At 66.6% G+C, this 55,689-nt stretch carries 54 protein-coding genes and 1 tRNA gene (2 of these 55 running past the window's edge); 29 read left to right on the top strand and 26 right to left on the bottom strand.

The features are described 5' to 3' along the window. On the bottom strand, positions 1–1,577 hold the 5' portion of the coding sequence (locus tag DVK03_RS04570) for a long-chain-fatty-acid--CoA ligase (RefSeq protein WP_006600532.1). 46 nt of this gene lie to the left of the window's left edge; 1,577 of the gene's 1,623 nt are visible here — the first part of the coding sequence; it begins with the start codon at positions 1,575–1,577; its stop codon lies beyond the left edge, outside the window. 176 nt (positions 1,578–1,753) lie between these two features. On the opposite strand from DVK03_RS04570, the gene DVK03_RS04565 reads away from it, so the two are divergent. After that, positions 1,754–1,999, top strand: coding sequence for a hypothetical protein (locus tag DVK03_RS04565; protein ID WP_004044043.1), 246 nt, complete (start codon positions 1,754–1,756; stop codon positions 1,997–1,999). Positions 2,000–2,028: 29 nt separating this feature from the next. Here DVK03_RS04565 and acs read toward each other — a convergent pair whose 3' ends face one another. After that, positions 2,029–4,017 carry an acetate--CoA ligase gene (acs, locus tag DVK03_RS04560; protein WP_115802328.1) on the bottom strand — a complete coding sequence of 663 codons (1,989 nt, stop codon included), beginning with the start codon at positions 4,015–4,017 and terminating at the stop codon, positions 2,029–2,031. A gap of 186 nt (positions 4,018–4,203) precedes the next feature. Then, positions 4,204–5,904 carry a methylmalonyl-CoA mutase gene (locus tag DVK03_RS04555; RefSeq protein ID WP_004064281.1) on the bottom strand — a complete coding sequence of 567 codons (1,701 nt, stop codon included), beginning with the start codon at positions 5,902–5,904 and terminating at the stop codon, positions 4,204–4,206. 222 nt (positions 5,905–6,126) lie between these two features. On the opposite strand from DVK03_RS04555, the gene DVK03_RS04550 reads away from it, so the two are divergent. The 3 genes from DVK03_RS04550 to DVK03_RS04540 are packed head-to-tail and all read left to right on the top strand — an operon-like array spanning position 6,127 to position 9,714. Further along, a complete protein-coding gene (locus DVK03_RS04550; RefSeq protein WP_115802327.1) occupies positions 6,127–8,052 on the top strand; it encodes a NosD domain-containing protein in 1,926 nt (641 codons plus the stop codon). Further along, positions 8,045–8,896, top strand: a complete 852-nt coding sequence (locus tag DVK03_RS04545; protein WP_115802326.1) for an ABC transporter ATP-binding protein — start codon at positions 8,045–8,047, stop codon at positions 8,894–8,896. The genes DVK03_RS04550 and DVK03_RS04545 overlap by 8 nt, the downstream gene beginning before the upstream one ends. Beyond that, the gene (locus tag DVK03_RS04540; protein WP_115802325.1) at positions 8,893–9,714 is read left to right on the top strand and encodes an ABC transporter permease; all 822 of its coding nucleotides are present in this window, start codon (positions 8,893–8,895) and stop codon (positions 9,712–9,714) included. The genes DVK03_RS04545 and DVK03_RS04540 overlap by 4 nt, the downstream gene beginning before the upstream one ends. 52 nt (positions 9,715–9,766) lie before the next feature. On the opposite strand, the gene DVK03_RS04535 is transcribed toward DVK03_RS04540, so the two are convergent. Beyond that, positions 9,767–10,411 carry an FAD-dependent oxidoreductase gene (locus DVK03_RS04535; protein WP_115802324.1) on the bottom strand — a complete coding sequence of 215 codons (645 nt, stop codon included), beginning with the start codon at positions 10,409–10,411 and terminating at the stop codon, positions 9,767–9,769. A gap of 306 nt (positions 10,412–10,717) precedes the next feature. Here DVK03_RS04535 and DVK03_RS04530 point away from each other — a divergent pair, with 306 nt between their 5' ends. Both DVK03_RS04530 and DVK03_RS04525 read left to right on the top strand, forming a co-directional pair. After that, positions 10,718–12,478, top strand: coding sequence for a 2-oxoacid:acceptor oxidoreductase subunit alpha (locus DVK03_RS04530; RefSeq protein WP_115802323.1), 1,761 nt, complete (start codon positions 10,718–10,720; stop codon positions 12,476–12,478). Further along, entirely contained in the window at positions 12,475–13,338 is an 864-nt protein-coding gene (locus DVK03_RS04525) for a 2-oxoacid:ferredoxin oxidoreductase subunit beta (protein ID WP_004044051.1), read from the top strand. Before DVK03_RS04530 ends, DVK03_RS04525 begins: the two co-directional genes overlap by 4 nt. A 205-nt stretch (positions 13,339–13,543) precedes the next feature. Here DVK03_RS04525 and DVK03_RS04520 read toward each other — a convergent pair whose 3' ends face one another. Next, the gene (locus DVK03_RS04520) at positions 13,544–13,741 is read right to left on the bottom strand and encodes a hypothetical protein (RefSeq protein WP_013035477.1); all 198 of its coding nucleotides are present in this window, start codon (positions 13,739–13,741) and stop codon (positions 13,544–13,546) included. A 236-nt stretch (positions 13,742–13,977) separates the two neighbouring features. Here DVK03_RS04520 and DVK03_RS04515 point away from each other — a divergent pair, with 236 nt between their 5' ends. Next, complete coding sequence (locus DVK03_RS04515; RefSeq protein WP_115802720.1) at positions 13,978–14,760, top strand: aldo/keto reductase; 783 nt, start codon at positions 13,978–13,980, stop codon at positions 14,758–14,760. An 88-nt stretch (positions 14,761–14,848) separates the two neighbouring features. Continuing rightward, positions 14,849–15,040, top strand: a complete 192-nt coding sequence (locus DVK03_RS04510; protein WP_004044054.1) for a hypothetical protein — start codon at positions 14,849–14,851, stop codon at positions 15,038–15,040. A gap of 35 nt (positions 15,041–15,075) precedes the next feature. On the opposite strand, the gene DVK03_RS04505 is transcribed toward DVK03_RS04510, so the two are convergent. From DVK03_RS04505 to DVK03_RS04495, 3 genes are all read right to left on the bottom strand, one after another. Further along, on the bottom strand, positions 15,076–16,212 hold the full coding sequence (locus DVK03_RS04505) for a DUF373 family protein (protein WP_115802322.1): 1,137 nt from the start codon (positions 16,210–16,212) through the stop codon (positions 15,076–15,078). Positions 16,213–16,255: 43 nt separating this feature from the next. Beyond that, positions 16,256–17,257, bottom strand: coding sequence for a signal peptide peptidase SppA (gene sppA / locus DVK03_RS04500; RefSeq protein WP_115802321.1), 1,002 nt, complete (start codon positions 17,255–17,257; stop codon positions 16,256–16,258). Between the two features lie 90 nt (positions 17,258–17,347). Continuing rightward, complete coding sequence (locus DVK03_RS04495; RefSeq protein ID WP_004064289.1) at positions 17,348–18,271, bottom strand: coiled-coil protein; 924 nt, start codon at positions 18,269–18,271, stop codon at positions 17,348–17,350. 299 nt (positions 18,272–18,570) lie between these two features. Here DVK03_RS04495 and DVK03_RS04490 point away from each other — a divergent pair, with 299 nt between their 5' ends. Beyond that, on the top strand, positions 18,571–18,996 hold the full coding sequence (locus DVK03_RS04490; protein WP_004064290.1) for a DUF371 domain-containing protein: 426 nt from the start codon (positions 18,571–18,573) through the stop codon (positions 18,994–18,996). A 69-nt stretch (positions 18,997–19,065) separates the two neighbouring features. Then, positions 19,066–19,872, top strand: a complete 807-nt coding sequence (gene nth, locus DVK03_RS04485; RefSeq protein WP_004064291.1) for an endonuclease III — start codon at positions 19,066–19,068, stop codon at positions 19,870–19,872. On the opposite strand, the gene DVK03_RS04480 is transcribed toward nth (DVK03_RS04485), so the two are convergent. The 3 genes from DVK03_RS04480 to DVK03_RS04470 form a co-directional block, all read right to left on the bottom strand. Then, on the bottom strand, positions 19,873–20,304 hold the full coding sequence (locus DVK03_RS04480) for a hypothetical protein (RefSeq protein WP_115802320.1): 432 nt from the start codon (positions 20,302–20,304) through the stop codon (positions 19,873–19,875). A gap of 136 nt (positions 20,305–20,440) precedes the next feature. Continuing rightward, positions 20,441–20,824 carry a methylglyoxal synthase gene (locus DVK03_RS04475; protein ID WP_115802319.1) on the bottom strand — a complete coding sequence of 128 codons (384 nt, stop codon included), beginning with the start codon at positions 20,822–20,824 and terminating at the stop codon, positions 20,441–20,443. Between the two features lie 112 nt (positions 20,825–20,936). Beyond that, entirely contained in the window at positions 20,937–22,859 is a 1,923-nt protein-coding gene (locus DVK03_RS04470) for a beta-CASP ribonuclease aCPSF1 (RefSeq protein WP_004064294.1), read from the bottom strand. 248 nt (positions 22,860–23,107) lie between these two features. Between DVK03_RS04470 and DVK03_RS04465 the strand changes: the two genes are divergently transcribed. Next, positions 23,108–23,587, top strand: coding sequence for a hypothetical protein (locus DVK03_RS04465; protein ID WP_004064295.1), 480 nt, complete (start codon positions 23,108–23,110; stop codon positions 23,585–23,587). A 42-nt stretch (positions 23,588–23,629) separates the two neighbouring features. Here the strand turns inward: DVK03_RS04465 and DVK03_RS04460 are convergent, their stop codons facing one another. Further along, the gene (locus DVK03_RS04460) at positions 23,630–24,127 is read right to left on the bottom strand and encodes an HTH domain-containing protein (protein ID WP_115802318.1); all 498 of its coding nucleotides are present in this window, start codon (positions 24,125–24,127) and stop codon (positions 23,630–23,632) included. A 163-nt stretch (positions 24,128–24,290) separates the two neighbouring features. Between DVK03_RS04460 and proS the strand changes: the two genes are divergently transcribed. The 3 genes from proS (at position 24,291) to DVK03_RS04445 (ending at position 31,548) form a co-directional block, all read left to right on the top strand. Further along, positions 24,291–25,757, top strand: a complete 1,467-nt coding sequence (proS, locus tag DVK03_RS04455) for a proline--tRNA ligase (RefSeq protein ID WP_004064297.1) — start codon at positions 24,291–24,293, stop codon at positions 25,755–25,757. Positions 25,758–25,914: 157 nt separating this feature from the next. Continuing rightward, complete coding sequence (gene gltB / locus DVK03_RS04450; RefSeq protein ID WP_115802317.1) at positions 25,915–30,450, top strand: glutamate synthase large subunit; 4,536 nt, start codon at positions 25,915–25,917, stop codon at positions 30,448–30,450. Between the two features lie 108 nt (positions 30,451–30,558). Beyond that, positions 30,559–31,548, top strand: coding sequence for an NAD-dependent epimerase/dehydratase family protein (locus DVK03_RS04445; protein ID WP_115802316.1), 990 nt, complete (start codon positions 30,559–30,561; stop codon positions 31,546–31,548). Positions 31,549–31,602: 54 nt separating this feature from the next. Here DVK03_RS04445 and DVK03_RS04440 read toward each other — a convergent pair whose 3' ends face one another. Next, positions 31,603–32,295 carry an HD domain-containing protein gene (locus DVK03_RS04440; protein WP_115802315.1) on the bottom strand — a complete coding sequence of 231 codons (693 nt, stop codon included), beginning with the start codon at positions 32,293–32,295 and terminating at the stop codon, positions 31,603–31,605. Positions 32,296–32,490: 195 nt separating this feature from the next. Between DVK03_RS04440 and DVK03_RS04435 the strand changes: the two genes are divergently transcribed. Next, a complete protein-coding gene (locus DVK03_RS04435) occupies positions 32,491–33,225 on the top strand; it encodes an alanyl-tRNA editing protein (RefSeq protein ID WP_115802314.1) in 735 nt (244 codons plus the stop codon). 34 nt (positions 33,226–33,259) lie between these two features. Here the strand turns inward: DVK03_RS04435 and DVK03_RS04430 are convergent, their stop codons facing one another. The 8 genes from DVK03_RS04430 to DVK03_RS04395 all read right to left on the bottom strand — a co-directional run bounded on the left by DVK03_RS04430 (position 33,260) and on the right by DVK03_RS04395 (position 41,865). Next, the gene (locus tag DVK03_RS04430) at positions 33,260–34,018 is read right to left on the bottom strand and encodes an FkbM family methyltransferase (protein WP_115802313.1); all 759 of its coding nucleotides are present in this window, start codon (positions 34,016–34,018) and stop codon (positions 33,260–33,262) included. Between the two features lie 104 nt (positions 34,019–34,122). Then, positions 34,123–34,226: transfer RNA gene (locus tag DVK03_RS04425), tRNA-Gln, on the bottom strand. Between the two features lie 65 nt (positions 34,227–34,291). Continuing rightward, on the bottom strand, positions 34,292–34,744 hold the full coding sequence (locus DVK03_RS04420) for a metal-dependent transcriptional regulator (protein ID WP_004044074.1): 453 nt from the start codon (positions 34,742–34,744) through the stop codon (positions 34,292–34,294). 4 nt (positions 34,745–34,748) lie between these two features. Next, positions 34,749–35,240 carry a hypothetical protein gene (locus DVK03_RS04415; protein ID WP_004064301.1) on the bottom strand — a complete coding sequence of 164 codons (492 nt, stop codon included), beginning with the start codon at positions 35,238–35,240 and terminating at the stop codon, positions 34,749–34,751. 146 nt (positions 35,241–35,386) lie between these two features. Beyond that, positions 35,387–36,595, bottom strand: a complete 1,209-nt coding sequence (sufD, locus tag DVK03_RS04410) for a Fe-S cluster assembly protein SufD (RefSeq protein WP_004044076.1) — start codon at positions 36,593–36,595, stop codon at positions 35,387–35,389. A 3-nt stretch (positions 36,596–36,598) separates the two neighbouring features. After that, positions 36,599–38,029, bottom strand: coding sequence for a Fe-S cluster assembly protein SufB (gene sufB / locus DVK03_RS04405; protein WP_115802312.1), 1,431 nt, complete (start codon positions 38,027–38,029; stop codon positions 36,599–36,601). A gap of 12 nt (positions 38,030–38,041) precedes the next feature. Beyond that, positions 38,042–38,950 carry an ABC transporter ATP-binding protein gene (locus DVK03_RS04400; protein WP_115802311.1) on the bottom strand — a complete coding sequence of 303 codons (909 nt, stop codon included), beginning with the start codon at positions 38,948–38,950 and terminating at the stop codon, positions 38,042–38,044. Between the two features lie 218 nt (positions 38,951–39,168). After that, a complete protein-coding gene (locus DVK03_RS04395; RefSeq protein WP_115802310.1) occupies positions 39,169–41,865 on the bottom strand; it encodes a DNA-directed DNA polymerase in 2,697 nt (898 codons plus the stop codon). Positions 41,866–41,970: 105 nt separating this feature from the next. Between DVK03_RS04395 and DVK03_RS04390 the strand changes: the two genes are divergently transcribed. From DVK03_RS04390 to DVK03_RS04380, 3 genes are read left to right on the top strand one after another with little or no spacing between them, the layout of a single operon-like run. Further along, positions 41,971–42,156: a hypothetical protein gene (locus DVK03_RS04390; RefSeq protein ID WP_004044080.1), complete on the top strand. Its 186-nt coding sequence runs from the start codon at positions 41,971–41,973 to the stop codon at positions 42,154–42,156. A gap of 48 nt (positions 42,157–42,204) precedes the next feature. Continuing rightward, entirely contained in the window at positions 42,205–42,792 is a 588-nt protein-coding gene (locus DVK03_RS04385) for a hypothetical protein (protein ID WP_115802309.1), read from the top strand. 27 nt (positions 42,793–42,819) lie between these two features. Further along, positions 42,820–43,257: a hypothetical protein gene (locus DVK03_RS04380; RefSeq protein ID WP_115802308.1), complete on the top strand. Its 438-nt coding sequence runs from the start codon at positions 42,820–42,822 to the stop codon at positions 43,255–43,257. A 25-nt stretch (positions 43,258–43,282) separates the two neighbouring features. Here the strand turns inward: DVK03_RS04380 and rad50 are convergent, their stop codons facing one another. Both rad50 and mre11 read right to left on the bottom strand, forming a co-directional pair. Beyond that, entirely contained in the window at positions 43,283–45,964 is a 2,682-nt protein-coding gene (gene rad50, locus DVK03_RS04375) for a DNA double-strand break repair ATPase Rad50 (protein WP_115802307.1), read from the bottom strand. Next, complete coding sequence (mre11, locus tag DVK03_RS04370) at positions 45,961–47,286, bottom strand: DNA double-strand break repair protein Mre11 (protein ID WP_115802306.1); 1,326 nt, start codon at positions 47,284–47,286, stop codon at positions 45,961–45,963. Before mre11 ends, rad50 begins: the two co-directional genes overlap by 4 nt. Here mre11 and DVK03_RS04365 point away from each other — a divergent pair. Then, positions 47,280–47,726: a hypothetical protein gene (locus DVK03_RS04365; protein WP_233521752.1), complete on the top strand. Its 447-nt coding sequence runs from the start codon at positions 47,280–47,282 to the stop codon at positions 47,724–47,726. The two genes, mre11 and DVK03_RS04365, sit on opposite strands and share 7 nt — an antisense overlap. Here the strand turns inward: DVK03_RS04365 and DVK03_RS04360 are convergent. Next, entirely contained in the window at positions 47,723–47,992 is a 270-nt protein-coding gene (locus tag DVK03_RS04360) for a helix-turn-helix domain-containing protein (protein ID WP_004044086.1), read from the bottom strand. The genes DVK03_RS04365 and DVK03_RS04360 overlap by 4 nt on opposite strands. Before the next feature lie 171 nt (positions 47,993–48,163). Between DVK03_RS04360 and DVK03_RS04355 the strand changes: the two genes are divergently transcribed. Next, positions 48,164–49,381, top strand: coding sequence for a proteasome-activating nucleotidase (locus DVK03_RS04355; RefSeq protein WP_115802304.1), 1,218 nt, complete (start codon positions 48,164–48,166; stop codon positions 49,379–49,381). Positions 49,382–49,460: 79 nt separating this feature from the next. Here DVK03_RS04355 and DVK03_RS20385 read toward each other — a convergent pair whose 3' ends face one another. Beyond that, complete coding sequence (locus DVK03_RS20385; RefSeq protein WP_013035235.1) at positions 49,461–49,595, bottom strand: hypothetical protein; 135 nt, start codon at positions 49,593–49,595, stop codon at positions 49,461–49,463. A gap of 112 nt (positions 49,596–49,707) precedes the next feature. Between DVK03_RS20385 and nth (DVK03_RS04345) the strand changes: the two genes are divergently transcribed. Next, positions 49,708–50,391, top strand: a complete 684-nt coding sequence (gene nth / locus DVK03_RS04345) for an endonuclease III (protein ID WP_115802303.1) — start codon at positions 49,708–49,710, stop codon at positions 50,389–50,391. Here the strand turns inward: nth (DVK03_RS04345) and DVK03_RS04340 are convergent, their stop codons facing one another. Then, positions 50,392–50,874: a hypothetical protein gene (locus DVK03_RS04340; protein WP_004064312.1), complete on the bottom strand. Its 483-nt coding sequence runs from the start codon at positions 50,872–50,874 to the stop codon at positions 50,392–50,394. Between the two features lie 241 nt (positions 50,875–51,115). Here DVK03_RS04340 and DVK03_RS04335 point away from each other — a divergent pair, with 241 nt between their 5' ends. From DVK03_RS04335 to DVK03_RS04300, 8 genes are all read left to right on the top strand, one after another. Next, entirely contained in the window at positions 51,116–51,946 is an 831-nt protein-coding gene (locus DVK03_RS04335; protein ID WP_004064313.1) for a hypothetical protein, read from the top strand. 85 nt (positions 51,947–52,031) lie between these two features. Then, positions 52,032–52,670, top strand: coding sequence for a halocyanin domain-containing protein (locus DVK03_RS04330; protein WP_006600548.1), 639 nt, complete (start codon positions 52,032–52,034; stop codon positions 52,668–52,670). Then, a complete protein-coding gene (locus DVK03_RS04325) occupies positions 52,670–53,059 on the top strand; it encodes a hypothetical protein (protein WP_004064315.1) in 390 nt (129 codons plus the stop codon). Before DVK03_RS04330 ends, DVK03_RS04325 begins: the two co-directional genes overlap by 1 nt. Positions 53,060–53,062: 3 nt before the next feature. After that, a complete protein-coding gene (locus tag DVK03_RS04320) occupies positions 53,063–53,857 on the top strand; it encodes a cytochrome bc complex cytochrome b subunit (RefSeq protein WP_004044094.1) in 795 nt (264 codons plus the stop codon). Positions 53,858–53,867: 10 nt separating this feature from the next. Further along, positions 53,868–54,632, top strand: a complete 765-nt coding sequence (locus DVK03_RS04315) for a cytochrome bc complex cytochrome b subunit (protein WP_004044095.1) — start codon at positions 53,868–53,870, stop codon at positions 54,630–54,632. 39 nt (positions 54,633–54,671) lie between these two features. Beyond that, positions 54,672–55,061 (top strand): hypothetical protein, encoded by a 390-nt coding sequence (locus DVK03_RS04310; protein WP_004044096.1) that lies wholly within the window; start codon positions 54,672–54,674, stop codon positions 55,059–55,061. Continuing rightward, a complete protein-coding gene (locus DVK03_RS04305) occupies positions 55,054–55,335 on the top strand; it encodes a hypothetical protein (protein WP_004044097.1) in 282 nt (93 codons plus the stop codon). Before DVK03_RS04310 ends, DVK03_RS04305 begins: the two co-directional genes overlap by 8 nt. Positions 55,336–55,472: 137 nt before the next feature. Further along, positions 55,473–55,689, top strand: partial view of a hypothetical protein gene (locus DVK03_RS04300; RefSeq protein WP_004044098.1) — the start only. 227 nt of this gene lie beyond the right edge of the window; only the first 217 of its 444 coding nucleotides appear in the window; it begins with the start codon at positions 55,473–55,475; its stop codon lies off the right edge, out of view.

Raw genomic sequence — 55,689 nt, 5'->3', positions numbered from 1 at the left:
CGCAGTTCGTACTTCTGAATCTTCCCGGTCGCGGTCTTCGGCAGTTCGGTGACGAACTCGACTTCCTTCGGCACTTTGTACGTCGCGATGCGCTCCCGACAGAACGCGATGAGCGCCTCGGCGGTGACGCCCGGCGCGTCGGGGTCGCCGCTCGTCGGCACGACGAACGCCTTCGGCGACTCGCCCCACTCGTCGGACGGGACGGGGATGACCGCCACGTCTGCGACCTCGTCGTGGTCGAACAGCGTGTCCTCCAGTTCGATGCTGGAGATGTTCTCGCCGCCGGAGATGATGATGTCCTTCTTGCGGTCCTGAATGCTGATGAAGCCGTTCTCGTCGACGACCGCGAGGTCGCCCATGTGGTAGTAGCCCTCCAGCCGCGCCGAGAAGGCCTCCTCGGTCTCCTCGGGTTTGTTCCAGTACTTCTCCATCACCTGGTTGCCCGCGACGACGATTTCGCCGACGGACTGCTCGTCTCTCGGCACGTCGTTTCCGTCCTCGTCGACGACGCGAACGTCGGTGCCGAGGTAGCCGATGCCCTGTTTCTTCTTCACGCCGAAGCGGTCGTCGCCGTCCGTCAGGTAGCGCCCGGCCTCCGAGGTCGTGATGAGCGGGCCGGTCTCGGTGGCCCCGTAGACGTGCATGAGCCGCCAGCCGAACTCGTCTTCGACGGTCCGAATCGTCGCCTCCGGCGGGGCCGCGCCCGCGGTCGCCGCCCGGACGGGGCTCGCGCCGGTCGTCTCGACGCCCCCCTCCTCGCGGTAGTGTTTCATCAGGATGTTCAGCACCGTCGGGGCGGCGCAGAGATACGACACGTCCTCGTCGCGGATGGCGTCCAACACGGCCTCAGCCTCCACCCCGCGGGTGCAGACGTGCTTCGCGCCGTGGCCGGTAATCGCGTAGATGTGGCCCCAGCCGTTGACGTGGAACATCGGGAGCGTCCAGAGATACACGTCGTCGTCCGCGATGTCCTGATGCATCGAGATGAGGTAGGCGTGAATCGTCTCGGCGCGATGAGTGCGGCAGACGCCTTTCGGGTCGCCGGTCGTCCCCGACGTGTAGTTGATGGTGATGATGTCGTCTTCGTCCATCTCTGGGCGCTCGTAGTCGGTCGACTCCGCGACCAGTTCGTCGAAGTCGAGCCACTCCCCGTCGGTCGATTCGGCGGCCTTCTCGGGGTCGTTCGTGACGAAAATCTCAGCGGGAATCTCGTCGCGGACCGCGTCTATCTTCTCGGCGAAGGCGTAGTCGGCGTAGACGGCCGTCACGCCCGCGTCGTTCAGCACGTACTCGAAGTCCGCGGGGACGAGCCGGTAGTTCAGCGGCATGTGGACCGCACCCAACTGCATCGACCCGTAGGCGGCTTCGAGGTGGTAGTGCGTGTTGGGGTCGAGCACCGCGACACGGTCGCCCTTCTCGACGCCGCGGGACTGGAGCGCCGCCGAGAAGCCGTCGGCGCGCTCCCCGAGTTCGTCGTAGGTAAAGCGCTCGCCGGTCGTCGCCACGACCGCCTCCTCGTCCCCGTAGTACCGCCGCGCGCGGTCGAGGAACTCCGTCACCAGGAGTGGTTTCTTCATACGCGGTATCCTTCACTAACGTTCAAAATAAATGTGCGGGCTGCTACCGCGGTGCGCATCGTTGAGAACAATTCGCACACCGAGTGACAATAGCCCACGACTCGGGCCGCGGGAGACTATATTACTACACAAACTATGCAGGAAAATACCTTATTCGTGGAGTTCGTAGCGCGCGTATGGCACTTTCGGACTACACCGGACGCTCGCCGACGGGCCGGGACGAGACCATCGTCCGCGTCGTCCCCCATCGGCTGTGGCGGCCGGGCGACGAGCGAATCGAACCGTGTACGTACAGCGGCGAGCAGATTCGGCTCTCCGAGAAGCATCTCCTCGCCGTGGTCGAACGCGACGGCGTCCGCGAGCGGCGCTACTTCCGCGACGAGTCGTCGCTGTCGGCGTGGTTGGAAGAAAATCCGCGATAGAGCAGGGCCGACGGCGGCGGAACCGGCGGTTACTCGCTTTCGACCTGCCGCTGAATCGACTCGACGACTTCGGGGTTCCGAAGCGTCGTCGTGTCACCGAGTTCCTCGCCGTTCGCAATCTCTTCGAGGAGCCGACGCATAATCTTGCCAGACCGCGTCTTCGGCAGTTCCGGCGTGAACACGACCATCTCGGGGCGAGCGATGGGGCCGATGGCGTCCTCGACGCCCTCGATGATGCGCCCCCGCATCTCGTCGTCTTCGTCCTGGCCCTCCTCGGTGATGACGTAGGCGTATACGGCCTCGCCTTTCACCTCGTGGTTGCCGCCGACGACCGCCGCCTCCGCGACGCCCTCGACGCCGACGATGGCCGACTCGATTTCCATCGTCCCGAGGCGATGGCCCGAGACGTTGATGACGTCGTCCACGCGCCCGAGGATGGTGATATAGTCGTCGCCGTCGATTTTCGCGCCGTCCTCGGGGAAGTAGACCCAGTCGTCGGGGTCGTCGCTGTCGGTGTCGGAGTACTCCTGCCAGTACTCCTGAATGAAGCGCTCGTCGTTCTTGTAGAGCGTCCGGAGCATGCCGGGCCACGGCTTGTTCACCGTGAGATAGCCCGCCCGGCCGGCGTCGACCTGTTTCCCGCTCGTGTCCACGATTTGGGCGTCGATGCCCGGCAGCGGCGGCCCGGCGGAGCCGGGTTTCATCTTCTTGATTCCCGGGAGCGTCGTAATCATCATCCCGCCGGTCTCGGTCTGCCACCACGTGTCTACCACCGGGCAGTCCTCGTCACCGATGTGCTTGTAGTACCACTTCCACGCGCGCGGGTTGATGGGTTCCCCGACCGTCCCGAGCAGGCGGAGGCTCGACAGGTCGTGCTGTTCGGGGAACCGGCTGCCCCACTTCATGAACGCGCGAATCGCCGTCGGCGCGGTGTAGAAGATGTCGACCGCGTACTTCTCGATGATGTCCCACAGGCGGTCGCGGTTGGGGAAGTCGGGCGTCCCCTCGTACATCACCGTCGTCGTGCCGAGCGCGAGCGGCCCGTAGACGATGTACGAGTGGCCCGTAATCCAGCCGATGTCGGCCGAACACCAGTAGGTGTCTTCCTTCTCGATGTCGAGGACCGCGTGGGAGGTCCACGCGGCGTACGCGAGGTAGCCGCCGGTGGTGTGTTTGACCCCCTTCGGCTGGCCCGTCGTCCCCGAGGTGTACATGAGGAACAGCATGTCCTCGGCGTCGCGTTCGACGGGGTCGATGCGCTCGCCGGCGTGCTCGTCGAGGAGGTCGTCCCAGTCGTGCTGGTTGCCCTTCAGGTCGTGGCCGAAGCCGTCGTCGCCGAGGCGGTCGACGACGACCGTCGCGTCGACGCCGTGGTCGACGCCGTCGAGGCCCTCGTTGGCCTTGTCGAGGTGGTCGAGCGGGTCGCCGCGGCGGTAGTAGCCGTCGCAGGTGACGAGGAAGCGGGAGTCCGCGGAGTTCATCCGCGTCGCCAGCGCGTCGGCCGAGAAGCCGCCGAAGACGACCGAGTGCGGCGCACCGATGCGGGCGCAGGCCAGCATGGCGATTGGCAGTTCCGGAATCATCGGCATGTAGAGCGTGACCACGTCGTCTTCCTCGACGCCGAGGTCGCGCAGGGCCGCCGCGAACTCGTTCACCTCGCGGTAGAGGTCCTGATAGGTATAGGTCCGCGTCTCGCCGTGTTCGCCCTCCCACTTGATGGCGACGCGGTTCTTGTCCCCGTTTTCGACGTGACGGTCCACGCAGTTGTACGAGACGTTGAGCTTGCCGCCGGTGAACCACTCGTAGAACGGCGGGTTCGAATCGTCCAGCACCTCGTCGTACTCCTCGTCCCAGTCGAGCATCTCGGCGGCCCGCTCCCAACAGTCGGGCCAGTTCTCCTCGAACTCGTCGTAGACGGCCGGGTCGGAGACGTTCGCCTGCGCGACGAACTCCTCGGAGGGTTCGAACTCCTCCTGCTCGACCAGCCGTGCCTCCAGTTCGGTGTCACCGTCTGCCATAGTACGTGCTAACTACACCAATCCTCCATGATAAATCTATGTAGTCCAGTCGTCCGCGTGGGGAACTTCGGCACGGGCGGTCGCCGGGCTGTCGGTCGGTTACGCGCGTCTCCGGCGCGCGTTCCAGTCAGCGAACGTTCATGTCATCCCCGACGTTTCGGGGGGAGGTGGCCGCGTCGACGACCCTCACATCACGCCGATGGACTCGCGGTACGTTCCGTACTCCTCGGCGAACACGTCCATGATTTCGCCCATCGTGACGTACTCCTTGACGGCGTCGACGAGCACCGGCATGACGTTGCCGCCGTCGCGGACCGTCTCGCGGAGCTCTGAGAGCGCGGCATCGACCGCCTCGTCGTCGCGGTCGTCCTTCACGGATTCGAGGCGCGCGAGCTGTCGGTCCTGTACCTCGTCTTCGACGTGGAGCAGGTCGGGACGGGTGTCCTCCTCGGTGTCGTACTTGTTGACGCCGACGACGATTTCCTCGCCGTCTTCGACCCGCGACTGGTACTCGTAGGACGCCTCGCTAATCTCGCGGTGGTAGTAGCCCTCGTCGATGCCGGCGAGGACGCCGTCGCGGACGGAGCCGTCGCCCATCTCCCGAATCTCCTCGATGTAGGCCATCGCCTCGGCCTCGATTTCGTCGGTCAGCGACTCCACGAAGAAGCTCCCGCCGAGGGGGTCGATGACGTCGGCCGCGCCGGACTCCTCGGCGATTATCTGCTGGGTGCGGAGCGCGACGGTGACGGCCTCCTCCGAAGGGAGCGCCAGCGCCTCGTCGAAGCTGTTGGTGTGGAGCGACTGCGTGCCGCCGAGGACGCCCGCGAGCGCCTGTATCGTCACGCGCACGACGTTGTTGAGCGGCTGTTGGGCCGTCAGCGACTGCCCCGCGGTCTGGGTGTGGAACTTCAACTGCGTCGAGCGCTCGTCCTCGGCGTCGTACCACTCCGACATCACGTCGTGGTAGATGCGGCGGGCGGCGCGGAACTTCGCCACCTCCTCGAAGATGGAGTTGTGGGAGTTGAAGAAAAACGATAGCTGAGGGGCGAACTCGTCCACGTCGAGGCCGCGGTCGACCGCGTCTTCGACGTAGGCGAAGCCGTCAGCGAGGGTGAAGGCGAGTTCCTGTACCGCCGTCGACCCGGCCTCGCGGATGTGGTAGCCCGACACCGAGATGGGCCGGATGCGCGGGGTCTCCTCGGCGGCGAACTCGACGGTGTCGGTGACGAGTTTGAGCGACGGTTCCGGCGGAATTACCCACTCTTTCTGCGCGATGAACTCCTTGAGCATGTCGTTCTGGAAGGTGCCGCCGATTCGGTCGCGGGGGACGCCGCGGTTGTCCGCGAGCGCGACGTACATGGCGAAGACGACCGGCGCGGAGGGGTTGATGGTGAAGGAGGTCGTCACCTCGCCGATGTCGATGCCGTCGAACAGCACCTCCATGTCGCGGAGGGTGTCGACCGCGACGCCCTCCTTGCCGACCTCGCCGTCCGAAAGCGGGTCGTCGGAGTCCTTGCCCATGAGCGAGGGCATGTCGAACGCCGTCGAGAGGCCGGTCTGGCCGTTCTCGATGAGGTAGTGGAAGCGCTCGTTGGTCTCCGTGGCCGTGCCGAAGCCGGCGAACTGCCGCATCGTCCACGTCCGCCCGCGGTACATCGTGGGGTACACCCCGCGCGTGTACGGGGACTCGCCGGGGAAGCCGAGGTCCGACTCGTAGTCGAGGTCGGCCACGTCGGCGGGCGTGTAGAGGTCGTCTACCTCGTGGTTCGAGACGGTGGCGAATCGGTCTTTGCGCTCGCCGCCCTTCTCCACGAAGGGGTCGCGGGTCTCCGATTCCCACTCGTCGCGCGCCTCGCGGATGGACGCTAAATCGTCCTCGTCGTACATGTCCACCAATCCGTATGGATGATGATTAAGGATTCGGGTCGAAGTCGGCCCCGAAAGCGGTTCGCCCTCGGCCCCGGGGCTTCGACGCACAGACCATCGCACATATCACCCCCGGACCGCTTAGCACCGGCTATGCACGGCTGCGCGACAGATGCGGGATTCCCCGACGCGGCGGCTCGGCCCGCCGCAGTCCCCGAGCCCGTCGGAGTCGGGCGCTGACCGATGGCGCTTCTCACGCCCGAGACGACCCGCTGGGTCGCCGCCGCGACGGCGCTCGTCTTCGTCCTCGCGAGCGTCTCCTTTGTCGTCCCCGCCTCCGGGTCCGTCTCGCCGGTCGCCTTCGACGACACGGTCAAGACCGGCGGCACGTCGGTCGACGTTCGCACGGCCGAGGTCGAGGGGTTCGAGGTCCCGCTCGCGCAGGTCCACTTCTCGCGGTACCGCTACGTCATCGGCTACTACGACGTACGGACGGCCGCCGCCGACGTGTCCACGCCCGAGAGCGCCCGTCAGTTCGGTGACCCGCTCGCGGTGTTCGTCACCGACTACGCGACCGTCTCGCCCGACCTCGACGGCGACGGCTACCTCCGAACCGAACACAACCGCAACCCCGACTGGACGAAGGCGTCCGAGGCGTCGTTCGTCGTCGACTCGGGCGCGCGGGTCCCCTCCGGCCCGATTGCGGTCCCGTTTTCCGACGCCGACGCGGCCCGCTCGTTCGCGGACGCCCACGGCGGCGAGGTCGTCGATTGGGCGACGCTCCGCGACCGCGCCGGCGACCCGCTTTCGTCCCGCCTCGCCGCCTTCGAGTCGTCGGTCGCCGCCCACCACGAGTGGGCGAACGGGACCACCGCTGCGAGTGATGCGCTGTTCGACAGACCCGTCTCGACCGTCGTCGGCGAGGACGCGCCGACCGTCGAGGCGGCGGTCACGGCGGCCCCCGCGAACACGACCGTCTACGTCCCCGCGGGCACCTACTCGGTCGACGCGGTCGACCTGAACCGCTCGGTGACGCTCCGCGGTGCCGGACGCGACACCCGACTCGTCGGCGACGGCAACGGCAGCGTCGTCCACCTCCGCGCCGACCGGAGCGCGGTCGGGAACCTCGCAATCGCCGGCGTCGGCGGGGTGGGGACGCGACGAGTCCGCGCCAGCAACGAATCCGTCGACTGGGACACGCGCGTCGAACTCGCCTACGGCCGCGGCGACGCCGGCGTCGTCCTCGACGGCGCGAACGAGTCGGCGGTCCACGGCGTCGAAATCGACACGCCCGCGAGCGGCATCATCGCCCGCGAGAGCGCCGACAGCGTCGTCGACGGCGTGACCGTCCGCGGGGCCGACGAACCCTCCGACGGCTTCATGGGCGTCGTCCTCATCGGCGAGCGGGCGGTCGTGCAGGACTCGACGTTCATCGACGGCCGCGACGGCGTCTACACCCACCGCGCCGACGGGAGCGTCGTCCGCGACAACCGCATGGAAGACGGTCGCTACGGCGTCCACCAGATGTACACCTCCGAGGCGCTCGTCGCCGGCAACGTCGTCCGCGGGGACCGCATCGGCGTCGTCCTCATGACCCGGCCCGTCGGCAACCTCGTGGTCGGAAACGACGTGCGCGAGTCGGAGTTCGGGTTCATGCCCGCCGGCAGCGACACCTACGTCGCGGACAACGTCTTCGCCGGCAACGACTACGGCATGGACGTGAGCGGCGACCGGCAGGTGTACGTCGGAAACGTCGTCGCCGGCAACGGCGTCGGCGTCCGCGGGAGTTCGACGTTCCCGACGAACGTCGTCGTCCGAAACGACATCGTCGACAACGACGTGCGCGTCGAGTCGTCGCTCGGCCCGATGCGGACGTGGACCGCCGGCGGCGAGGGCAACTACTGGGGCGACCTCCCGCTCGAAGACGCCGACGCCGACGGGGTCTACGACCGGGCGTACCAGCCCTCCGGGCCGGTCGACGCCGAACTCGGCCGCGAACCCGGCGCGCTCGCGCTCTCGGAGTCCCCCGCGATGCGCGCGCTCCGCCGCGCCCGCGACGCGGTGTCCGGCCTCCGCGGGTCCGGCGTGGTCGACGCCGCGCCCCGAACCGAGCCGGTTCGACCGGAGACGCTCGCCGCCCTGAACGCGACGGAGGAGACCGATGACTGACCGCGACCAGACACCCCCGACGACTGACGACCCCACCACGATGCCGAGTCCCGACCCCGCGGCGACCGCCGAGACTGCCGAGACAGACTCCGACGAATCGACGGGCGAAGCAGCCGTCTCGGCCTCGAACGGGCCGGCTATCGCCGCGACCGACCTCAGTCACGCCTTCGGAGACGTGGGCGTCCTCGACGGCGTCTCGCTGTCGGTCGCGCCCGGCGAAATCGTCGCGCTCGTCGGCCCCAACGGCTCGGGGAAGTCCACGCTCCTGCGGTTTCTCGCGCGCGTTCGCGCGCCCGACGAGGGGACCGTCGCCGTGGCTTCGGCCGATGCCGACGGCGGACGCGCCCGCGTGGGCTACCTCCCGCAACAGCCCGGCTTCCGCGCCGGCTTCTCCGCGGCCGACACGCTCGACTTCTACGCGCAGTTCGTGGACGAGGACGTGGACGTGGCCGGCGTGCTGGAGCGCGTCGGCCTCGTGGACGCCGCGGACCGCCGAGTGGGAGCGCTCTCCGGCGGGATGACGCGCCTCCTCGGTCTCGGGCGGGCGCTCGTCGGGGGCCCGGCCGTGGTCGTCCTCGACGAGCCGGCAAGCGGCCTCGACCCCGGCATGGTCGAGCGACTGTTCGACATCGTCTCCGACCTCGCCGACGCGGGCGTCGCGGTCGTCCTCTCGTCGCACAACCTCGGTCCCGTCGAGCGGACCGCCGACCGCGTGGTCGTCCTCGACGGCGGGCGGTTCGTCGCCGACGGCGACCCGCAGGCGGTGGTCGAATCCGTCGGCGCGGCCGACCTCCAGACCGCCTTCGGTGACCTCGTGGCGACCGAGGGGGTGACGGGGAGATGAGCGACGCCGGCTCCGGCGGCGTCAGCGACCTGTTCGCCATCGCGGCCCGGGAGCTCCGCACGGTCGTCAGGACTCCGGCTGTCGTCGCGCTGTCGGTCGTCTTCGGGCTGACGGTCGTCGCGGTCGCGGCCGCGGGGTCGGGCGCGCGCGGCGGCTACGTCCCGCTGGTGCTGGATTTGGTCCCGTTCGTGGAGGCGCTCGTTCCGCTTCTCGCCGTCGCGCTCTGTTACCGGGCGGTGCTCTCGGACCGCGAGTCGGGCGAACTCGACGTGCTAAGGACGTTCGACGTGTCTCGCCCGGCCTACGTCGGCGGCGTCTACCTCGGCCGCGGACTCGCGCTCGTGGTCGTCGTCTTCGGGTCGCTCCTCGCCGCGGGGGCGACCGTCCCGGTGCTCTCGCCGCCGGACCCGACGTTTCTCGCGCTGAACGAGGCCGCCGACTCGCCGGTCGCGTTCTTCCGGTTTGCCGTCCTCGCGGTGCTGTTCGCCCTCGCGGTCGCGGCCGTCGCGCTGGCCGTCTCGGCCGCCGCGCGGACCGCCCGACAGGCGATCGCGCTCGCCGTCGGCCTGGTCGTCGCCTTCGTCGTCGGCGTCGACGCCGCCGCCGTCGCCGGGCTTGCCTCGGGGACCCTCGGCATCGACGCGGTGCCGCTCGCGCTCGCGGTGAGCCCGAACGGCGCGTTTCGGTCGCTCGTCCTCGGCGTCGCCATCGAGACCGGCGGGGGCGGGTCGCCGGCCGCGGCGCTCGCGGGGCTCGTCGGCTGGGTCGTCGTCGCGCTCGCGGTCGCGGTGCTGACGGCGTGGCGGCCGGTAGAATAGTGTTCCGGGCGGCGCGAGCCCGCGGACGGCGCAGGCAGCGCGCGCGAAGCGGTTACCCGAAGTTCTCGACCTTCGCGGCGTCGGCGTCGCCGCCGGCGGCCTCGACGGCGTCGGTCGCGCGCGAGACGAAGTCGGCGAAGCCGTAGACGAACAGCTGTTCGCCCTCGTCGCCGGTGAGCGCGTCGGCGACGGCGTCTGCGAGGTCGGACTCGTCGCCGGTGACGACGACGCTCGCACCGTCGTCGCGGAGCGCGGAGAGCCGTTCCTCGTGGGCGGGCGCGTCGTCGAGATAGACCACGGCGGCCTCGTTGCCGTCGGCGACCGCGGCCTCGGCGATGCCGACCGCGGGGCCGACGCCGGGGCCGCCCGCGAGGACGACCACGCGCGACTCGCCGTCGTAGTAGCTCCGGCCGAACGGCCCGGAAATCTCGACGTCGTCGCCGGCGGCGAGCGAGTCGAGGTGCTGGCTGAACGGCCCTGCCTCCTCGGGGTCGATGCCGACGGTCACTTCGAACGTGTCGCCGACGCCGGGCGACGAGAGCGTGTAGAACCGCGCGTACGACTCGCCGTCGACCTCGGCGGAGAGCTTGACGAACTGGCCCGGCTCGGCCTCGAAGCCGCCGGGCGTCTCGAACTCGATGGCGACCGTTCCGGGACCGACGTCGCGGGCCGCGGCGACGGTGACGATTGCGTCCATGCGACCGGGTTGGTCGCAGGCTCACAAGGGCCTTGCCTTCCCGGACGTGCGCGCCGGAGTCAGGCTCGAACCGTGCCGACCGTGCACATAGTGTGAACCGGAGATAATTGCCACGAGATGGTGAAACACACCTCAATTAGACATTTGGTCGGTTCTATTCCCACAATTCGCATATTAGTCCGCAGGTCGGCCTATTTTAGGCACTCACAGAACTCACTCGTCAAATTTTCATTTATTATCAGTACCATCGTTTAACACCAATTTTCAGAAGGCTTTTGACCCGGCTATGGGTAGATTTCACCCAGCATGCCTGCGGACTTCAACTGGGCCATCGGCGGCGAGGCTGGCGATGGCATAGACTCCACGGGGAAGATTTTCGCTCAGGCACTCTCCCGGGCCGGACGCCACGTGTTCACGTCTAAGGATTTCGCTTCGCGAATCCGGGGCGGATACACCGCGTACAAGGTTCGGACTGCCATCGACCCCGTGCAGAGCGTCGTCGACAGACTCGACGTGCTCATCGCGCTCACACAACGAACAATCGACGAGAACCTCGACGAGTTGCACGAGGGCTCCGTCATCATCTACGACGGCGACCGCTCCACCATGGCGGACGTCGAAATCCCCGAGGGAATGATCGGGCTGGACATCCCCCTCAAGGCGCTCGCCGAGGAGGCGGGCGGCGCTATCATGCGCAACGTCGTCGCGCTCGGCGCGGCGTGCGCCGTCGCTGACTTCCCCATCGAGAACCTCGACAGCGCGCTCCAGAAGCGCTTCGGCGGGAAGGGCGAGGCCATCGTCGAGAACAACAAGAAGGCGGCCCGCGCGGGCCTCGAATACGTCCACGACGAGTACGACCACGAGTTCGACTACGACCTCGAGACGACCGACGAGGACTACGTGCTCATCAACGGCGACCAGGCCATCGGCATGGGCGCCATCGCCGCCGGCTGTCGCTTCTACGCCGGCTACCCCATCACGCCCGCGACCGACGTGATGGAGTACCTCACCGGCCGCATCGAACGCTACGGCGGCCACGTCGTGCAGGCGGAAGACGAGCTCGCGGCCATCAACCTCGCGCTCGGTGCGGCGCGCGCCGGCGCGCGGTCGATGACCGCCACGTCCGGTCCGGGTATCGACCTGATGACCGAGACGTTCGGTCTCGTCGCCACCTCCGAGACGCCGCTCGTCATCGTCGACGTGATGCGCTCGGGCCCCTCGACGGGGATGCCGACCAAGCAGGAACAGGGCGACCTCAACATGATGCTGTACGGCGGCCACGGCGAGATTCCGCGCTTCGTCGTCGCGCCGACGAGCATCGACGAGTGCTTCTGGAAGACCGTCGAAGCGTTCAACTTCGCCGAGAAGTACCAGGTCCCGGTGTACGTCGCCGCCGACCTGGCGATGGCGGTCACGGAACAGACGTTCTCCCCCGAGACGTTCGACATGGACGAAGTCGAAATCGACCGCGGCAAGGTCGTCGACGACGACTCCATCGACGAGTGGCTCGACGAGGAAGGTCGCTTCCAGCCGCACGCGCTCACCGACGACGGCGTCAGCCCGCGCGCGTTCCCCGGCACGGAGCAGGGCGCGCACATGTCGACCGGCCTCGAACACGACGAACTCGGTCGACGGACCGAAGACCGGTCGATGCGCGTCGAGCAGGTCGACAAGCGCGACCGGAAGGTCGAGACCGCAAAGCAGACCGAGGACTTCTCGCCGCGCGAGTTCGGTGACGCCGATTCGGACACGCTCATCCTCTCGTGGGGCTCCAACGAGGGCGCGCTCGTCGAGGCGCTCGACTTCCTCGAAGAGGACGGCATCGACGTGCGCTTCCTGTCGGTCCCGTACATGTTCCCGCGGCCGGACCTCACCGAGGAAATCGAGGCGGCCGACGAGGTCATCGTCGTCGAGTGTAACGCGACGGGGCAGTTCGCCAACGTCGTCGAGCACGACACATTGACCCGTGTCAAGCGCATTAACAAATACGACGGCGTCCGCTTCAAGGCGGACGAACTCGCAGACGAAATCAAAGCCACCCTCGACGCAGAGGAGGTTTCAGCATGAGCTCAAACGTCCGCTTCACCGACTTCAAGTCAGACAAACAACCGACCTGGTGTCCCGGCTGTGGGGACTTCGGGACGATGAACGGCATCATGAAAGCCCTCGCCAACTCCGGCACCGACCCCGACAACACGTTCATGGTCGCCGGTATCGGCTGTTCCGGGAAAATCGGGACGTACATGCACTCGTACGCCATCCACGGCGTCCACGGGCGCTCGCTCCCGGTCGCCGCCGGCGTCAAGCTGGCGAACCCCGACCTGACCGTCGTCGCCGCCGGCGGCGACGGTGACGGCTACTCCATCGGCGCGGGCCACTTCATCCACGCCGTCCGCCGCAACGTGGACATGGCCTACACCGTCATGGACAACCGCATCTACGGTCTCACCAAGGGGCAGGCCTCGCCGACCTCGCGCGAGGACTTCGAGACTTCGACGACCCCCGAAGGGCCCCAGCAGCCCCCGGTCAACCCGCTCGCGCTGTCGCTGGCCGCCGGCGGCACGTTCATCGCGCAGTCGTTCGCGACGGACCACAAGCGCCACGCGGAAATCGTCCAGGAGGCCATCGAACACGACGGCTTCGGCTTCGTGAACGTGTTCAGTCCCTGTGTCACGTTCAACGACGTGGACACCTACGACTACTTCCGCGACAACCTCGTCGACCTCGCGGACACCGACCACGACCCGACCGACTACGACGCGGCCAAAGAGAAGATTCTCGACTCGTCGAAGGAGTACGAGGGCATCATCTACAAGGACGAAAGCTCCGTCTCCTACGAGGAGAAGTTCGGCGTCGACCAGGATATGTCGGACATCCCGTCGGGCGCGCCCGACGACGCGATGGACCTCGTCCGCGAGTTCTACTAACGACGACCGCCGAACTCGCGGTTGACGCCGCGCCGACCGCTCACCGAACTTCGACCGTTCTTTCGACCGTCTCCGACTGCTCGATAGGCCCGCGAGCGCCGCGAACGCTTCACCGCCGAAAAGAGTCGACTGACCGAGTCGGTCCGAGCGGGACCACGGAGGTCCGGGCGACCGACCCGCCACCGAGTCTCCCGACGACCCGCTCTTACGCCACCGTCTCGATGTTGAGCCGGTAGCGCGTCCCGCAGTCGAGACACCGCGCGTCGTCGGATTCGATGAGCTCCGTCACCAACACCTCACCGAACTCGCAGTTGGGACACTCGTAGACGAGCGAGTCACCCGCGATACGGTGTGCGAACGCGTTCGTGTTCTCTTCTGTCAACGGCTCTGATGCGGACGACATTCCTGACCACCAGTCAGATATGCTATCACATGACACATAAACTATCCGCCGCCGAGCGTCGGGTGGCGTCGAGCGGCATCGGGTGACGAGCGTCTGAGACCCCGTGTGACACACCCTCAGGCCGTGAAAGCCGGAAATTCGCCCGCCCTTCCGGAACGTCTTTTCAACTCGCGGCCCTTGAATCAGCCATGACGGAGAACCTCGCTTCAGCAGACGACGCACCGCGAGCGAACGGGATGCCGATGCTCGGGCTCGGGACGTGGCAGAACACGAACGCCGACGAGTGTCGCAACGCGGTGCAGACGGCGCTGGAGATGGGCTACCGGCACATCGACACCGCCCAAGCGTACGGGAACGAGGCGGAGGTCGGTGAGGGCATCGCCGCCGCCGACGTCGACCGCGACGAGGTGTTCCTCGCGACGAAGGTGTGGGCCGACGAACTGTCCCACGACGACGTCATCGAGAGCACCGAAGCGAGCCTCGAAAAGCTCGCCGTCGACTACGTCGACCTCCTGTACGTCCACTGGCCGTCCCGCGAGTACGACGCCGAAGAGACGCTCGCGGCCTTCGACGAACTCGTCGAGCGAGGGCTGACCGAGCGCGTCGGCATCTCCAACTTCGAGCCCGAACAGGTCCGCGAGGCCGTCGAACTGTCCGAGTCCGGCGTCTTCGCCAACCAAATCGAGATGCATCCGCTCTTCCAGCAGGAGGAACTCCGCGAGGTCTGCGCCGAGGAGGACATCGAAATCGTCGCGTACTCGCCGCTCGCCCGCGGGGAGGTCTTCGACGTCGACGTGCTGTCCGACATCGCGGAGAAACACGACGCGAGCGAGGCGCAGGTGTCTCTGGCGTGGCTCCGCGAGAAGGGCGTCACCGCGATTCCGAAAGCGACGGGCGAGGTCCACATCCGCGACAACTGGGAGTCGCTCGCGCTCCAACTCGACGACGAGGACGTGGCCGCCATCGACGCCATCGACGTCGAAGACCGCCGCGTCGACCCCGACTTCGCGCCCTGGTAAGCGACCGAACCCGCCTGTTCCCGGTTCGACTCTCGATTCGTCGCCCGGAGCCGCAACGGATTTGTCGAACGAGTCCCGACAGAATCCCATGGAGTTCGACCTCCCCAAGACAGTCGCGTTGCTCGTCGCGCTCGTCGTCGTCGGAACCGCGGCCCTCGTCGGGATGGGCGCGATGGCGACGAGTACGGTCCTGATGATGGTGACGCCGTCGATGCTCGTCTTCGGGGCACTCTGTCTCGCCATCGGCGTCAAACACGGCGAGTACCGGGCGTCGAACTAACGAGGGGACGACACGAAAACACGGGACAGAAATCCTCAGCTCTCGTTTTCTCTGGGCGTGTCGACGACGTCCTCCAGGGTCTCGTCCGAGACGCTCGCGGAGACGCGGACGCCCACGACGCTCACGACGACGCCGGCGACGATGAACATCGCCAGCCGCTGGACCGGCGTGAGCGCGAGTCGCCCGAGCAGTTCGAGGTTCGCTAGCTCGCCCTGTCGTTCGAGGAGGAACCCGGCGAACCCGCGGACGACGAGCCCGATGGCGACGACGCCGAACGGGAGGTTCATGTACGACGTGGAGACGCGCTCGCTCCCGATGAGTTCGTCCAAGAGGCGGCCCGCACTCGCGGTCAGCGCGGCGAGCGCCAGCCACGGCGCGCTGTGGTAGACGAACAGGAGCGACGGGACGAGCACCTCCTCTCCCCCGCCGACGCCGGGGGACCGAATGGCGAGCGCGCCGAGGAACAGCCCGACGATGGCCAGCCCGGCCGCGACCGCGTAGGTGACGACCGACACCTGCCCGGAGTAGAGGGCGTCGCGAATCTGGTCCGGGGCGTCCGAGAGGACCTCGTCGATGGCCAGTCCCTTGTAGAGCAGCACCGCGCCCATCAGGGCGGCGAGCCCGGCCATGGCGACCTCGGGGCTGAACTGGACGAGCAGCAACGGGACGAGAAGCAGGCCGACGCCGAGCGGGACGAGTACCGTCGAGCGAAGCTCCTCGTCGCCGAGGAACTGCTTGAGCAGGTAGTACGTCGACTCGATGTCGTGGGCCTGCCGGACGACCACGCGGTCGACCGCGTCGACCCGGAACCTGCTTTCGACGACCGGGACGAGCCGCTCGTCTTCCGCGCTGTCGACGACGACGACGGCGGACTCGACGTCGAACTGCTCGGCGAGGTCGTCGAGCTGTCGCGCGACGGCGCGGTCGGCTCCGACGGCGCTGTCGCTCGTCCCCGAGATGACCGCGATTTCGGCGTCCTCGCGCTCGTCTCTGAGCTCGCGGGTCGTCCGCAGCGCCGCGAGAAGGCAGTTGACGCTCGAATCCTCGGGGTCCGAGAGCCCCACGTCGGTGACGAGCGACCGGACCGCTTCCCAGCCGACGACGGGCGTCGAGAGCCCGGTCTTGCGGCCGATGTCGTTCGCCCGGTCGACACAGAGGACGAGCGTTGTCACGTGGAAGACGAACGGGGGCGCGGGCTAAAAAGCCTCCCAGTCGTCAGAACCGAAACGAGAAGCCGTCGTCGGGGTCGACCGACGAGGCGAGTCCCGCGCCGAAGGCGTACGCCGCCCCTTCGACGCCGCCGCGGAGCCGGTCGGTGAGGCCGACCTCGGGGGTGAACTCCCGCACCGACACCTCGTCGCGGCCGAGGCGTTCGGCGAGTCGGTCTTCCACGTCGTCGCGGCTCCCCAGCGAGTCGACCAAGCCGAGTTCGTGGGCCTCCTCACCGAGGTAGACGCGGGCTTCGGTGTCGCGGACGACCTGCGGGTCCATGTCGCGGCCCTCGGCCACGCGCTCGACGAAGTCGTCGTAGTAGTCGTCGATGAGCCCCTGGAGGTACTCGCGTTCGTCCTCGGTCGGCTCTTTCAGGGCCATCCCGGCGTCCTTGTACTTCCCCGCGGCGAACCGCTCGTAGGAGAGCCCGACCTTGTCGGCCAGCTCCGAGGCGTTGACCGACGAGCCGATGACGCCGATGGAGCCGACGACGCTCACGTCGTGGGACCACAGTTCGTCGCAGCCGCTGGCAATCCAGTAGCCGCCCGAGGCGCAGGTGTCCGTGGCGTAGGCGACCGTCGGCCCGTCGAAGTCGGCAACGGCCCGGCGGATATCGTCGCTCGGCAACACCTCGCCGCCGGGCGTGTTCAGTTTGACCAGCAGCGCGTCGACGCTGTCGTCGTCGGCCGCGGCGTCGACCTGCTTGACGATGTCGTCGGCGGGCGTCCCGCCGCCGCGACCCGGAACCGGACCGCCGCCGCCGTCGCGGGAAATCGGTCCTTCGACGGCGACTTCGGCCACGTCGTAGTCGGGGAACGCCGAGGCGGCGAGCCTGCCGCCGACGCGGAGCGCGGCGACGACCGTCCCGATGAACAGGAGGAGTCCCGCGAGGTCCGCGAGCGTGTCGGGGACGCGGTAGAACAGAATCCAGCCGACCGCCGCCCCGACGACGGCGAGAACGACCACGATAGCCAGCCGGTAGACGCGCGTGAAACTGTCGGTCACGGTGAATCACTCATGGCTGTCGCTCGGGCTTCGAACGGCATAAAAATGACACGTCGCAAGCGCGACGAAGAGAGAGAAAGTGACCGAAGTTTAGAGCAGCCCGGACTTCTGGAGCTTCATCAGGTCCTCGGTCTCGAGGGTCTCGCCTTCCTTGAACTTCTGGTAGATTTCCTCGGCCTCGGCCTTGGCGGCCTCGCGCTCCTCGGCGCGGGAGTCCTTGCGCTGGCGCTCTTCCTTCTTGTCCAGCTCGCGGAGGCGCTTCTGGACGCGGACGAAGTCCTCGTGGTGACGGTCGGCCGCTTCCTGGGCTTCGACGAAGAGCTCGTGCATCTCGTCGGCCTTGTCGCGGATGTCGTCGGCCTCGCGGTAGGCCTCGATCATCTGGTTGTGGTGTTCCTGGGCGTCGTCGGCCAGCTCGGTCACCTTCTGGTGGTGCTGGGACGCCTCGGAGCGGACCTCTTCTGCCTCTTCGATGAGTTCTTCGAGGTCACCGCTCTCTTCGACCTTGTCCTTTTTCTGGCGAAGCTCTTCGCGCTTGTTCTCGATTTTCTCGATGAGCTCGCGCTCGTCTTCGGTCGAGAGGACTTCGGTCTGCTGGCGGAACTCGAGTTGCTCGATCTCCTCTTTGAGCTCGTCGATGTCCTTGCCGTCGTCGAGCTCGAGGTCGCTTTTCATCTCGTCGACCTCGTCGAAGAGCTCGTTGGCCTTCGCGTTGAGCTCGTTGCGGCTCTGCTTGTGTTCCTGCACCTGCGAGTTCATCTCGTCGCGCTTCTCGCGGTGCTTCTGGGCTTCGTCGACCTTCTCGCGAGTCTTCGCGTTGAGGTCGTCGCGCTTGGACGCGCGCTCGGAAGCCATCTGGTTTAGTTCATTGCGGCGGTCACGGAGTTGACCGGCGAGTTTGATGAGTTCGCCTTTCGAGCCGCTCTCGAGCTTTTCGTCTGGGAGATCGATGTTTCGTGCCTCGTCGAGTTCCTGCACGTCGAACTCGCTAAGTACTTCCTGCTTCGTTACCATGCGTAATCAATCCTCGATACCATCACCACTCCGTGCGTGGCGGCTGCTCGTGGGAGTGCGACCGACCGTGGATAAGAATTCCCGATCATTCTGCGTGCGATGCCGCCGGAACGCCGGAGGCGCTCAGGTACATACACATACAAGCGACCAGTTAATAAATACTTCGGTGGGAATTCGGGTGAAAACAGTTACCACACCGCTCATATCGACCGTATTCACCATGTTAGTCGTTGCCAAAGGCGTATATAAATGGGATGTGAATCGTGGGGGCTAAACCGAGTCGGGTCGGATGCCACGTCATGAGAGAGGTCATTCGCGCACGCGGCCACGAACACGTACGCGCCGAACACGCGAGCACCTTCGAGGTGACGACGGACGACTGGCTCACCCCCGCGGGCGACTGTATCATCGGCGTCGAGGCCGACCGCACGCCCGCCGACTTCGACCCGGCGTTCGTCGAGGCCTGCCAGTCCCGCGACGCGGCTATCGACGTGCACGTCCGCGTGGACGCAGGCGACGAAACCCACGAGCAGGCCGTCCACGCCCGCGGACACCCGGACCTCACGTTCGAGGGCGACCGCAGCATCGTCTTCCGCACGAGCGACTACGTGGACGACCGAACCGGCGCGGTCGACGCGGCTCACGCCGCGGCGGGCTTCGACCGCGACCTCGTCTCGGCGCTCGCCGACGGGGCGGAACTGACCGTCACTATCGAAGTCGAGTAACTCGGCGCAATCGGCCGAGGAGTCGGCCGACGGGATGCGTTTTTCACCGCGCGGTCGTAACCTCCGGCCATGCCCGACGAACCCGCAGAGAACATCAGCGGCGGCGCGAGCGGCGGCGGCCGAGAGACGGCGTTCGACCCCGCCGACCCCGAGACCGCGACGCGCGCCGAGGTCGTCGTCGACCGCCTCGGCGAGCGCTACTGGCGGAAGGCCTACGGCGGGCAGGGCGGCTTCGAGTGTCTCGTCCGAACCATCCTGAGCCAGAACACGAGCGACAAGGCGAGCCAGCCCGCCCACGACGAACTCATGGCGCAGTACGGCGGCGGCGACCTCGCCGAGTCGCTGGCGGCGGCCGACCGCGAGGGCATCGTCGAGGCCATCCGCTCCGGCGGCCTCTACAACCAGAAATCGAAGCTCATCCGGGGCGTCGCGGAGGAGGTGCTGGCCGACTTCGGGAGCGAGGCCGACTTCGACCGCTACGTCCGCGAGGAAGCGCCCGCGACGGTCCGCGACCGCCTCTTGGAGATGAAAGGCGTCGGCCCGAAGACCGCCGACTGCGTCCTCCTCTTTGCGGGCGGGCGCGGCGGCGTCTTCCCCGTCGACACCCACGTCCACCGCATCGCCCGCAGGATTGGGCTCGCGCCCGCCGACGCCGACCACGAAGGCGTTCGGGCGGCGCTCGAACGCGACATCCCCGACGAGAAGTGCGGCTTCGGCCACACCGCGATGATTCAGTTCGGCCGCGAGTTCTGCACGGCCCGCAAACCCGCGTGTCTCGACGGCCCCGACGCGTGCCCGATGGCCGACGTGTGCGACATGGTCGGCGTCGACGCGGCGGCGCAGTCCGTCACCGACCCCGCGGCCGCGGACGACTGACTAACAGGCCGTCGCGTCGAGTCCGCTCACCGGCGAACCGTCGTCCTCGTAGCTCGATTCGATGCCCGAGTCGGCGAACATCGGGAGAGTCATCGAGTAGTCGTAGACGACGCTGAACCGCGAGAAGGGGTCAGAAAGGAACGCCGCGGCGGGACCGACGCCGTCGAAGGCAACCCCCGCCCGGAGTTGGACGATGGAGTCGTTGCCGACGGAGCCGCTGGCTTCCATCCCGAAGCCGCCCTCGCCGCCGAGGTTCTCGAACATCGAGAGGAAGACCACGAGGTCGATGCCCGCACCCTCGCCACCGATGTCGAACTGGTGGCCCTCGCCGGGGAAACACGGCGAGGTCGGCCCGGTCGCGGCGGCGACCGGGGCGGTCGCGACAGTGAGAATCACGGCGAGCATCAGAGACGTGCGAGTCGCGGCGTGCATACCGTCGCCTCCGGCGCGCTGCTAATTAAGGATACGCCGCGATTCTCAGGCGTGATACCGTCTCTCGAAGCGAAACGAGGCGATGGACGCGGGGGTCGCGGCGCGGTTCGGTCGCGGCGCGGCTCAGTTCCGGAGACTACACCTCGCCGTCGAGCTGTCGGATGAGTTCGTCGAGGACGGCGTCGGCGCTGGCGAGGTTGGTCGCAAGCGGCGTCTGGTGGACGTCGCAGATGCGGAGCAGGGCGGTGATGTCCGGCTCGTGGGGCTGGGCGGTCAGCGGGTCGCGGAGGAAGATGACGCCGTCGCAGGTCTCGCTCGCGATCTCCGCGCCGATTTGCATGTCGCCGCCGAGCGGCCCGGACTGCTTGCGCTCGATGTCGAGGCCCGTGGCGTCGATGAGTCGCTGGCCGGTCGTGCCCGTCGCCATGAGTTCGAAGCGTTCGAGGTCGTCCTGCCGCTCCTCGGCGAAGGCGATGAGGTCCGGCTTCTTCTCGTCGTGCGCAATAAGTGCGAGACGCATAGCAAACACTCGTTCGAGAGTCCTGATTAATGTTCGCCCGGATGCCGTCCGTGAGAAATCGTTGTGCGGCGGCGGTTGACGCGCCGGTGAGGGTCGCCGTGACTGCGAGTCGTTACTTGAAGCGGAACGTCTCGAGGTTCTTCGGCGCGAACGTCCGCATGTTGTAGTCGTGGTAGAGCGCCGACGAGAGGTCCTGCACGGAGCGTTCGTCACCGTGAACGCACAGCACTTTCTCCGGACGGGGGTTCATCGTCTTGACGAAGTTTTCGAGGCCCTGCCGGTCGGCGTGACCGGAGAAGCCGTCGACCGTCTCCACGTCCATCTTGAGCTTCAGCGTGTCCGACCGGCCCATGCCGTCGCGGCCGTTGACCGGAATCTCGTCCCAGCCGTTCTGGATGCGGCGGCCGAGCGTCCCCTGCGCCTGGTAGCCGACGAAGACCAGTCGGGACTTCGGGTCGGGGCCGACGTGGCGGAGCCACGACATGATGGGGCCGCCGGTGACCATCCCGGAGGTCGAGAGGATGATGGCCTGCTCGCCGTCGGCGACGTCCTGTCGCTCCTCTTCGCCGCCGTCGATGTGGTTGAACTCCTCGGCGAGGAACGGGTTTTCGTCCTCGTGGAAGATGCGGTCGCGGAGGTCGTCGCGGAGGTACTCGGGGTAGGTCGTGTGGATGGCCGTCGCCTCCCAGATCATCCCGTCGAGGTGGACGGGCATCTCCGGAATCTTGCCCGAGCGCATCGCCTCTTCGAGGACGAGCATAATCTCCTGTGAGCGACCGACGGCGAACGCCGGGATGACGACCTTGCCGCCGCGGTCGTACGTCTCGTTGATGACCTCGATGAGGCGCTCCTCGGAGTCCTGCTGGTCGGTCTGGTAGTCGTTGCGGCCGCCGTAGGTCGATTCGAGGACGAGCGTCTCCACGCGCGGGAAGTCGTTGACCGCGCCGTTGAACAGGCGGGTGTCCTCGTAGTGGATGTCGCCGGAGAACGCGACGTTGTAGAGGCCGTCACCGATGTGGAAGTGCGAGACGGCGGAGCCGAGGATGTGACCCGCGTTGTGGAACGTCAGCTTCACGTCGGGCGCGATGTCGGTCACGTCGCCGTACTCAAGCGGGATGGTGTGCTTGATGGCCTCGCGAACCATCTCGGACTCGTACGGCGGGGTGCGTCCCTCCTTCGAGGCGACGTCGAGGTAGTCGAGCGTGAGTAGGCCCATGAGGTCGCGGGTCGGCTCGGTCGTGTAGATGGGGCCGTCGTAGCCGTACTTGAACAGAAGCGGGATGAGCGCCGAGTGGTCGAGGTGAGCGTGGGTGAGGACGACCGCGTCGAGCGAGTTCGCGCCCGACCCGAGCGCCTCGGGGACCTGCAGATACGGCACGTCGTCGGAGCCGGGCTTGTCGCCGCAGTCGACGAGGATTCGGGTCTCTGGCGTCGAGACGATGAAAGACGCGCGGCCGACCTCGCGGCAGCAGCCGAGGGTCGTGATGCGGACCCACTCGTCGTCCGAGAGCTGCTCGCGGTGAATCTGCCGGCCGGTGCGTTCGAGGATGCGGCGGCGGTCCTCGCGTTCCTGCTTCAGGAAGTTGCGGACGTTCGAAACCGTCGAGGATTCGATGGGGGGAGTGCGGACGACTTCGGGCGTCCAGCCGACTTTCTGCGTGATTTCGCGGAGCGTCGAGCCGTGGCGGCCGATGACCATGCCCGGTTTCTCGGCCTCGATGACGACTTCGCCGGTGTCGATGTGGAAGTCGAGGTCGGTGACGCCGGCCTCCTCGGGGATGACGCTCAGAATTTTGGGTTCGGCCTCGCGGGGGTCGGACAGCACGTCCGGGTCCGGGCGAACCGTGATTCGCTTTCGGAGCTTACTCGCGAGTTTCCGGATGAGGTCGCCGTTCTGAGCGAACTTCTTCGGGTCGCGCGTGTAGACGACGAGTTCGGGACCCTCGTACTTGACGTCGGAAACCGAGATGTCGCGGGGGAGTTCGTTCGTAATCTCTGCCTTCAGATTCTCGAGTTGTTTATCTACGGAGCTCATAGTTACGAGCGACCCGTCCGGTCCTGCGCCGGCAGGTCTCGGGAACCCCTACCTCAGGAGCGTCGACGCGAGCCGGTCCACGTGTACGAGTGCCAGTCTCGGCCGACTGCGGAGAGAGCATAGTGAACTGAATACGGTTGTATCTCGACTGCGGGAAGAGGCAGGGAAAACCCGCTTACCCGACAGTACCATGTCGCCAGTATAAAACCCTTCGCAAAGCCGAAGCGTCTCGGGGCCGACCGACGACCATGGAACTCACACCGGCGGCCGTCTCGGCGGAACACGACTGGGTTCGAGCGCGCGCGGACGTGGTCGTCCCGCTCATCAACGAGACGCGACGGCGACTCGGCGAGCAGTTCGACACGCGCGTCGGCGCGGTCGACGAGGCGGCCTACCGCGAGGCGGTCGACGCGGTGTTCGCCGACGGCGAGGTCGGCGTCAACGTCGCGGCCTACGTCCGCATCCTCAAGCGGCTGGACGTACAGGACGACTACCCGGGGTTCGTCGTCGACGAGGTGCTCGGGCGCGAGCTCGCGGCGACCATCGCCGGCGGCGAGCCGCTCCGACTCCTCGCGCAGGCGACGTTCCACTTCGCGGACGTGGCCGTCCACACCGACGGTCCCGCCGGCCGCGACGACCTCGACGCCGCGCTCGCCGCGGGCTTTCAGACGCGCCTGCCGGGGTGGTCGTGGCGCGAGGGTGACTCGCCGTTCGACAGTCGGCGCTGACCACCGGACGGCGTCGCGCGAAAAAGAGGTTCGAGTCGCGTCTTACCACTCGATACGAACCGGCTCCGACGAGGTTTCGGACTCGCGTTCGTGTTCCGAGTCGAGGTCGCGGAGCCGTCCACGGAACGCGCCGACGCACTCCTCGCACGCTGTCACGTGCGCGAGCACGCCGTTTTCGTACTCTGCCATGACCGCTCGCGGGGTCCGCCGCGTCAGCCGCTCGGGGCCCATCCGTCCGACGCCGCGCACGCCGAGGTCGCCTAATCCCGTCAGCCGCTCGCCGTGTGTCGCCGCCCACTGGGCGTACGACGCGAGCCGGTCGCGGACGCGTCGCTCGCGCGGACTCAGGCTCCCCGAAAGGTCCACGAACCGGTCCCACGTCTCGACGGTGTACTCCTCGATAAGGCCGCGCCCGACGGCGTCGTCCAGTCGGTCGATAACCGGTGTGAACTCCGCGCGCCGCCCGCTCGGAACCCACAGTTCGATTCGGACCGTCCCCTCCCGAGGAGTCGGCCGTTCGCCGCTTACAATTGTGTCCATTGTTAGCACGCCAACCACCACGTACTGGTAGGATAGCCGGCGATATGTATCTATGCGTCCGCCGGAACCGCCGACCGTCGTCGACGAGAGGTGGTCTGCGCGGCGGGGCGGCGCGCCGGCACCTTCGGGGCGTTTAAGGGTTCGCTGCGGCTACCGATGGGCAATGAGCGACGAGCAGGAACTCGGTATCACCGAGTCGAAGCAGTACAACACCGGCGAGTGGTACGCCGAGGTCGTCCAGAAGTCGGGTCTCGCGAACTACGGCCCGGAGGGCATGAGCGGTTTCATCGTGACTCGCCCGCGCGGCTACGCGCTGTGGGAGTCCATCCAGAACTACCTCGACGGCGAGTTCAAGAAGACGGGCGTCCAGAACGCGTACTTCCCGCTGTTTATCCCCGAGAGCTACCTCGAACGCGAGAAGGACATCGTCGAGGGGTTCGACCCCGAGGTGGCGTGGGTCACCCACGGCGGCCACGAGGAACTCGAAGAGCGCCTCGCCGTCCGCCCGACCTCCGAGTCCATCATCGCGCCCTACATGGCCCAGTGGGTCCGTAGCCACCGCGACCTCCCGCTCCGCGTGAACCAGTGGGCCTCGGTCGTGCGCTGGGAAGCGACCGAGACGAAGCCGTTCTTCCGCACCAAGGAGTTCCTCTGGCAGGAAGGTCACACGGCCCACGAGACCCGCGACGGCGCGTGGGACGAGACGATGACCCGCCTCTCGCAGTACCAGTCGCTCTACGAGGACGTGCTCGCCATCCCCGTGCTCCGCGGCGCGAAGCCGGAACACGACAAGTTCCCCGGCGCGGACACGACGACGACCGTCGAGGCGCTCATGCCCGACGGCAAGTCCGTGCAGGCCGGCACCTCCCACTACCTCGGCACCTCCTTCGCAGAGGCGTTCGACCTCACCTACACGACCGAAGACGAGGACGAAGAGCCCGCCCACACGACCTCGTGGGGGCTGTCGTGGCGCTCGCTCGGCGCGCTCATCATGACGCACTCCGACGACCAGGGCCTCGTCCTGCCGCCGACCATCGCGCCCGAGCAGGTCGTCATCGTCCCCATCTGGCAGGCTGACACGCAGGAGAAGGTCCTCGACTACGCCGAGGACATCGCCGAAGACCTCGAAGACGCGGGCGTCCGCGTCGAACTCGACGCCCGCGACGAGCGCAACCCCGGCTTCAAGTTCAACGAGTGGGAGCTCAAGGGCGTCCCCGTCCGCTTCGAAATCGGCCCGAACGAGGTCGACGACGACGTCGTCACGGCCGTCCACCGCCCCGACGGCGAGTCGGTCGAACTCGACCGCGAGAACATCGCCGAAGCCGTCCAAGCGCAGTTCGACGAAGTGTACGCGAAGCTCTACGCCGCCGCGGAGGAGAACCTCGAAGAAAACGTCCGCGAGGCGTCCGAGCGCAACGAGATTCTCGGCACCATCGGCCAGCACGGCGGCTACGTGAAAGCGCCGTGGTGCGGAGACGAGGCCTGCGAGGACGAGATTAAGGAGCAAATCGCCGCCGAAATCGTCATGGTGCCCCTGAACGACGAGGACGCGGAGATTCACGACGGCGAGGACTGCGCGGTCTGCGGCGGCGACGCCGAGGAGACGGCGTACTTCGCGAAGTCCTACTGAACCGGCCGCCGGGTTTTACACGATTATTCATATTTTTCGTCGTCCGTCGAATCATCATTAGTCTCCATACTATGTATGGATACATCCTTATATGACATTGTAACACCCTTATGGTTTCAGGAAAAGTTGCTTATGCGGGTAGCCGTACTATTGGCGTATGACCAAGCCACACATAGACGCACCCTTCGCTCAGGACGGGTTAGCCGACCCGACCGACGAGCGGTCGAACTGCGGCGTTGGGGCCGTCGTAGACCTCGAAAACGGCGCCTCGCACCGAGTCGTCGCAGACAGCCTCGAACTCCTGGAGAACCTCGAGCACCGCGGCACCACGGGCGCTGAGGAAAACACCGGAGACGGGGCGGGTATCCTGCTGCAACGACCCGACGAGTTCTTCGAAGCCGTCCTCGAATCCGAGCTTCCGGACCTCTACGCGGCAGGTTCGGTGTTCATGCCGACCGACGACGAGGTTCGCGAGCGCGTTTCGGCGGTTGTCGAGGACTCGCTGGCCGACCACGGGCTCTCCGTGTTCGACTGGCGCGACGTGCCGACCGACAACGCCGACCTCGGCGCGACCGCGCTCGAATCGGAGCCCGACGTCTGGCAACTGTTCGTCGAGCCGGCCGACGGGATGACCGCAGACGAGTTCGACCGGGCGCTGTACCTCGCCCGCCGAGCCGCAGAGAAGGCGGTCGACGACCTCGCTATCGAGGGCGCGGGACGGTTCTACGTCTGCTCGCTCGACCGCAAGACCATCGTCTACAAGGGACTGCTCACGGCCGAACAGCTCCCGAACTACTACCCCGACCTCAGCGACGAGCGGATGGTGACCGAACTCGCGCTCGTTCACGCGCGATTCTCCACCAACACGCTCGGCGCGTGGCATCTCGCCCACCCGTACCGCCAGGTCATCCACAACGGCGAGATAAACACCATCCGCGGCAACGTCAACTGGATGCGCGCCCGCGAGACGGACCTCCAGCACGAGGCCTTCGGCGACGACATCGAGACGCTCATGCCCATCACGAAGGCCGACCAGTCCGACACCGCGAGCGTGGACAACGTGGTCGAACTGCTCCTCAAGAGCGGCCGCGAACTCCCGCACGTCCTGCGGATGCTCATCCCTGAGGCGTACCGCAACGACGACGCGATGGACCAGGCGCGCCGCGACTGGTACGACTTCCACGCCTCGCTCGTCGAGCCGTGGGACGGTCCCGCGCTCGTCGCGGCGACCGACGGCGACCGCATCGCCGCCGTCCTCGACCGCAACGGCCTCCGTCCGTGTCGCTACGAGGTGACGACCGACGGCCGCCTCATCGTCGCCAGCGAGGTCGGCGCGCTCGACACCGACCCCGCGGAACTCGAATCCCGCGGTCGCCTCCAGCCCGGCGAGATCTTCATGGCCGACCCCGAGGAGGGCCGCGTCATCCCCGACGCCGAAGTGTTCGACTCCCTCACCGACGAGAAGTACGGCGAGTGGGTCGACCAACAGCAGCGCCATCTCGACGACATCGCCGGCGACACCGACTCCACCTCGCGCGGACAGGTCGAGTCGCTCCGCGCGACACAGGCGGCGTTCGGCTACACGCACGACCAGCTCAACCACATGATAGAGCCGATGGCCCGCGACGGCAAGGACCCCGTCGGCTCGATGGGCGACGACACGCCGCTTTCGGTGCTGTCGGACCTCAACCGCCCGCTGTTTACCTACTTCAAGCAGCTGTTCGCGCAGGTGTCGAACCCGCCTATCGACTACATCCGCGAGAAGCTCGTGACGAGCCTGGAGTCGCGGCTCGGCTGCCAGCGTAACCTCCTCGACGAATCACCCGAGCACGCGCGTCAGCTCGTCCTCGACTCGCCGGTCCTCACGGACGCCGAGACTGCGGCCATCAAGGACCTCGACGACGACATGCGGAGCGAAGTCGTCGACATCACCTACGAGAAAGGCGGCGACATCCGCGAGGCCATCGAGGCCGTCCGCGACGAGGCCAAGGCGGTCATCGAAGACGGCGCGGACATCGTCGTCCTCTCCGACCGCGCGGTCGGCCCCGACCGCGTCGCCATCCCGAGCCTGCTCGCGACGGGCGCGGTCCACCACAGCCTCGTCCGCAACGGCCTCCGGAACCACGCCGGCCTCGTCGTCGAGTCCGGCGACCCACGCGAGGTCCACCACCTCGCCACGCTCGTCGGCTACGGCGCGGGCGCGGTGAACCCCTACCTCGCCTACCAGACCATCGAGGACGTCGTCGCCGGCCCCGACGGGGCCGACGAGGGCGAGGCCATCGACGCGTACGTCCACGCGCTCGAAGACGGCCTGCTCAAGACGATGGCAAAGATGGGCATCTCGACGGTCGAGAGCTACCGCGGCGCGCAGATTTTCGAAGCCGTCGGCCTCGAATCCGACTTCGTCGCCGAGTACTTCGAGGGCACCGAAATCCGCACCGAGGGTATCGGCCTCGACGTCATCGAGGAAGACCTGCTGACCCGTCACGCCGCCGCGTTCGGCACGGACCCGAAGCTCGAACGACAGGGCGAGTACGAGAACCGCTCGGCCGGCATCCACCACGGCTGGAACCCCCAGACCGTCGGCACGCTCCAGCAGTCCGTCCGCGCCGGCGACTACGAGAAGTACAAGGAGTTCGCGGAGCTGGTCAACGACCAGTCGAAGCAGCTGAAGGCGCTCCGCGGCCTCCTCGAATTCGATTCCGACCGCGAGCCGGTGGACATCGACGAGGTCGAACCCGTCGAGGATATCGTCAAGCGCTTTTCGACGGCCGCGATGTCGCTCGGCAGCCTCTCGCCGGAGGCCCACGAGAACAACTCCATCGCCATGAACCGCATCGGCGGCAAGTCCAACTCCGGCGAGGGCGGCGAGCCGCCGGAGCGCTTCGGTACCGAAAAGGAGTGTAACGTCAAGCAGGTCGCCTCCGGCCGCTTCGGCGTCACCTCTCATTACCTCTCGTCGGCCGACGAGATTCAGATTAAGATGGCGCAGGGCTCGAAGCCCGGCGAGGGCGGCCACCTCCCCGGCAAGAAGGTAAACGAGATGATTGCGCACGTCCGCTATGCGACGCCGGGCGTCGGCCTCATCTCGCCGCCGCCGCTGCACGACATCTACTCCATCGAGGACCTCAAGCAGCTCATCTTCGACCTGAAGTCGGCCAACCCCGACGCCGACATCAACGTCAAGCTCGTCTCCGAGGCCGGCATCGGCACCATCGCCGCCGGCGTCTCGAAGGCGAAAGCCGACGTGGTCCACATCTCCGGCTACGACGGCGGCACCGGCGCGTCGCCCAAGACTTCCATCAAGAACGCCGGTCTCCCGTGGGAACTCGGCCTCGCCGAGGCCAACCAGATGCTCCGCGCGACGGGGCTTCGCTCCCGCATCCGCGTCTCCGTCGACGGCGGCATGAAGACCGGCCGCGACGTGGCCGTCGCCGCCCTCCTCGGCGGCGAGGAGTACGTCTTCGGGACCGCGTCGCTCGTCACCTCGGGCTGCGTGATGGCCCGTCAGTGCCACGAGAACACCTGCCCGGTCGGCGTCGCCACGCAGGACGAGAACCTGCGCCGCCGCTTCCCCGGCGAGCCCGACCACGTCATCAACTACATGACGTTCATCGCGCAGGAACTCCGCGAGATTATGGCCGACCTCGGCTTCACCTCGCTCGACGAGATGATCGGTCGTCCCTCCCTGCTCCGGCAGGTCGAGACGGACCACGAGAAGGCGAAGCACCTCGACCTCTCGTCGGTGCTGGCCGAGCCCGAGACGGGCGCGCGCCGCAAGACCGAAGACCAGGTCCACGCCGACATCGAGACGCACGTCGACCACAAACTCATCGACGAGGCCGCAGACGCCATCGAGAACCGCGAGCCGGTCGTCATCCGCCGCGACCTCTCGAACGTCGACCGCGCGGTCGGCGCGATGCTCTCGAACCGCATCTCGAACGCCCACGGCGGCGAGGGACTCCCGGACGACACCATCCGCTGTGAGTTCGACGGCATCGCCGGCCAGACGTTCGGCGGCTTCCTCGCCCGCGGCGTCACGATGCGGCTCACCGGGGCCGCCAACGACTACGTCGGCAAGGGCCTCTCCGGCGGCCGCGTCATCGTCGACACGCCCGCCGAGGCCAACTACGAGGCCGCCGAAAACATCCTCATCGGCAACGTCGCCCTCTACGGCGCGACGCAGGGCGAATGTTACGTCAACGGCCTCGCCGGCGAGCGCTTCGGCGTCCGCAACTCCGGCGTGAAGGCGGTCGTCGAGGGCGTCGGCGACCACGGCTGTGAGTACATGACCGGCGGCGTCGTCGCCGTCCTCGGGGAGACGGGCCGCAACTTCGCCGCGGGCATGTCCGGCGGCGTAGCCTACGTCTACGACCCCGACGACGAGTTCGCCGCGAAGGCGAACACCGAGATGGTGACACTCGAAGACCACCTCGACGACAAGGACGAGGCGATGCTCACCCGCCTCGTCGAGAACCACCGCACGTACACCGACTCCGACCGCGCGGCCGAACTGCTCGACGACTGGCAGTCCGTGCTCGGTGACTTCGTGAAGGTGATGCCCGACGCGTACGCCGAGGTCATCGCCGAAGACGGCCGCGAGGACGTTCGCAACGAACTCCCCGCGAAGGCGGGCGCAATCGTCGACGCCGGAGCCGACAGAGTCGGCGCGGCGACGACGAGCGACGACTGAGACGGAGACGGACCCCGGCCGTCTCGAACCGCCGCTAACGGCGAGCGGGTTCCGGCACCCGCAACCGATTCTCTCACGTTTTTCACCGCGCGCGCCTTCGACCGAGACATGGACAACGCACTCGTCATCGGCGGCACGCGATTCATCGGCCGCCACCTCGTCTCGGAACTCCTCGACAGCGGCTACGCCGTGACCATCTTCAACCGCGGGAACCACGACAACCCCTTCGAGGACGACCCGCGCGTCCAACACGTGCAGGGCGACCGAACCGACGACGAGGCGCTTCGAACCGCGAAGCTGACCGTCGACCCCGACGCGGTGTTCGACTGCGTGGCGTACAAGCCCGCGGAGGTCGCCTCTGCGGTCGACGTCTTCGCCGACGTGGACGCCTACGTCTACATCTCCAGCGGCGCGGCCTACGGAAGCGAGGTCATCCCGAAGCGCGAGGGCGAGACGCCGCTGTGCGACTGCACCGACGAGCAGGCGGCGGACGACTCGGGTGCGAGCTACGGCCCGCGGAAAGCCGAGGGCGACCGCGTCGTCTTCGAGGCGGCCTCGCGGGGCATCAACGCGATGTCCGTCCGGCCCTGCATCGTCTACGGCCCCGACGACTACACCGAGCGCCTCGACTACTGGATCGACCGCGTGCTGAACTACGACCGCGTCGTCGTCCCCGGCGACGGGACGAACGTCTGGCACCGCGCCTACGTCGAGGACGTGGCGAGCGCGATGCGCGTCGTCGCCGAGGAGGGCGAGGCGGGCGAGGCCTACAACGTCGGTGACAGACGGCTCGTGACGCTCGAAGAGATGGTCGAAGTCATCGCTGACGCCGCCGGCACCGGCGTCGAGGTCGTCCACGCGGGCGAGCGTGAACTCGCCGCGGCCGGCCTCTCGATGGACGACTTCATCCTCTACCGCGACTACCCGCACGTCCTCTCGACGGACAAACTCGCCCGTCTCGGCTGGGAGTCCACCCCCGTCGAGGAGGCGATGCGCCGGTCGGTCGCCGACCACCGCGACAGCGACCGCGACGGCGCGGAACACGACCCCGGCCGCGACGCCGAAGAACGCGTGCTCTCGATTCTCGATACGCTCTGAGACGGGATCGTTCGCTCGAAAAAACGAGGCGGCGAGGCGGCGTCTCCGACGAGTTCAGCCGCTGAACTGGCCGTCGTGGTCCATCTCGGGGACCTCCTCTTCGAGCCACTCTCGGAACCACTTGACGCGCTTGAGCCGCTGGTGAGCGAAGCTCTGGGCGGTGTCGGTTTCGAGCCGGTCGGAGGCGTCGCGGCCGCGCTCGAAGACGCGTTCGACCATCTCGGCGGCGTCCATGTGGGTCCGGGCCTCGTAGCCCATCCGCAGGAGCATCAGCGCGGTGCCGTTCGCGCCGATTTTGTCGAGGATGTCGGCCTCGATGAGACAGCGCGTCTCAAGCGACACGTCGGTCAGCGACCCCTGATACGAGTGGTCGGAGACGACCTGACACACCTGGTCGACGAAGGAGTCGGGGTAGTCGCCGTGGCTGCTGAGGAACTCGCGGGCGACGCGAGCGCCCTCCTCCGCGTGGACCTCCTGGTCGGCTTCGAGCTTCGAGATGTCGTGAAAGAGGGCGGCGACGCGAACGACGTTCACGTCCGCGCCCTCGCGGTCGGCGATGCGCGTCGCGAGGTCGACGACGTTGAGGATGTGGTTGAACCGGTACTCCGCGGAGTGCCACGGATACCAGCGCATCCGCCCGCCGTCGTCTTCGTTTTCGACGCTCGCAGAGAGATAGTCCGAGACGAAACGCTTCATATCCTCGAACTCGGCGTCGGAGACCGCCGACTCTTTGATTTCAACGCCCACGGCAGAACCTCCGTCGGTGTTGGCACGTGCGTATTCTCATTACACGGAATGAGGGTCGTTCCACTCTTAGGCGTTACGACCACCCTGAGTCGCGTGAACCGGGCTCTCGGGCGAACAGACCGGGTCTCGTGGCCGCCAATGTGAACCGCTGGCACATCGATGAGAGTTAACTCACCCGCCCGCGTCGACCCCGACGTGACCGAAGCACGATACCTCGACGACGCGACGACACACGAGTTCGAGGCGACCGTCGAGACGGTCCGCGGAACCGACCGCGTCGTCCTCGACCGGACGTACTTCTACCCGACCGGCGGCGGCCAACCGCACGACACGGGCACCCTATCGGTAGACGGCGAGGATTGCGACGGCGAGACGTGGGACGTGACGGACGTCCAGAAACGCGACCGAATCGAACACGTCGTCGCGGGCGACGCGCCCGACCTGGGGGCGACCGTCACCGGACGCGTCGACCCGGCGCGGCGGCGCGCCCACAGCCGCTACCACACGGCCCAGCATCTCCTCTCTGCGGTCCTCCTCGACGAGTTCGACGCCGAGACGACCGGTAACCAACTGTACGCCGACCACGCACACCTCGACTGCGCCTACGACCGCTTCGACGGCGACGACCTCCGGACCATCGAGACGCGCCTGAACGACCTCGTCGCGTCCGACCTCCCCGTCCGGTGGTACAGCCTCGACCGCGAGGAGGCCGAAGCGACGCTCGACCCCGACCGCACCAGACTCTACCTGCTTCCGGAGTCGATTCGGGAGGTCCGAATCGTCGAAATCGGCGACGCGGACGACCCCTTCGACCGGACCGCCTGCGCGGGAACTCACGTCGAATCGACGGGCGACATCGGCACGGTCTCCGTCGCCGGCCGGACGACCCAAGGCTCGGCACACGAGCGCGTGAACTTCGCCCTCGAATAGCCGGTCGCCGGTCGAATCGACTCCTCGGACGCGACTACGTGGACCGGGACGCTTCTGCCCGCGCCCGAGGCTCGCATACCCAGCCCTCGCGGACCGGAACCAGCTCGTAGCCCGACTCCCGGAGCAGGGCCTTCGCCGCCGCTTCGTCGTGGCTCCCGCGGGCGTCGTGCAGTTCGAAATACACCGTCGGCCGGTGCTCCCGAAGGACCGCCTCCGCCCCCCGGAGCACGTTCAGGCCGAACCCTTCGACGTCAACCTTCAGGTGGTCCGGCGGCGGGACCGTCCCGGACTCGACGAGCGAGTCCAGCCGTCGCATCGATACCGACGCCGTGTCGACGACCCGCGCCCCCCACGCGCTCGCGTGGTCTCGCGAGAACGACCCCAGTTCGTCGTAGCTCGACAGGTGGAACGCTCGGGATTCGTCGGTTTCGCCGAGGCCGCAGTCGAGGAGGTCCACCCGGTCGTCGAAGTCGTTGACCTCGACGTTCGCCCGCAACTGGTCGACGACCTCGGGATGCGGCTCGACGGCGACGACCTGCGCGGAGGGTTCGCTGGCCGCGACCGCGAGCGTGTAGGTCCCCGTGTTCGCGCCCACGTCGACGACCACGTCGCCGCCGTCGAGGTCGAGCAACAGCGCTTGCAGGAGCACGTCGTTACCGTGACGGTTGTACAGTTCGTAGCTCCGGAAGCTCGTCCGCCCGACGTGTTTCTTCGTGGCGACGAGCCGTCGCTCGTAGTTCGCCCGAACGAGCGCGTAGTGGAGGGAGTACGCGAGGTGGCGAGCGGCCGACACCGGATGCAGCAGAGACACGTTAGTGTATTGTCATTGTGCGGCGATAAAAATCGCTCGGCGGCGACGCGACTCGGCGTGATATGGATTCGCAGGAGAAGTTCGAGTAGTCCCGGGCGGATTCGAACCGCCGTCAGCGGCTGTCTTCTCGGCACGCAATGAACCGTACCAATCCAAAGGCCGCTATGATTGGCCACTACACCACGGGACTGCGCACTCGTCGGTTGTCCGCTGGTAAATGAAAACGCTTCGGTTCCGGTCGGGCGGCGTCGACGATTAATCGGCGGCTTCCGTCTCCGTCTCGGGTTCCGCGCCGCACACGTCGAGATACTCGCAGGCGTCCGTCTCGGGGTCGAAACAGTCGGGACACTCGGAGTTACGGTCGATGATGGTGTCGAGTCGCTCCGCGATCATCCCGTCGATGACGGGTTCGAGTTCGCGGGCCTCCGCGCGGAACTCCTCGACGTCGAGGACGTTCGAGAGGAAGCGCTCGATGATGCAGTAGGTCTGGAGCGCGTCGCGGGCGCGGACGATGCCGTCGTCCGTGAGCGTGACGCCCTTGTACTTCTCGTGTTCGGCGAGGCCGCGGGATTCGAGTTTGCCGATCATCTCGTTCGCACTCGCGGGGCTCACCTCCATCATGTCCGCGAGCGCGCCGGTGGCCGCCGGGCCGTTCTCCATCTCCTGCAGCAGGTAAATCGCCTTGACGTATTGGTCTGCCGTGTTCATCGTTTCACTCGCGGTCTTCCATGATTCGCGTCACTTCTTCTACGCCCTCGGCCTCCTCGTCGCGAATCGCCGACAGGGTGGCGACGAGTTCCTCGCGGTCGATAGAGAACTGTGCCTCGCTCGCCTCGATGGCCTCGATGACGTCGTCGTAGAACTTGTATGCGGTCTCCTCGTTGCAGAGTTGGTCGTAGAGGACGCCGTCGAAGTCCTCGGGCTTCGTCTGGCCGTACTGGGCCTCGACCAGCGCCTCTATCTCCTCGAAGGGGACGCTGTCGACTTCCAGCCGGTCGATGACGGCTTCGAGGCGCTCGCGGTGGTCCGCGGACTCCTCGGCGGCGTGCGAAAGCAGGGCTCGAATCTCCTCGTCGAGCGCGTCTTCGTCGAGTTCCTCGTGGTGGTGGTAGGCGCGCGCCTCCACGACCTCTTCGAGGACGATACCGATCTGGAGGAGTCGGGCGAGCTGGTGGTCCGAGCTGACCTGATAGCCGACGCTCATGGACTCGTCCCCCTCAACGTTCGAAGACACGGTCCCGCGACGTACATACACACCTCTCCGGGAGTAACCGACTTAAGCGGTTCCCTCGCGGGTCGACGGGATCGGAGAAAAAAAACGCCCGGCGAAGTCGCGCCGCGGAGGCCGGACTACCGCAGGCGCGCCGCGATGAGCTCTTCGAGGTCGTCGCGGAATTCGTCGACTTCGATCTCTTCGAGGACGGGCACGAAGAAGCCCTCCACGAGCATGTTACGGGCCTGTTCTTCGGGGACGGACCGAGAGACCATGTAGAAGAGGTCCTCGGCGTCGACCTGCCCGACGGAGGCCGCGTGGGACGCCTCGGTGTCGTGGTTGTTGATGATGAGCTTCGGCGACGCGTCGGCCTCGGACTGGTCCGAGAGCATCAGCGTGTTCTCGCGCTGATAGGAGTTCGTACTCCACGCGTCGCGGCCGACGTCCTGGACGCCCTCGTACACCGAGCGCGCCTCGTCGTCGAGGACGCCGCGGGTCACGAGGTCGGCCGTCGTGTTCTCGGCTTTGTGCCAGACGCGGGCGTTCACGTCGAGGTGCTGGTCGTCGTGACCGAAGAACGCGCCGACGATTTTCGTCTCCGACGCCTCGCCGTTGAGTTCGGTCTCGACGTCGCTGCGGGTGAGCCGCGAGCCGAGGTTCCCCTCGATCCAGTTGACCGTGGAGTAGGTGTCGGCGTCGGCGCGCTTGAGCGAGTACGTGTACGTCTCCTCGTCGAGGTTTTGCAGGGAGCCGTACTGGACGTACGAGTTCTCGCCCGCGTCGATTTCGACGAGGTTCGAGAAGTACCGCGCGTCGTCGACGCTGTCGCCGGACTCGATGGCTTCGAGGATGGTGACCGACGAGGACTCCTCGGTGACGACGAGCGTGTGGCTGAACAGCGACCGAGAGTTCATCTCGGCGCGAATCTTCACGTCCTCGGCGTCGACGCCCTCGGGGACGTAGATGAACGTGCCCGTCGTGAACAGCGCCGCCGAGAGGGCGGTGAGGTAGTTCGTGTCGGGAGCGACGACCGACCCGAAGCGCTCCTCGATGAGGTCGCCGTACTCGGAGAGGGCCTCCGTGAACGGGAGGACGACGACGCCCTCGGGCGACTCGCGGGTCGTCTCGTCGGCCTGGTTCAGCGGGTCGACGAGCGACTCGAAGTCGAGCGCTTCGAGGTTGGTCCAGCGGCGACCGGGCGTCTGGATGACGTCCGGCAGTTCGAGCGCGTCGAGTGCTTCGAGGGCTTCGAGGCGGGCCTCGAGGAGCCACTCCGGCTCGTCCCGTGCGTCCGAAATCTCTCGTACCGTCTCTGCGGACAGGTTCGCGGGAAGTTGCGCACTCATTGGTTATCCGAGGCTACCCTCCATCTCGAGTTCGACGAGTCGGTTGAGTTCGACCGCGTACTCGATGGGCAGTTCCTCCGTGATGGGTTCGATGAACCCGGAGACGATCATCTGCTTCGCGTCGTCGTCGTCGAGACCGCGCGACTGGAGGTAGAAGATGTCCTCGTCGCCGATCTTGCCGACGGTCGCCTCGTGGGCGACGTCCACCGTGGACTCGTTGATTTCCATGTACGGCATCGTGTCCGAGGTGGACTCGTTGTCGAACATGAGCGCGTCACACTCGACCGCGGTCGAGGAGTTCTTCGCGCCGTTGGCGATGTGGACGAGACCGCGGTAGTTCGTGCGGCCGCCGTCCTTCGAGATGGACTTCGACTCGATGGTCGACTTCGTCTCGGGGGCGTTGTGGTACACCTTCGCGCCGGTGTCGATGTTCTGGCCCTCGCCCGCGAAGGCGATGGTGATGTGGTTGTCCGACGCGCCGCGGCCCTTCAGAATCGACGCCGGGTAGAGCATGGTGGCCTTCGAGCCCATCGAGCCCGAAATCCACTCCATGCGGCCGCCCTTCTCGACGATGGCGCGCTTGGTGTTGAGGTTGTAGGTGTTCTTCGACCAGTTCTGGACGGTCGAGTACTGGACGTGGGCGTCCTCGCCGACGAACACTTCGACGCCGCCGGAGTGGAGGTTGAACGCGGAGTACTTCGGGGCCGAACAGCCCTCGATGTAGTGGACTTCGGAGCCCTTCTCCGCGACGATGAGCGTGTGCTCGAACTGGCCCATGCCCTCGGAGTTCATGCGGAAGTACGCCTGCACCGGCATCTCGACCGTCACGTCCTCGGGGACGTAGACGAACGAGCCGCCGGACCAGATGGCGCCGTGAAGCGCGGCGAACTTGTTGTCGCTCGGGGGGACGCACTTCGTCATGAAGTACTCCTTGACGATGTCTTCGTGCTCCTGGACCGCCTGGTCCATGTTCATGAAGACGACGCCTTTCTCCTCCCAGCGCTCCTGCATGTTCTGGTAGACGACCTCGGACTCGTACTGGGCGCCGACGCCCGAGAGGGCGTTCTTCTCGGCTTCCGGGATACCCAGTTTGTCGAAGGTGTCCTTGATGTCGTCCGGCAGGTCGCGCCAGTCGTCGACGCCGCCGCGGACTTCCACGTCGGGTCGGATGTACGGGACGATTTCGTCCACGTCGACCTCGGTGAGGTCAGGCTGGCCGGGCCAGTCGGTCGGCATCGGCATGTTCTGGTACTGCTTGAGCGCGCGAAGGCGGCGCTCGAGCATCCATTCGGGCTCGTCTTTGTCCTCCGAGATGACGCGGATGGTCTCTTCGTTGAGACCCTTCTCGGCCACGAACGCGGCCTTCTGCTCCTTCTTGAACTCGAAGCGAGCTTCCGTGTCTGTCTCTTTGAGGTGGTCTTGGTCGGAACTCATGATGTTGGGGGATTACGCGGCTTCGTACACTTCCTCACGGACCCAGTCGTAGCCCTTGTCTTCGAGCTCGGACGCGAGCGACGCGTCGCCGCTCTTGACGACCTTACCGTCCAGCATGATGTGGACGTGGTCCGGCTCGACGTATTCGAGGATACGCTGGTAGTGAGTGATCTGGAGGATACCCGTGCCCTGCTCGTCGCGCAGCGCGTTGATACCCTTCGAGACGTCCTGCAGGCGGTCGATGTCGAGACCGGAGTCGATCTCGTCGAGCACCGCAATCGACGGTTCGAGAATCGCGGCCTGAAGGACCTCGTTTTGTTTCTTCTCGCCGCCGGAGAAACCGGCGTTGAGGTAGCGCTGCATGAACTTCTCGTCCATGTCGAGAAGCTCCATCTTCTCTTTGAGGAGCTGCTGGAACTCGGCGACGCCGACTTCGCCGTCGTCGACGTTACCCTCCATCGGGGAGGTGTCGTAGCCGGCTTCCTCTTCTGCTTCCTCGTCGTCGTCCTCGCCGAAGAGGAGCTCCTCGCGCTCGTCGATCTTCGCGTTGAGCGCGGTGCGGAGGAAGTTCGTCATGGTGACGCCCTCGATTTCCGCGGGGTACTGGAAGCCGAGGAAGATGCCGAGCGCGGCGCGCTCGTTCGGCTCCAGTTCCAGAAGGTTCCACGTGCGGGCGTCGTCCGGAATTTCGAGGTCGCCGAAGTCGTCGTCCTCCAGGTGGAGGAGGATTTCGCCTTCGGTTACTTCGTAGGCGGGGTGCCCGGCGATGATTTTAGAAGTCGTAGACTTGCCGGACCCGTTGGGACCCATCAGCGCGTGGATCTCGCCGGATTTGACTTCCAGGTCGACACCTCGCAGAATCTGCTCACCGTCTTCCTCCGCGACTCGTGCGTGGAGGTTCTTAATCTCGAGAGTTGCCATCGTTGGTTCGTTGCCTCGTACTCGAAAGGTGGGGAGTATCGCCCATAATGCTTGCGCATTCACCCCCGCCACCTTTTGTAGAAAGAAAATTTGTTTTCAAATCCGCAAAGAATCACACCGATTCGCGACACGCGTCCGGGTTTCGGACAGCCGAACGAAGTTACGGTTCCGGCGACTATGTAACCGAATATGGTTTCGTTAGTCGGTGACGGGAGCGGTCACATGAAGCTCCCAAGGCCGGTCTGTTCCTGTCCGCTTTTCACCTCGTCCCACGACATCCCGAGCGCCTCGATAACGCGGGAGATGGGCCCTTCGAGCGTCTTGGTGAGCATCGTCTCCCAGTCGACTTCGAATTCCTCGGGAATCTGGTCCGCGTACTCGAAGCAGATGACGTCGGGGTCGCGCTTGAACTCGCGGTAGCGGTCGTCGACCTGCGGGTCGAACTCGCTGGACTCCATCTCGCGGAACCACGACGGGTGGACTTTCTTGAGGTAGACCCGCTTCGGCTTCGACCCGCGGCCGAAGTTCGTCCCGAGGAAGGCGTTGGCGTACTGCGCGCCGCGGACGTGCGCGGTCGGCGTCTCGTACGCCGAGAGGCGTTTGCCGATGCCGCCGGGGATGCCGACCTGTTCGAGCGGGAGGTTCCCCGCCTCGAAGTCCGTGATGATGTCGTGGAGGTAGTCTTTGATGACCTCGGTGTCCTCGCCGTGGACGATCATGTCGATGACGTTCTTCTGGACCTCTTTGGTTATCTGTGCGATATCCGACCGTTTGTACTCGAAGCCCGTGATGTCGATGTCGTCGACGTCCTTACCCTCCTTCCAGACGATGTGGCCCGCGTAGCGCTTTTTCTTGCCCGCCTGGAAGAACCGCCGGTAGAGCTTCTCGAACTCGATTTGGAAGCGATGTTCGTCCGCGCCCAACTCGTCGCGCGCGAAGTCGTCGTAGGCGGCGTTGATGTGCTCCTCGATGTCGAACGACTGCTCGATGGCTTCTTCTTTCGACACGTCCGGGCCGAGTTCGAGCATCACGCTGTCGGTATCGCCGTAGGCCACGTCGTAGCCGATTTGGTTCGCCGCCTGCTCCGTGAACTCGATGACCTTCCGGCCGGTCGCCGTCACCGCCGCGCCCATCTCCTTGTCGTAGAGGCGGAAGCGGTCCCAGCCCAGCACGCCGTACAGCGAGTTCATGATGACCTTCACCGCGGCCTGCTGGCGGTCGAACTGCTCGTACTCCGACGAGCCGGGGTCGTGGGAGTTCCGAAGCGACTTCTTTTCCTCCCGCTCGGTGAGGAGTTCGTCGACCATCTCCCGAATCATGCCGTCCGGCTCCTGCTGGAAGTGCGTCCCGTTGGGTGCGCGGAACACCTCGCCGTCGTAGCGCTCGGGGTCGACTTTCGTCTCCGGCGAGGCGTTGATAGTCACCATACACATCGGGTACAGCGACTTCAGGTCGAGCACCGTGACGTTCTCCTTGACGCCGGTGATGGGGTCGAAGACGGCCCCGCCCTCGTAGTCCTCCGACTCCTGTTTCCCCTTCGAGGGGAGCGCGAACTCGCCGTGGACCTTGTGGAGGACGTAGATGTCGACGGTGTCGCCGGGCGTCGGCGCGTCTTCGAGCTTACAGCCGACGAACGTCCGCACCTCGTCCCAGAAGGCGATGATGTCCTGTTTCCGGTCGATTTCGACGCACAGCTCCACGTCGCGGAGGTTGTATTCGAGCAGGCGTTCGGGGTCTTCCTCCCAGAGGTCACCGATGTCGCCCGAGTAGCGCTCCTTGCCCGCGTCGAGTTCGAGTTCGCCCACCGCGTCGAGGCGGTAGGATTCGAGTTCGGTGAACTGGGTGCGCTTGTAGGCGTACAGCAGGTCGAAGACGACGCGACCCTTGATGTCCGGGCCGCCCCAGCCGCCGCGCCACACCTCGCCGAGCCGCGAGATGCGGTTGTAGTCGAGGTTCAGGTCGGTCCGCTTGTCGACTTCCTCCAAGCGGTCGAGGAAGTACGGCGCGTCGAAGTCCTCGAAGTTCCACCCGGTGAGGATGTCGGGGTCGGTCTCCTCGATGTACGTGAGGAAGGCGTCGAGCATCTCGGCCTCCTCGTCGAACGTCCGGACCTCCACGTCTCCGTCCTCCCCGAGGAAGTCGTAGTTCGGCAACGCGTCGGGGCGCTTACCGAGGCCCTCGTCGGCCACGGCGTGCCAGACGACGTACTCGTCGCGGTAGGAGTCGTGGCTGGTAAGACAGATAATCGGCTCTTCGCCGTCCTCGGGGAAGCCGTTCCGGTCGTTGACCTCGATGTCGAAGGTGTTCACCCGGAGGTTCGCGTCGACCTCCGCGGGCGCGACTTCCTGGTGAGGAATCTGAATCGTCCCGTCGTCGAGGCGGCGCTCGGGGACGCTGACGCCGCCTTTGATGTCCTTGTCGATGAGCAGGCGGTTCGGAAAGAGGATGTCCGCCTCGTAGTGGTCGAACTCGTCGCGAATCTGCCCGACGTCGCGGGGGGTGCGGCCGAAAATCTTCGTCAGCTCCTCGCCGCGGATGCTCTCGTAGCCGTCCTCGGTGCCGGTGATAACGTCCTTGTCGAGGTCGCCGTCGTCGAGGCTGTCGGTGGGGGCGTAGAAGTACGGCCGAAACCCGAGTACGCGGACGTGTTCGGTCTCGTCGTCGGCCGTCCGGCCGAAGATGTGAATCACCGGGTACTCGTCGCGGCCCGCGCCCTCGATGGTGTAATCGACCTGCGTGACGGCCAGTTCGACCGTCCCGTCCGGGTCGGGAAACCGCACCTCGTCCGTGTCGACGACGTCGGAGACGTGCTGGCCGGCGTCGCCGGCGACGATGGCGGCCTCCTCGTCAGGCCGCGCGTCGCCCGCGCCGTCGGCGTCGTTCCCCCCGAAGTCGGTCAGACCCGTCTGCGTCATGGCAATCGCTTCGGCGGCGCGGCTAAAAACCCCGGCGTTTCCGCGAACCGCACCCGGAACCACGGAAAGACATTTATCCATGTATGACATTCCTTGTCACACGATATGACCGACCACGCAACTCCGGAGCGGTGGGATGGCACGATCGACGGCGACGGACCGACTGGTCCGACGGGAGCCGAGACGGTCGAATCCTACGATATCGACGGTGGCGTGGTGTTCTACGACGCGGAGAACCCACTCGCGTGGGTCGAGGCCTCGAGTTCGATGCGCCTCGACGACTGCGCCTGACTCGGCCGAAACGGACACTTTTTCTCGGCACGGCGTCTCGACGCGAGCGTGACGGACGACGAGCGACGCGAGGGAACAGCCACGGACGCGGCCGACGAAGACGACGACGCGGAGCGTCCGTCGGCGGACATGGCCTCGGAGATCGACCCCGAAAAGCGGTGGGGCGACCCCGAGGCCCGCTGGGACCCGGAAACCCGCTGGGGGAACCCCGAAAAGGACCTCCCGACGATTCCCCGCGTCGGCATCCCCGGTGAGGACGCCGGCGACGACGGCGACTCCAACGGCGACGGCGGCGACGACGCGCCGGAGTTCTCGCCCGACGTGAATCCCGAGGCCGCCCGGCTGTTCTGGGCGAGCGTCGTGCTCGCGAACGTCGGCCTCGCGGGACTCACGGTGGGGCCGATGCTCGTCTACTTCCGCGGCGATACGCTCCTCGGCGGCGGCCTGTTTCTGTTCGGCGCGGTCGTGCTCGTCCGCGTCCACTCCATCTACCGAGAGTTCAAGCGAGGGGAGTGGCGGGACGACGACGGCGACGACAGCGACGGCGATGACGCGGACGACGGCGACTCAGCCGAGAGCGACGACGCGTCGGGAACTGATGACGAACGCGAAGACGCCCCCGAGCGCAACCGCTAACAGTCGCCGCGCCCTTCGCCGGGACGTATGCGAACCGTCCGCGGACCCGACGGCCGGACGTATCTCCTCGTCAAGCAGTCGAGCGACGCCAGCCGCGTCCGCGACCCGGAGACCGGCGAGGAGCGGCACCTGCCGAACGACGACCTCGAAGCCGTGAGCGGCGAGTCCCCGCTCGAAACCGCCGCGCGCGCCGTCCCCGAACCGGTCCGCCGAATCCTCGTCGCGGTCCCGACCGAGCGCGGACTGGGCCTGCTCGTCGACCTCGTCGACCGCGGGCCGCTCCCCGTGGTCGACCTCCTCGGAGCCTACGACCTCTGCGAGAGCGACCTCCACGGTCTCTTAACCGAGTTCCGGGCCGCCGGCCTCGTCGTCGAGGCCACGGTCTACGGGGAGCGCGGCTACGAGGCGACCGATGCCGCGAAAGAGGGAGTCGAATTACTGCGGGCGAACGGCGCACGCGAGTAGGCTATCGCGGCGGAGCCGACCGCCCTCAGTCGTCCGCGAGCGCGCCTTCGACTATCGGCGCGTCGGTCCGCTCGACCGTCGAGCGGTTCGTCGTCGGGTTCTTCTCCACGCGGACGAGGTCGTCGGCCGCGCCGACCAGGTCTTCGTCGTGGCTGACGATGAGAATCTGCTTGACGCCGCGGCTCTGCATGTCCTCGACGAGGTCGACCAGCCGCGAGACGTGGCCGCTGTCGAGGAACACCGTCGGCTCGTCGAGGATGAGCGGCGGGAGCGGGGCCGCGCCGTCGATGCCCTCGGCGAGGAGTCGGTAGATTGCACACCTGAGGCTGAGGTTGAACAGGGCGCGCTCGCCGCCCGAGAGCTGTTCGGGTTCGAGCGCGGTGCCGTCCTTCTGGAACACCGTCAAGCCGTACTCGCCGTCGAGTCGGATGCGCGAGTAGGCGTCGTTGGCGTAGACGAGATCGAACGTCTCGTTGAGCATCCGTTCGAGCACCTCGACGTTGCGCTGTCGAAGCTCTGCCCGGAGGTCGCCGTAGGTCGATTCGAGCGTCGAGACCTCGTCGTGGACCGATTCGAGGGCGTCCACGCGCTCGGCGAGGTGGTCGCGGCGCTCTCGGAGGTCGTCCAACTGTTCGAGTTCGGCCTCGACGCCGCCGACGCGACTCTGGAGGTCATCGCGCTTCTCACGCAACTCGGGAAGCACCTCGTCTTCGACCCGTTCGAGGTACGCCGCGGCGTTTTTCTTGCGCTGTTTCGCCCCCTCGACCGCCTCCTCGTCGACCGTCTCGCGGAGTTCGTCTCGGCGCTCGCGACGCTCGCGGAGGTGTTCGCGACGCTCGCGGTTCACCTCTGCGAGCGTCTCGCGCTTCTCGCGGAGCCGGTCCCGCGCGTCGATTTTCTCGGCCCGCGTATCGACCAGCGATTCGACGCGGTCGAGCCGGTCGCGCCGGTCGTCGAGGGTGTCGAGGTCCGATTCGAGCGAATCGACCGTCTCCGCGACCTCCTCGGCCCGCTCGGCCTGCGTCGTCGCGGCCTCGCGTTTCTCCTCGGCCTCCGAGTCGAGTTCCGCGGCGGCCTCGCGCTTTTCTTCGGCGGCCTCGCGGCGACTCTCGACGGTCTCCTCGCGGTCGGCGATGCGTTCGTCCACGAGGTCGAGTCTGTCGCGCCGGGAACTCGCGCGGGTCTCGACCTCGACGAGCGCCTCGGCCGCCTCGACGGCCGCCGAGCGCGACTCGACTGCCGATTCGAGCGATTCGCGGTCGGCCTCCAGCGACTCGACCGCGGCCTCGCGCTCGCTGATGGCGTCGACGTGGGGCGACCCCTCGACCGACTGTCCGCACTCGGGGCACTTGCCCGCGTCGCGGAGGCGCTCGGCCTCGGCGAGGCGCTCGCGCGCGTTCTTCAGTTCGGTCTCCGTCTCCGCGAGCGACTCGCGAGCCTCGGAGCGCGCCTCGCGTCGTTCTTCGAGCAGGTCGGCGGCCTCGCCGAGTTCGACGGGGGCGTCCTCGAACCGCGCTTCGGCGTCGTCGAGCGCCGACCGAAGCTCCGCGCGCGTCTCGCGGAACGATTCGAGTTCCCGTTCGGCCTCGGCGGCGGTCTCCGCGTCGGCCTCGGCGGCCTCGCGTTTCTCCTCGGCGCGCGATTCGAGGTCGTCGGCGCGCTCGCGGAGGCGCTCGGCCTGCGTCTCGAAGGCCTGCGCCCGCGTCCGCGCCTCGGAGAGGTCGTCGCGCAGTTCGGATTCGCGCGCCGACAGCGCCTCTCGCGCGTCGGCTATCGCCTCGTCGCTCGCGTCGTCGAGGTCCGCCCGGGCGAGGGCGTCGTCGATGTCGGATTCGAGTTCGTCGGCGGCGGCGTCGAATTCCCGGACGCGCTCCGAGAGGTCGTCGCGCTTCGTCTCGTCGGCGGAGATTTTCGCGGTCAGGTCTTCGATGGCCGACTCGATTTCGTCGAGTCGCTCCCGCTTTTCGGCGTGTTCGTCGAGCGTCGCCTCGGCGGCGTCGAGCGCCGACTTCGCCTTGTCGCGCTGGCTCTCGTAGTTCGAAATCTCCTCGTCGAGGGAGTCGAGCTCGGATTCGAGCGCGTTGAGCGTCGCGTGGAGGTCCGCGTCCTCCTTGGCCTCGATTTGGGACTCGACGTCTTCGAGGACGCTCCGCTTTTTCGTCAGCACGTCTTCGACCCCGAGCCGGGCGTTGCCGGCGCGCTCGCGGTACGTTTCGAGCTTTCCGAGTTGCAGGAGGTCGTCAATCATGTCCTGGCGCTGGCTCGGCGTCGCGTTGATGAGCTTGTTGACCTCGCCCTGCTGGACGTACGCGCAGTTCACGAACGCTTCGGCGTCCATCCGCAGGAGCGACGCGACGTGCCGGCGAACGTCGCGCGCGCCTTCGACGGTTCCCTCGGGGCCGTCGAGGACGCACTTGGCGGTGGTCGCGCGGTCGCCGGAGACGCGAACCCGGCGGTCGATGCGGTACTCGCCGCCGTCGTGGACGAATTCGAGCGTGATTTCGGCGTCGTCCGCGCCCGTCGTCACCACGTCTTCGAGCGTCCCCGCGAGCGCCTTCGAGCCGTAGAGCGCGAAGAAACACGCTTCGAGGAGCGACGACTTGCCGCTGCCGTTGACGCCGTGGATGACCGTGACGCCGTCTCGAAGGTCGAGTTCGGCGTCCTCGTAGGGTTTGAAGTTCCGGATGGCGATTCGGGTGAATCTCACGCGAAATCACCCAGCGAACTGTCGCGGCTCGCCGCGGGGTCCGCGGCGGTCTCCGAGTCGGTGTCGGCCGTCGTCTCGGTGTCGGTGTCGGTCGCCGCTTCAGCGGCCGTCTCGGCCGTGTCTTCGACGGCCGCCGCGTCTTCGCCGTCCGCCGCGTCCTCGACGCTCTCCGACTCCTCGGCTTCGGCGTCGCTCTCGCGCTCGGCGGCGACGAAGGCGTCCGGGTCGTCCGAGAGGAGCGATTCGACGCGCTCGCGCACCTCGTCGCGGACGTTCGAGTCGGCGACCTTGCTCGCGCGGACCGTCTCGTCCACGTCGAGGGCGGCGCTCGACAGGCCCATCTCGCGGACCCGCTCGCGCACCGCGTCGTCGGGGTCGGCGAAGGTCACGTCGGTCGCCAAGTCGCCGTCGTCGTCGATGTCGCGCTTGTCGTTGACGCGGGCGACGAGCGCGCCCTCCTCGACGGCGAACGACTCGACCGCCGCGGGCGTGACGGTTTCGCCCTCGCCCCGCAGTTCGACGATGGCGACCGCGTCTTCGAGGTCGAACTCGCGGACGCGCTGGCGGACGCGCTCGATACCCTCGTCGCCGGCGAGGTCGACCTCGACGAACGCGAACGGGCGCGTTTCGAGGGTTCGCCGGCGGATGTCGACCGCGTCGGGCGTGAACTCGACGAGGTTGTACCCTCGGGGGTCGCGCTCGCTCGCGCTCGCGCGCTCGGTCGAGCCGCAGTAGGTCACCCACGTCCCGTCGAGGTCGGCGGTGTCGGGGACGTGGTTGTCGCCGAGGAGGACCGCGTCGAAGTCGACGTTGGACTCGGCGAGAACGGTTTCGGTCTCCCAGTCGGCGTGCGCGAAGGGCGTGAACAGCCCGTGGGCGACGAGCACCGCGCGGTCGGCGTCGACGGGGTCGAACTGGTAGTCGAGTTCGTCGCGTCGGGAGCGCGGCACGTGGTCGAGGCCGTAGAACGCCACGTCGCCGACGACGTGAGGGTCGCGCCCCAGTCTCGTCGCCAGTCCGAGGCGCTCGAAGAGGTCGAGCCACTGCCCGCCGCGGGTCGACTCGTGGTTGCCGACGATGGCGAGGAAGGGAATCCCGGCGTCGTCGAGGCGGCGGAGCGCGGCGAGCGTCCCGAGGAGGTCCGGGAGTTCGGGACGGCGGTCGTGGTAGAGGTCGCCCGCGTGGACGACGGCGTCCACGTCCCCGTCGAGCGCGTCCGCGACGACCCGTTCGAAGGCGTCGAGGAAGTCCTGGCGGCGCTCCGGCGAGTGGTACTGCTGATACCCGATGTGGGTGTCGCCGGTGTGTATCACCCGTGTCATCTATCACTCGGTTCGCCACCGCCGCTGAAAACGGTTGTGCGACCGGAGCGGAAGTGGTCGGCGTCCCGCGGTCGCCCCTCGGCGGCGCGAGAACTCCGGTTCGGAGCCTCGGCTGCGCCGGCGTCCGCGAGCGCGACGTGGAGTCGGTCGAGGTCCGCGAGGAGCGACCGCCCGCGACGCGCGCAGTCGTGGTGTCCGCGTCGGGCGGCCTCACCGACCGCTCGGCGGAGCGTCAGTTCACCGCCGTCGGAGAGAAAGCGGGCGGCAGAAGAAAGCGATTGGAAGGCGTCACGCGCCTCGGCGACGACTGCGGCGGGCGGGCGCGACTCGGGTCGGTCGCCGGTATCGGCGTCAGCGTCGGCGAGCGCGGAGAGAGCGCGGCCGACGTCGTCGGGAGCGGGCGAAGACATACGACGACGTGGCCGCGCGTTCGGATTTAAATGTTGAGCGTGTAGAGCCGCTTGCGCGCGTCGGAGAACGAAAACCGGGAGTCGACCGCGCCCTCGTCTTCCAGCCGGGAGAGCGCGTAGCGGACGGTTCGCGGGGGCAGAAGCGACTCCTCGGCGATTTGGCTCTGGGTGAGCGTGTCCTCGTAGTCGAGAATCTTCGCGACCAACTTGGCGCTCGGGGGCATGTCCCGAACCGACGCCCAGCGGTCGTCTGCGTCGGGTTCGGACTCGCGTTCGACTGCTTCCGTAGTGCTCATCGTACGATACACCAAGCAATGCTATTAGATAATATTTGCTATCCAGATTTATTACTGATAGGAATTTGTGTGACACGCGTCAGACTCGTCATCCGGGCGGCAGACGCCCCCTAGGCGGCGAATCCCTCACACACCCGAAGCCTCTTATGAACCTGCACCCTATGCCGGATGATGACCGATACTGTGGACGACGTCGATCTCCCCTACGATAAGGACTCGGCGTCGCAGCAGGAGAAGATCACCGCCCTTCAAGAGCGGCTCGAAGTTCTCGAAACGCAGAACGAGGAGATGCGCGACAAGCTCCTCGACACGAACGCCGAGAACAACAAGTATCAACAGAAGCTCGAGCGCCTTACCCACGAGAACAAGAAGCTCAAGCAGTCGCCGCTCTTCGTTGCGACGGTTCAGGAAATCACCGACGAGGGGGTCATCATCAAGCAGCACGGTAACAACCAAGAGGCCCTCACCGAAGTGACCGACGAGATGCGCGAAGAGCTCGAACCCGACGCGCGCGTCGCCGTGAACAACTCTCTCTCCATCGTCAAGCGACTCGACAAGGAGACGGACGTCCGGGCGCGCGTGATGCAGGTCGAACACAGCCCCGACGTGACCTACGAGGACATCGGCGGCCTCAAAGAGCAGATGCAGGAGGTCCGCGAGACGGTCGAGATGCCGCTCGACCGCCCCGAGATGTTCGCTGAGGTCGGCATCGACCCCCCGTCGGGCGTGCTCCTCTACGGCCCGCCGGGCACCGGGAAGACGATGCTCGCGAAGGCCGTCGCCAACCAGACGAACGCCTCGTTCATCAAGATGGCCGGCTCCGAGCTGGTGCACAAGTTCATCGGCGAGGGCGCGAAGCTCGTCCGCGACCTGTTCGAAGTCGCCCGCGAGAACGAACCCGCCGTCATCTTCATCGACGAGATAGACGCCATCGCCTCGAAGCGCACGGACTCGAAGACCTCCGGCGACGCGGAGGTCCAGCGCACGATGATGCAGTTACTCGCCGAGATGGACGGCTTCGACGAGCGCGGCAACATCCGCATCATTGCGGCGACCAACCGCTTCGACATGCTCGACCCCGCGATTCTCCGCCCCGGTCGGTTCGACCGCCTCATCGAGGTGCCCAAGCCGAACGAGGACGGCCGCGAGATAATCTTCCAGATTCACACCCGGAAGATGAACGTCTCCGACGACGTGGACTTCGTCGAACTCGCCGAGATGGCCGACAACGCCTCCGGTGCCGACATCAAGGCCGTCTGTACGGAAGCCGGGATGTTCGCCATCCGCGACGACCGCACGGAGATATTCATGCAGGACTTCGTCGACGCCTGGGAGAAGATTCAGCAGGAAGCCTCGGACGAGACCGAAGTCTCCCGCGCGTTCGCGTAACCGACGCGAGCCGCGGTTCGCTCCGTTTCGGACCGTGTCCTTCGATTTCGTTTTTCGCGCGACGCCGACCGCCGAGTGACTACGCCGCGAACGCGACGTACGGCAGGACGAACAGCGCGAGGAACATCGCCGTGAGGATGAGCCCGTAGCCGCCGAGCGTCGCGGCCGCGGTCAGCCACGATTCGCGTCGGCCGGGGAGTTCGAGCGCGGACATACTCGGTCGGTCGCGGTCGTGAATCATAAATCGTCTGGGTTCGGCTCCGACGACCGCCGCGGCGACCACCGGAACCCGAACGACTGAAACCGACCGGGTCGCACCCACAGGTATGGGCACGCCACTCGAAAGCCGCGAGGCGCAGGCCGAGGAGGTCCTCGACCGACTGTACGAGGAGTACCCCGACACCACCATCTCGCTTTCCTACTCGAACCGCCTCGAACTGCTCATCGCCGTCATGCTCTCGGCGCAGTGTACCGACGAGCGCGTCAACAAGGTCACCGCGGAGCTGTTCGAGAAGTACGACGACGCCGCGGACTACGCCGCCGCCGACCAAGAGGAGCTGGCCGACGACATCAGCTCTATCACCTACTACAACAACAAGGCGAAGTACATCCGCTCCGCCTGCGCGGACATCATCGAGAAACACGACGGCGAGGTTCCGGACACCATGTCCGCGCTGACCGACCTCGCCGGCGTCGGCCGGAAGACCGCGAACGTCGTCCTCCAGCACGGCCACGACATAGTCGAGGGCATCGTCGTCGACACCCACGTCCAGCGGCTCTCGCGCCGCCTCGGCCTGACAGAGGAGGAGTACCCCGAGCGAATCGAGGAGGACCTGATGCCGGTCGTCCCCGAGCGAGACTGGCAGCAGTTCACGCACCTGTTCATCAGCCACGGGCGGGCCGTCTGCGACGCGCGCAACCCGGACTGCGACGCGTGCGTGCTCGAATACCTCTGTCCCTCGTCGAAGCGCGACCACGACGTCGACCTCGCCAGCGGCGAGGCGTGGTAATCAGCCGAACACGTAGCCGCTCAGGTAGCGGTAGATGCCGAGCACCCACGCGAGAATCCAGAAGACGACGTAGCCGAAGACGCCGACGCGGAGGCGGCCGCGCCACGCGCCCATGTTCTCGTGGAGGTCGTCGAGCGACACGTCTTGGTCGGGGTCGCGGTAGAGGTCGGCCTCCCACTTGGCCTGGAAGATTCGGACGATGCCCGTGAGCGCGAAGACGAGCATCGCGTACGCTTGCAGGCCGAGAATCGCGTGCAGGGCGCTGAGGCCGTTGAGTTGCTGAAAGAGCCGCGGGAGCATCCACGTGACGACCGGGACCGTGTTCAACACGAGGCCGGGGAAGATGATTTTGAGGTGGTAGACGAGCACGTCCCACGACACCGTCTCGGCGTCTATCATTATCCACGCGCCGTAGAGGTAAAACGGAAAGCTGGCCGTGACGGTAATCGCGGCGAGCGTGGCAAAGGTCGTCTCGTCTGCCATCGCACGGCGTTAGGACCCGGTCGGCCTAAAGGGACCGATGCGCGGCGTCCCGTTCGAGCGCTAGACCACGCGGCGGCCCCCGAACGTCGGCCGCGACGCCCCAGATTCGAGTCCCGAACCACGCTTTCGAGCGCCGGACCAACCCCGGCGGCGTGCTTCGGAGCGTCGCGCGGCGAGTCGCCCGCGACGAACGCGCTCGGGGTCGGAACACGTTTACCGGCGTGGACCCTACTCCGGGCCGATGTCAGACTCGTCTTCCGCCCCGGCCGACGACGGCTCGTCACCGGACGCGGACGCCGACGCCGCGATGTCCGACGCGGAGCTCGCGGCCCTCCGCGAGGAGGTCGAAGCCAAGTACGACTTCGAGAACTTCGGCCCGGCCGACATGGCGAAGATGACGCCCGAGGAGTGGGACGCCGCGTTCGACCCCGACTCGTGGATCGTCGGCGAGGAGCTGCTCGACCGGGTCGAACAGGAACTCCGCTACCGCGTCGCGATTCGCGAGGTGTTCGCCGTCCTCGAACGCGTGACCGAAGACGGCGAGCCGCGGATTCTCGCGTACTCCGACGAGGGCTACGCCGTCGTCTACCCCGACGGGAGCGTCGAAGGCGAAGGGACCGTCCTCCGCGACGTGAAACCGACCGTCGCGCTCTGTTCGATGGAGGACTTCGAGGTGAACGACGCGCCCGAGACCGTCAGGCTCCCCGAGCCCGACGAGGTCGCACAGGGGACCGGCGACTTCGGCAATCGGATGCTCCAAATCGTCGCGTTCGGCCAGTTGCTCGGCGGATTCGCGCTCATCGGGGCGTGGCTCGTCCTCCCCGACCTCGAGTCGATTATCGCGCCCCTGGCCGGCCTGGGCTTTCTCGTCATCGGCTGTTTCCTCTTCGTCGTCGTGGCCAACGCCCGGCTCTCGGACCGCTTCCGCGCCGAGGAGTACCGGGATAGGCTCCGCGTCATGGGTCTCGAAGGCGGGTCGCGTCCCGAGTTCGTGCCCGCGTTCGACGGGGACGAAACCGCCGCGCCGTTGATCGAGGCCCCCGAGGGAGACGCCCACAGTTCTGAGGGCTGAACCCGGCCCGAACCCACCTCGTAAACCACCTCCGTGACGGCATAGTCGGTGGGTTTAAGCGCGTCCCATCCTGACGAACGACCGTATGAAAAGGCGGGAGTTTCTCCGAACGGCTGGCGGTGCGACAGCCGCCGCGACCGCTGCCGCCGGGACCGCTGCTGCGCAGGAAGGCGGCGGTGGAGCGCAGGTTCAGCCCGACTTCGGTGGCTACCTCGACGGCATCGACGGAGGGTACGAAGACCTCCGCGGCCAAAGCGAGGTCACTATCGAGGTCGGCGCGTCCGGCAACGGCGGGAACCTGGCGTTCGCACCGGCTGGCATCTGGATCGACCCCGGCACGACCGTGACGTGGGAGTGGACCGGCGAAGGCGGCGGACACAACGTCGTCGCGAGCGAGGGTGCGTCGCTCGACTCCGGCGCGTCCGTCTCCGAGGCCGGAAGCACCTACGAGTTCACGTTCGAGAACGGTGGCATCACGAAGTACCACTGCGTGCCCCACGAGGCGCTCGGCATGCTCGGGGCGGTCGCCGTCGGCGACGACGTGGCGACTATCAGCACCGGCGGTGGCGGCGAGAAGGAACTGCACGAACTCGGCGTCCCGATTCAGGCCCACTGGGTCGGGTCGGCGACGATTCTCGGCATCCTCGTCACCATCATCTACACGTTCTTCATCTTGAAGTACGGCGAGTCCCCAAATACGGGTAACACCGGAGGTGGCGAATAATGTCTTCGACCGGCAGCACATACGGTGACATTCACCGATACGAACCGGCGCGAGAGAGCACCGCCGCGGCCATCGCAATCGTCCTCCTGACGGTCATCGAGGTCGTGTTCGTGTTCCTCTTCACGTACGGCTTCGTCTCGGGCTGGGGACTGACCGACACGGGGAACATGTTCCTCGGCGGCATCCTCGCCGTCATCTTCGTGGACCTCGCGTTCATCCTCGCGCTGTACCGCAAGGAGTTCCTCCCCGACGTGATGATCGTCAAAAAGCGGCGTCGCAAGTGGGAGGACCTCTACGTCCGCGAGGAGGACGTCGACGGTGTTACCGTCAGCAGCGATGACGCGTGGGAACAGGTCAAGCGCGCGGTGTACCCCTACTACAAGCGATAAACAATGAGTCTCGAACGCAAAGACGACTACGACCACAAGGCCTGGATGAAAAAGAAGGACCTCACTCCGGTCGAGGCCACCTTCCTCACCACGCTCATCTGGCTGGATAAGCGACTCCGCATCGTCGATTATCTAGAGCTTCTGGAGACACTCTACTACCGAGTCAACCTCCAGATGCCGAAGAGCCACACCGAGCAGTACAACCTCGACAACAAGTTCTGGTACTGGTACCCCCTGTACACACTGGGCTTGTTCTCGACGCTCGCGTACGTCGTCGCGGCGATAAGCGGGGCCCTTCTCGGGTTCTACTACTCCCCCGCGACGACCGGCGACCCGACCACGGCCTACAACAGTATCGAGTTCATCATGCGCGACTTGCAGTTCGGCTTCATGCTCCGCTCCGTCCACCGCTGGGCGGCGCAGGTCATGGTCGCGGCCGTGTTCCTGCACATGCTCCGTGTCTACTTCACGGGGTCGTACAAGGAACCCCGCGAGCTGAACTGGCTCCTCGGCATCGTCCTCATCAGTCTGACGATGGTGTTCGGGTACACCGGATACCTCCTGCCGTGGGACCAGCTCGCGTTCTGGGCCGGGCAGATCGGCGTCGAGATGGCGCTGTCGGTCCCGCTCGCCGGCGAGTGGGTCGCACAGCTCCTGTTCGGTGGCTTCTCGCTGGGCCAGTCGACGTTACAGCGTATGTACATCATTCACGTGTTCCTGCTCCCGTTCGTCGTGACGACGCTCATCGCGATCCACATCGGTATCGTGTGGGTGCAGGGCATCGCGGAGCCGCACTGAGGTGACAACTATGAGCGACAACGAACCCGAAAACGAGGAGATTCGATCCGACGGCGCGGGCATCGTGGCCCCGGACGACGAGACGCCGACATGGAGCGAGCGCAAGGCTCGCAAGACCGGCCTCTCTCGGCTCACCTACGAGTACTTCGAGCGCGCACGTCGCGAAGACCAGGACCTCCGCACGGAGTCCGACTACGTCGAACGCGACGTGCTCGCGTTCCCCACGTGGCCTCACGAGACCGTCCGCAACCTCTCTATCGCGTCGTTCTTCGTCGGGATGATTCTGTTCCTCTCGGCGACGATGCCGCCGCACATCGGCGGCCCCGCGAACCCGTCGAGCACGCCGGCGGTCATCCTGCCCGACTGGTATCTCTACTGGTCGTTCGGACTGCTCAAACTCGGTCCGCTCAACCCCGAAATCGCCATTCTGGGCGATCAGATGCTGATGGCCGACCGCACGTACGGCGTGCTGGCCAACGGCGTCGTCGTCGGCTTCATCGCCATCGTGCCCTTCCTCAACAAGGGCTCGGCCCGGCGACCCGTCGAACAGCCGTTTTGGTCCGCAGTCGGCGTCTTCGGCGTGGTGTTCGCATTCACCATCTCGCTGCTGGCCATCAAGAACCTCATGCCCATGAACGTCGACCTGCTGTTCGACCTGACGTTCCTGCTGCCGTTCGTCTTCGGGACCATCACCTACGCGGTGTTGAAGACGATGCGTGAGGGGTATATGTACAACCTCAACCGCCGCTACTACCGGCTTCGCCCGCCGAAATAGAGCGGAACCACTACCAACCGTCCCTTCTTAGCGTCACTGATGACAGATAGCGACGCAACCGGTCGGACCGGCGACAGCGACGGGACGGAGCGCGGACGCCGCGGCCGGCGCGACATCGTCGTTCCCATGCGGCTCTACAAGACGATTACCGTCTTTTCGACGCTCATCGCCGTCGTGGGCGTGGTTCTCGGCTTCGTCTTCCTCGACGCTGCGACGCTACAAGTGAGCGCCCTCCGCGCGGTCGTCGCCGGCGCGCTCGGCGCGCTCGGCATCGGCGTCGCAGACGGGCTACTCAGCACGGCGCTCGCGGTCGTCGGGCTGAGCATCATCGCGTTCGGCGCGGTCGTCTACACGCTCGGCACTCGCTTTCGCGCCCAAGGAATGGGAAAGTCTCAAGAGGACTCCGGCGAAGACTCGAACAATGGCTGACGAATTCATCAAGGGTCTGGGTATCCTGACCGGCTCCGGACTCGCGTGGCTGGTGCTGGCGTCGTGGTACCGGACGACCAGCTTCGAGAGCACCCAACAGCTCATCGCACCGCTGGAGTCCGGTGCGACCGAGGGACTGTTCAACATCATCGGCGTCACCCTGATGGACGTGTTCCTCTGGTTCGCACTCCTCGGCGCGCTCACCTTCTGGGTGCTCATCCCGGCGGGACACCAGATCATGGACGCGCTCCAAGAGCGCCGCAACGCGCAGTAAGCCGACACGACGCCGTCTCTGCTCCTCTCATTTCGATTCGCGTCGCGGAAAAGTCCCTCAGAATAGCGGTTGCGCTCGGCGCGGTCTCCCGCGTCGGATTGGAAAAACTCTAATGAGTCTCGCCCCGACGGTCCTGTATGCACCCATTACAGTTCCTCGTCCCGCTCGACCAGTTGGCGGCGGTCGAACCGGTCGTCCCGCACGTGGCGCTCGTGCTCGTGCTTGCGAACTTCGCGACGCGTTTTCTCGGCCATCGGTCGCACGTCCGGCAGGCCGAGGAGGGTGGTGAGGAGGCCATCTCCCGGTATCTCCCGCACACGATCACTTCGGGCGCGCTCGTGGTGACCTCGTTCC

Origin of the sequence: Haloferax sp. Atlit-109R, assembly GCF_003665865.1 — an archaeon.
Taxonomy (GTDB): Archaea; Halobacteriota; Halobacteria; order Halobacteriales; family Haloferacaceae; genus Haloferax; species Haloferax volcanii.
Note: the sequence above shows the minus strand (reverse complement) of the source record. Positions and strands in the feature narration are given on the sequence as shown.

What these genes read in the sequence shown, in the direction of transcription:
- DVK03_RS04565 (WP_004044043.1), top strand. Translation starts at nt 1,754, where the DNA reads ATGGCACTTTCGGACTACACCGGACGCTCGCCGACGGGCCGGGACGAG.
- acs (WP_115802328.1), bottom strand. Translation starts at nt 4,017, where the DNA reads ATGGCAGACGGTGACACCGAACTGGAGGCACGGCTGGTCGAGCAGGAG.
- DVK03_RS04555 (WP_004064281.1), bottom strand. Translation starts at nt 5,904, where the DNA reads ATGTACGACGAGGACGATTTAGCGTCCATCCGCGAGGCGCGCGACGAG.
- DVK03_RS04550 (WP_115802327.1), top strand. Translation starts at nt 6,127, where the DNA reads ATGGCGCTTCTCACGCCCGAGACGACCCGCTGGGTCGCCGCCGCGACG.
- DVK03_RS04545 (WP_115802326.1), top strand. Translation starts at nt 8,045, where the DNA reads ATGACTGACCGCGACCAGACACCCCCGACGACTGACGACCCCACCACG.
- DVK03_RS04540 (WP_115802325.1), top strand. Translation starts at nt 8,893, where the DNA reads ATGAGCGACGCCGGCTCCGGCGGCGTCAGCGACCTGTTCGCCATCGCG.
- DVK03_RS04535 (WP_115802324.1), bottom strand. Translation starts at nt 10,411, where the DNA reads ATGGACGCAATCGTCACCGTCGCCGCGGCCCGCGACGTCGGTCCCGGA.
- DVK03_RS04530 (WP_115802323.1), top strand. Translation starts at nt 10,718, where the DNA reads ATGCCTGCGGACTTCAACTGGGCCATCGGCGGCGAGGCTGGCGATGGC.
- DVK03_RS04525 (WP_004044051.1), top strand. Translation starts at nt 12,475, where the DNA reads ATGAGCTCAAACGTCCGCTTCACCGACTTCAAGTCAGACAAACAACCG.
- DVK03_RS04520 (WP_013035477.1), bottom strand. Translation starts at nt 13,741, where the DNA reads ATGTCGTCCGCATCAGAGCCGTTGACAGAAGAGAACACGAACGCGTTC.
- DVK03_RS04515 (WP_115802720.1), top strand. Translation starts at nt 13,978, where the DNA reads ATGCCGATGCTCGGGCTCGGGACGTGGCAGAACACGAACGCCGACGAG.
- DVK03_RS04510 (WP_004044054.1), top strand. Translation starts at nt 14,849, where the DNA reads ATGGAGTTCGACCTCCCCAAGACAGTCGCGTTGCTCGTCGCGCTCGTC.
- DVK03_RS04495 (WP_004064289.1), bottom strand. Translation starts at nt 18,271, where the DNA reads ATGGTAACGAAGCAGGAAGTACTTAGCGAGTTCGACGTGCAGGAACTC.
- DVK03_RS04490 (WP_004064290.1), top strand. Translation starts at nt 18,571, where the DNA reads ATGAGAGAGGTCATTCGCGCACGCGGCCACGAACACGTACGCGCCGAA.
- nth (WP_004064291.1), top strand. Translation starts at nt 19,066, where the DNA reads ATGCCCGACGAACCCGCAGAGAACATCAGCGGCGGCGCGAGCGGCGGC.
- DVK03_RS04480 (WP_115802320.1), bottom strand. Translation starts at nt 20,304, where the DNA reads ATGCACGCCGCGACTCGCACGTCTCTGATGCTCGCCGTGATTCTCACT.
- DVK03_RS04475 (WP_115802319.1), bottom strand. Translation starts at nt 20,824, where the DNA reads ATGCGTCTCGCACTTATTGCGCACGACGAGAAGAAGCCGGACCTCATC.
- DVK03_RS04470 (WP_004064294.1), bottom strand. Translation starts at nt 22,859, where the DNA reads ATGAGCTCCGTAGATAAACAACTCGAGAATCTGAAGGCAGAGATTACG.
- DVK03_RS04465 (WP_004064295.1), top strand. Translation starts at nt 23,108, where the DNA reads ATGGAACTCACACCGGCGGCCGTCTCGGCGGAACACGACTGGGTTCGA.
- DVK03_RS04460 (WP_115802318.1), bottom strand. Translation starts at nt 24,127, where the DNA reads ATGGACACAATTGTAAGCGGCGAACGGCCGACTCCTCGGGAGGGGACG.
- proS (WP_004064297.1), top strand. Translation starts at nt 24,291, where the DNA reads ATGAGCGACGAGCAGGAACTCGGTATCACCGAGTCGAAGCAGTACAAC.
- gltB (WP_115802317.1), top strand. Translation starts at nt 25,915, where the DNA reads ATGACCAAGCCACACATAGACGCACCCTTCGCTCAGGACGGGTTAGCC.
- DVK03_RS04445 (WP_115802316.1), top strand. Translation starts at nt 30,559, where the DNA reads ATGGACAACGCACTCGTCATCGGCGGCACGCGATTCATCGGCCGCCAC.
- DVK03_RS04420 (WP_004044074.1), bottom strand. Translation starts at nt 34,744, where the DNA reads ATGAACACGGCAGACCAATACGTCAAGGCGATTTACCTGCTGCAGGAG.
- DVK03_RS04415 (WP_004064301.1), bottom strand. Translation starts at nt 35,240, where the DNA reads ATGAGCGTCGGCTATCAGGTCAGCTCGGACCACCAGCTCGCCCGACTC.
- sufD (WP_004044076.1), bottom strand. Translation starts at nt 36,595, where the DNA reads ATGAGTGCGCAACTTCCCGCGAACCTGTCCGCAGAGACGGTACGAGAG.
- sufB (WP_115802312.1), bottom strand. Translation starts at nt 38,029, where the DNA reads ATGAGTTCCGACCAAGACCACCTCAAAGAGACAGACACGGAAGCTCGC.
- DVK03_RS04400 (WP_115802311.1), bottom strand. Translation starts at nt 38,950, where the DNA reads ATGGCAACTCTCGAGATTAAGAACCTCCACGCACGAGTCGCGGAGGAA.
- DVK03_RS04395 (WP_115802310.1), bottom strand. Translation starts at nt 41,865, where the DNA reads ATGACGCAGACGGGTCTGACCGACTTCGGGGGGAACGACGCCGACGGC.
- DVK03_RS04390 (WP_004044080.1), top strand. Translation starts at nt 41,971, where the DNA reads ATGACCGACCACGCAACTCCGGAGCGGTGGGATGGCACGATCGACGGC.
- DVK03_RS04380 (WP_115802308.1), top strand. Translation starts at nt 42,820, where the DNA reads ATGCGAACCGTCCGCGGACCCGACGGCCGGACGTATCTCCTCGTCAAG.
- mre11 (WP_115802306.1), bottom strand. Translation starts at nt 47,286, where the DNA reads ATGACACGGGTGATACACACCGGCGACACCCACATCGGGTATCAGCAG.
- DVK03_RS04360 (WP_004044086.1), bottom strand. Translation starts at nt 47,992, where the DNA reads ATGAGCACTACGGAAGCAGTCGAACGCGAGTCCGAACCCGACGCAGAC.
- DVK03_RS04355 (WP_115802304.1), top strand. Translation starts at nt 48,164, where the DNA reads ATGACCGATACTGTGGACGACGTCGATCTCCCCTACGATAAGGACTCG.
- DVK03_RS20385 (WP_013035235.1), bottom strand. Translation starts at nt 49,595, where the DNA reads ATGTCCGCGCTCGAACTCCCCGGCCGACGCGAATCGTGGCTGACCGCG.
- nth (WP_115802303.1), top strand. Translation starts at nt 49,708, where the DNA reads ATGGGCACGCCACTCGAAAGCCGCGAGGCGCAGGCCGAGGAGGTCCTC.
- DVK03_RS04340 (WP_004064312.1), bottom strand. Translation starts at nt 50,874, where the DNA reads ATGGCAGACGAGACGACCTTTGCCACGCTCGCCGCGATTACCGTCACG.
- DVK03_RS04335 (WP_004064313.1), top strand. Translation starts at nt 51,116, where the DNA reads ATGTCAGACTCGTCTTCCGCCCCGGCCGACGACGGCTCGTCACCGGAC.
- DVK03_RS04330 (WP_006600548.1), top strand. Translation starts at nt 52,032, where the DNA reads ATGAAAAGGCGGGAGTTTCTCCGAACGGCTGGCGGTGCGACAGCCGCC.
- DVK03_RS04325 (WP_004064315.1), top strand. Translation starts at nt 52,670, where the DNA reads ATGTCTTCGACCGGCAGCACATACGGTGACATTCACCGATACGAACCG.
- DVK03_RS04320 (WP_004044094.1), top strand. Translation starts at nt 53,063, where the DNA reads ATGAGTCTCGAACGCAAAGACGACTACGACCACAAGGCCTGGATGAAA.
- DVK03_RS04315 (WP_004044095.1), top strand. Translation starts at nt 53,868, where the DNA reads ATGAGCGACAACGAACCCGAAAACGAGGAGATTCGATCCGACGGCGCG.
- DVK03_RS04310 (WP_004044096.1), top strand. Translation starts at nt 54,672, where the DNA reads ATGACAGATAGCGACGCAACCGGTCGGACCGGCGACAGCGACGGGACG.
- DVK03_RS04305 (WP_004044097.1), top strand. Translation starts at nt 55,054, where the DNA reads ATGGCTGACGAATTCATCAAGGGTCTGGGTATCCTGACCGGCTCCGGA.